The 57,671-nt window shown below is 70.0% G+C and carries 55 protein-coding genes (2 of these 55 cut by a window edge); 41 read left to right on the top strand and 14 right to left on the bottom strand.

Features of this window, described 5'->3' with window-relative positions; all coding sequences use genetic code 11:
- The 22 genes from QQY66_RS38220 to QQY66_RS38325 all read left to right on the top strand — a co-directional run.
- Positions 1-356 carry the end of a 3-oxoacyl-ACP synthase III family protein gene (locus tag QQY66_RS38220; protein ID WP_301984934.1) on the top strand. Its footprint begins 781 nt before the window's first position, so the window shows 356 of its 1,137 coding nt (coding positions 782-1,137); its start codon lies beyond the left edge, outside the window; its stop codon occupies positions 354-356.
- A 48-nt stretch (positions 357-404) separates the two neighbouring features.
- Entirely contained in the window at positions 405-1,259 is an 855-nt protein-coding gene (locus QQY66_RS38225; protein ID WP_301984935.1) for an ester cyclase, read from the top strand.
- A complete protein-coding gene (locus QQY66_RS38230) occupies positions 1,256-2,839 on the top strand; it encodes an acyl-CoA carboxylase subunit beta (RefSeq protein ID WP_301984936.1) in 1,584 nt (527 codons plus the stop codon). Before QQY66_RS38225 ends, QQY66_RS38230 begins: the two co-directional genes overlap by 4 nt.
- A 10-nt stretch (positions 2,840-2,849) precedes the next feature.
- On the top strand, positions 2,850-3,026 hold the full coding sequence (locus QQY66_RS38235) for an acyl-CoA carboxylase subunit epsilon (protein ID WP_301984938.1): 177 nt from the start codon (positions 2,850-2,852) through the stop codon (positions 3,024-3,026).
- Positions 3,027-3,216: 190 nt separating this feature from the next.
- Positions 3,217-3,663 carry an ester cyclase gene (locus tag QQY66_RS38240; protein WP_301984940.1) on the top strand — a complete coding sequence of 149 codons (447 nt, stop codon included), beginning with the start codon at positions 3,217-3,219 and terminating at the stop codon, positions 3,661-3,663.
- The gene (locus tag QQY66_RS38245; RefSeq protein WP_301984941.1) at positions 3,660-4,133 is read left to right on the top strand and encodes a DUF1772 domain-containing protein; all 474 of its coding nucleotides are present in this window, start codon (positions 3,660-3,662) and stop codon (positions 4,131-4,133) included. The genes QQY66_RS38240 and QQY66_RS38245 overlap by 4 nt, the downstream gene beginning before the upstream one ends.
- An 87-nt stretch (positions 4,134-4,220) precedes the next feature.
- A complete protein-coding gene (locus QQY66_RS38250; RefSeq protein WP_301984942.1) occupies positions 4,221-5,417 on the top strand; it encodes an NAD(P)/FAD-dependent oxidoreductase in 1,197 nt (398 codons plus the stop codon).
- Between the two features lie 626 nt (positions 5,418-6,043).
- The gene (locus QQY66_RS38255) at positions 6,044-6,757 is read left to right on the top strand and encodes a response regulator transcription factor (RefSeq protein WP_301984944.1); all 714 of its coding nucleotides are present in this window, start codon (positions 6,044-6,046) and stop codon (positions 6,755-6,757) included.
- Positions 6,758-6,964: 207 nt separating this feature from the next.
- On the top strand, positions 6,965-7,690 hold the full coding sequence (locus QQY66_RS38260; protein WP_301984945.1) for a hypothetical protein: 726 nt from the start codon (positions 6,965-6,967) through the stop codon (positions 7,688-7,690).
- 228 nt (positions 7,691-7,918) lie between these two features.
- Entirely contained in the window at positions 7,919-8,677 is a 759-nt protein-coding gene (locus tag QQY66_RS38265; protein ID WP_301984946.1) for an NADPH-dependent FMN reductase, read from the top strand.
- A gap of 193 nt (positions 8,678-8,870) precedes the next feature.
- Positions 8,871-10,094: a methionine adenosyltransferase gene (gene metK / locus QQY66_RS38270; RefSeq protein WP_301984947.1), complete on the top strand. Its 1,224-nt coding sequence runs from the start codon at positions 8,871-8,873 to the stop codon at positions 10,092-10,094.
- Between the two features lie 47 nt (positions 10,095-10,141).
- Positions 10,142-11,077, top strand: a complete 936-nt coding sequence (locus QQY66_RS38275) for a carbohydrate kinase family protein (RefSeq protein WP_301987634.1) — start codon at positions 10,142-10,144, stop codon at positions 11,075-11,077.
- Positions 11,078-11,260: 183 nt separating this feature from the next.
- Positions 11,261-14,011 carry a non-ribosomal peptide synthetase gene (locus tag QQY66_RS38280; RefSeq protein ID WP_301984948.1) on the top strand — a complete coding sequence of 917 codons (2,751 nt, stop codon included), beginning with the start codon at positions 11,261-11,263 and terminating at the stop codon, positions 14,009-14,011.
- A 38-nt stretch (positions 14,012-14,049) separates the two neighbouring features.
- A complete protein-coding gene (locus QQY66_RS38285; RefSeq protein WP_301984949.1) occupies positions 14,050-14,973 on the top strand; it encodes an NAD(P)-dependent oxidoreductase in 924 nt (307 codons plus the stop codon).
- 9 nt (positions 14,974-14,982) lie between these two features.
- Complete coding sequence (locus QQY66_RS38290) at positions 14,983-15,387, top strand: nuclear transport factor 2 family protein (RefSeq protein ID WP_301984950.1); 405 nt, start codon at positions 14,983-14,985, stop codon at positions 15,385-15,387.
- Position 15,388: 1 nt separating this feature from the next.
- Entirely contained in the window at positions 15,389-16,237 is an 849-nt protein-coding gene (pheA, locus tag QQY66_RS38295) for a prephenate dehydratase (RefSeq protein ID WP_301984951.1), read from the top strand.
- A gap of 68 nt (positions 16,238-16,305) precedes the next feature.
- Positions 16,306-16,986 (top strand): FMN-dependent NADH-azoreductase, encoded by a 681-nt coding sequence (locus QQY66_RS38300; RefSeq protein WP_301984952.1) that lies wholly within the window; start codon positions 16,306-16,308, stop codon positions 16,984-16,986.
- A 100-nt stretch (positions 16,987-17,086) separates the two neighbouring features.
- Positions 17,087-18,472, top strand: coding sequence for a class II 3-deoxy-7-phosphoheptulonate synthase (locus QQY66_RS38305; protein WP_301984954.1), 1,386 nt, complete (start codon positions 17,087-17,089; stop codon positions 18,470-18,472).
- Positions 18,473-18,557: 85 nt separating this feature from the next.
- Complete coding sequence (gene aroC / locus QQY66_RS38310; protein ID WP_301984955.1) at positions 18,558-19,742, top strand: chorismate synthase; 1,185 nt, start codon at positions 18,558-18,560, stop codon at positions 19,740-19,742.
- A complete protein-coding gene (locus QQY66_RS38315; protein ID WP_301984957.1) occupies positions 19,739-20,257 on the top strand; it encodes a shikimate kinase in 519 nt (172 codons plus the stop codon). The genes aroC and QQY66_RS38315 overlap by 4 nt, the downstream gene beginning before the upstream one ends.
- Positions 20,254-20,586, top strand: coding sequence for a chorismate mutase (locus QQY66_RS38320; protein WP_301984958.1), 333 nt, complete (start codon positions 20,254-20,256; stop codon positions 20,584-20,586). The genes QQY66_RS38315 and QQY66_RS38320 overlap by 4 nt, the downstream gene beginning before the upstream one ends.
- Before the next feature lie 200 nt (positions 20,587-20,786).
- The gene (locus QQY66_RS38325) at positions 20,787-22,247 is read left to right on the top strand and encodes a multicopper oxidase family protein (protein WP_301984959.1); all 1,461 of its coding nucleotides are present in this window, start codon (positions 20,787-20,789) and stop codon (positions 22,245-22,247) included.
- A 3-nt stretch (positions 22,248-22,250) separates the two neighbouring features.
- Here QQY66_RS38325 and QQY66_RS38330 read toward each other — a convergent pair whose 3' ends face one another.
- Positions 22,251-22,652, bottom strand: a complete 402-nt coding sequence (locus QQY66_RS38330; RefSeq protein ID WP_367667027.1) for a winged helix-turn-helix transcriptional regulator — start codon at positions 22,650-22,652, stop codon at positions 22,251-22,253.
- A 100-nt stretch (positions 22,653-22,752) separates the two neighbouring features.
- On the opposite strand from QQY66_RS38330, the gene QQY66_RS38335 reads away from it, so the two are divergent.
- From QQY66_RS38335 to QQY66_RS38365, 7 genes are all read left to right on the top strand, one after another.
- Positions 22,753-23,220: a luciferase family protein gene (locus QQY66_RS38335; protein ID WP_301984960.1), complete on the top strand. Its 468-nt coding sequence runs from the start codon at positions 22,753-22,755 to the stop codon at positions 23,218-23,220.
- 73 nt (positions 23,221-23,293) lie between these two features.
- Entirely contained in the window at positions 23,294-24,223 is a 930-nt protein-coding gene (locus QQY66_RS38340; protein ID WP_301984961.1) for an NADP-dependent oxidoreductase, read from the top strand.
- Positions 24,224-24,341: 118 nt separating this feature from the next.
- Positions 24,342-25,367, top strand: a complete 1,026-nt coding sequence (locus tag QQY66_RS38345) for a methyltransferase (protein ID WP_301984962.1) — start codon at positions 24,342-24,344, stop codon at positions 25,365-25,367.
- A gap of 67 nt (positions 25,368-25,434) precedes the next feature.
- Positions 25,435-25,785: a DoxX family protein gene (locus tag QQY66_RS38350; RefSeq protein WP_301984963.1), complete on the top strand. Its 351-nt coding sequence runs from the start codon at positions 25,435-25,437 to the stop codon at positions 25,783-25,785.
- A gap of 29 nt (positions 25,786-25,814) precedes the next feature.
- The gene (locus tag QQY66_RS38355) at positions 25,815-26,438 is read left to right on the top strand and encodes a DsbA family protein (RefSeq protein WP_301984964.1); all 624 of its coding nucleotides are present in this window, start codon (positions 25,815-25,817) and stop codon (positions 26,436-26,438) included.
- A gap of 87 nt (positions 26,439-26,525) precedes the next feature.
- Positions 26,526-27,995: a 3' terminal RNA ribose 2'-O-methyltransferase Hen1 gene (locus QQY66_RS38360; protein WP_301984965.1), complete on the top strand. Its 1,470-nt coding sequence runs from the start codon at positions 26,526-26,528 to the stop codon at positions 27,993-27,995.
- The gene (locus tag QQY66_RS38365; RefSeq protein WP_301984966.1) at positions 27,992-30,550 is read left to right on the top strand and encodes a polynucleotide kinase-phosphatase; all 2,559 of its coding nucleotides are present in this window, start codon (positions 27,992-27,994) and stop codon (positions 30,548-30,550) included. The genes QQY66_RS38360 and QQY66_RS38365 overlap by 4 nt, the downstream gene beginning before the upstream one ends.
- A 44-nt stretch (positions 30,551-30,594) precedes the next feature.
- Here QQY66_RS38365 and QQY66_RS38370 read toward each other — a convergent pair whose 3' ends face one another.
- Positions 30,595-31,488 (bottom strand): hypothetical protein, encoded by an 894-nt coding sequence (locus QQY66_RS38370; protein WP_301984967.1) that lies wholly within the window; start codon positions 31,486-31,488, stop codon positions 30,595-30,597.
- The gene (locus QQY66_RS38375) at positions 31,485-32,522 is read right to left on the bottom strand and encodes an SPFH domain-containing protein (protein WP_301984968.1); all 1,038 of its coding nucleotides are present in this window, start codon (positions 32,520-32,522) and stop codon (positions 31,485-31,487) included. Before QQY66_RS38375 ends, QQY66_RS38370 begins: the two co-directional genes overlap by 4 nt.
- 120 nt (positions 32,523-32,642) lie before the next feature.
- Here QQY66_RS38375 and QQY66_RS38380 point away from each other — a divergent pair, with 120 nt between their 5' ends.
- Together QQY66_RS38380 and argF are read left to right on the top strand one after the other, a co-directional pair.
- Entirely contained in the window at positions 32,643-33,866 is a 1,224-nt protein-coding gene (locus QQY66_RS38380; protein WP_301984969.1) for an arginine deiminase, read from the top strand.
- Between the two features lie 60 nt (positions 33,867-33,926).
- Positions 33,927-34,934 carry an ornithine carbamoyltransferase gene (gene argF / locus QQY66_RS38385; protein WP_301984970.1) on the top strand — a complete coding sequence of 336 codons (1,008 nt, stop codon included), beginning with the start codon at positions 33,927-33,929 and terminating at the stop codon, positions 34,932-34,934.
- 90 nt (positions 34,935-35,024) lie between these two features.
- On the opposite strand, the gene QQY66_RS38390 is transcribed toward argF, so the two are convergent.
- On the bottom strand, positions 35,025-35,462 hold the full coding sequence (locus tag QQY66_RS38390) for an ATP-binding protein (protein WP_301984971.1): 438 nt from the start codon (positions 35,460-35,462) through the stop codon (positions 35,025-35,027).
- 335 nt (positions 35,463-35,797) lie between these two features.
- Between QQY66_RS38390 and QQY66_RS38395 the strand changes: the two genes are divergently transcribed.
- Positions 35,798-36,625 (top strand): enoyl-CoA hydratase family protein, encoded by an 828-nt coding sequence (locus QQY66_RS38395; RefSeq protein ID WP_301984973.1) that lies wholly within the window; start codon positions 35,798-35,800, stop codon positions 36,623-36,625.
- Positions 36,610-38,973, top strand: a complete 2,364-nt coding sequence (locus QQY66_RS38400) for a bifunctional salicylyl-CoA 5-hydroxylase/oxidoreductase (protein ID WP_301984975.1) — start codon at positions 36,610-36,612, stop codon at positions 38,971-38,973. Before QQY66_RS38395 ends, QQY66_RS38400 begins: the two co-directional genes overlap by 16 nt.
- A gap of 21 nt (positions 38,974-38,994) precedes the next feature.
- Here QQY66_RS38400 and QQY66_RS38405 read toward each other — a convergent pair whose 3' ends face one another.
- From QQY66_RS38405 to QQY66_RS38425, 5 genes are all read right to left on the bottom strand, one after another.
- Positions 38,995-40,200, bottom strand: coding sequence for a sulfate adenylyltransferase subunit 1 (locus QQY66_RS38405; protein ID WP_301984976.1), 1,206 nt, complete (start codon positions 40,198-40,200; stop codon positions 38,995-38,997).
- A gap of 2 nt (positions 40,201-40,202) precedes the next feature.
- Complete coding sequence (gene cysD, locus QQY66_RS38410) at positions 40,203-41,105, bottom strand: sulfate adenylyltransferase subunit CysD (protein WP_301984977.1); 903 nt, start codon at positions 41,103-41,105, stop codon at positions 40,203-40,205.
- On the bottom strand, positions 41,102-41,653 hold the full coding sequence (gene cysC / locus QQY66_RS38415) for an adenylyl-sulfate kinase (protein WP_301984978.1): 552 nt from the start codon (positions 41,651-41,653) through the stop codon (positions 41,102-41,104). The genes cysD and cysC overlap by 4 nt, the downstream gene beginning before the upstream one ends.
- 136 nt (positions 41,654-41,789) lie before the next feature.
- Entirely contained in the window at positions 41,790-42,602 is an 813-nt protein-coding gene (locus QQY66_RS38420) for a PaaX family transcriptional regulator C-terminal domain-containing protein (RefSeq protein ID WP_301984980.1), read from the bottom strand.
- A gap of 15 nt (positions 42,603-42,617) precedes the next feature.
- Complete coding sequence (locus tag QQY66_RS38425; RefSeq protein WP_301984982.1) at positions 42,618-44,273, bottom strand: AMP-binding protein; 1,656 nt, start codon at positions 44,271-44,273, stop codon at positions 42,618-42,620.
- A 125-nt stretch (positions 44,274-44,398) separates the two neighbouring features.
- On the opposite strand from QQY66_RS38425, the gene QQY66_RS38430 reads away from it, so the two are divergent.
- Entirely contained in the window at positions 44,399-45,598 is a 1,200-nt protein-coding gene (locus QQY66_RS38430) for an acyl-CoA dehydrogenase family protein (RefSeq protein ID WP_301984983.1), read from the top strand.
- Positions 45,595-45,993 (top strand): RidA family protein, encoded by a 399-nt coding sequence (locus QQY66_RS38435; RefSeq protein ID WP_301984984.1) that lies wholly within the window; start codon positions 45,595-45,597, stop codon positions 45,991-45,993. The genes QQY66_RS38430 and QQY66_RS38435 overlap by 4 nt, the downstream gene beginning before the upstream one ends.
- A gap of 7 nt (positions 45,994-46,000) precedes the next feature.
- Here QQY66_RS38435 and QQY66_RS38440 read toward each other — a convergent pair whose 3' ends face one another.
- Complete coding sequence (locus QQY66_RS38440) at positions 46,001-46,195, bottom strand: DUF5999 family protein (RefSeq protein WP_301984985.1); 195 nt, start codon at positions 46,193-46,195, stop codon at positions 46,001-46,003.
- Positions 46,196-46,432: 237 nt separating this feature from the next.
- Here QQY66_RS38440 and QQY66_RS38445 point away from each other — a divergent pair, with 237 nt between their 5' ends.
- The 4 genes from QQY66_RS38445 to QQY66_RS38460 all read left to right on the top strand — a co-directional run bounded on the left by QQY66_RS38445 (position 46,433) and on the right by QQY66_RS38460 (position 51,233).
- Positions 46,433-46,909: a DUF6299 family protein gene (locus QQY66_RS38445; RefSeq protein ID WP_301984987.1), complete on the top strand. Its 477-nt coding sequence runs from the start codon at positions 46,433-46,435 to the stop codon at positions 46,907-46,909.
- A 138-nt stretch (positions 46,910-47,047) separates the two neighbouring features.
- Entirely contained in the window at positions 47,048-48,568 is a 1,521-nt protein-coding gene (locus QQY66_RS38450) for an ABC transporter substrate-binding protein (protein WP_301984988.1), read from the top strand.
- A 6-nt stretch (positions 48,569-48,574) separates the two neighbouring features.
- Entirely contained in the window at positions 48,575-50,347 is a 1,773-nt protein-coding gene (locus tag QQY66_RS38455; RefSeq protein WP_301984989.1) for an ABC transporter permease subunit, read from the top strand.
- A gap of 85 nt (positions 50,348-50,432) precedes the next feature.
- A complete protein-coding gene (locus tag QQY66_RS38460; RefSeq protein WP_301984990.1) occupies positions 50,433-51,233 on the top strand; it encodes a VOC family protein in 801 nt (266 codons plus the stop codon).
- 38 nt (positions 51,234-51,271) lie between these two features.
- Here the strand turns inward: QQY66_RS38460 and QQY66_RS38465 are convergent, their stop codons facing one another.
- Entirely contained in the window at positions 51,272-52,063 is a 792-nt protein-coding gene (locus QQY66_RS38465; protein WP_301984991.1) for a TioE family transcriptional regulator, read from the bottom strand.
- 79 nt (positions 52,064-52,142) lie between these two features.
- Here QQY66_RS38465 and QQY66_RS38470 point away from each other — a divergent pair, with 79 nt between their 5' ends.
- A complete protein-coding gene (locus QQY66_RS38470) occupies positions 52,143-54,572 on the top strand; it encodes an excinuclease ABC subunit UvrA (RefSeq protein ID WP_301984992.1) in 2,430 nt (809 codons plus the stop codon).
- A 120-nt stretch (positions 54,573-54,692) separates the two neighbouring features.
- Here the strand turns inward: QQY66_RS38470 and QQY66_RS38475 are convergent, their stop codons facing one another.
- The gene (locus QQY66_RS38475; protein ID WP_301984993.1) at positions 54,693-55,886 is read right to left on the bottom strand and encodes a cytochrome P450; all 1,194 of its coding nucleotides are present in this window, start codon (positions 55,884-55,886) and stop codon (positions 54,693-54,695) included.
- Positions 55,883-56,596 (bottom strand): tRNA-dependent cyclodipeptide synthase, encoded by a 714-nt coding sequence (locus tag QQY66_RS38480; protein WP_301984994.1) that lies wholly within the window; start codon positions 56,594-56,596, stop codon positions 55,883-55,885. Before QQY66_RS38480 ends, QQY66_RS38475 begins: the two co-directional genes overlap by 4 nt.
- A gap of 291 nt (positions 56,597-56,887) precedes the next feature.
- Here QQY66_RS38480 and QQY66_RS38485 point away from each other — a divergent pair, with 291 nt between their 5' ends.
- Entirely contained in the window at positions 56,888-57,349 is a 462-nt protein-coding gene (locus QQY66_RS38485; RefSeq protein ID WP_301984995.1) for a carbonic anhydrase, read from the top strand.
- A 32-nt stretch (positions 57,350-57,381) separates the two neighbouring features.
- Here QQY66_RS38485 and QQY66_RS38490 read toward each other — a convergent pair whose 3' ends face one another.
- Positions 57,382-57,671 carry the 3' end of a PucR family transcriptional regulator gene (locus QQY66_RS38490; RefSeq protein ID WP_301987636.1) on the bottom strand. Its footprint extends 1,408 nt past the window's final position, so the window shows 290 of its 1,698 coding nt (coding positions 1,409-1,698); its start codon lies beyond the right edge, outside the window; its stop codon occupies positions 57,382-57,384.

Genomic DNA, 57,671 nt, shown 5'->3' on the forward strand with positions numbered 1-57,671 from the left:
TCGGGCCCAAGGTCTTCGTCGAGGGCATCCACGACATGCTGCGCCGCTCCGGGCTGGCGCTCGGCGACATCGACGCATGCGTGCTGCCGGAGGGCAACGCCGAGTACTTCAGCAGCGAGTACGGCACCGCCGGGCTGTCCGCCGAGGACCAGGCGACGTTGAGCAAGACCATCGTCGAGAACCTCACGGACGTCGGGGCCACGGGCTCCGCCGCTGTGCCGCTGGCGCTGGATGCCGGGTGGAGCGGGGGCCGGATTCAGCCTGGGGACACGGTGTTGCTGCTGGCGATCGAGGCCAGTCGGTATGTGTACGCCGGCCTGACGCTCACGTGGGAAGCGGCGACACCAGCCCAGTGACATGTCACATACCACTCCTGAATCGGACGTACGGAAGGACTCTGTGCCTTGTCCACAACCGAAACCACAGAAACCCGCAACAAGGCGATCATCCGGCGGGTGTTCGACGAGTTCGTCAACCAGGGCGACTTCTCCGTCGTCGACGAGATCTACAGCGACGACATGATCGACCATCAGCCGCTGCCGGGTGCGCCCGAGGGCCTGGAAGGCGTCCGTTACACGATCGCCGGGCTGCGCGAGGGCTTTCCCGATCTGCACGTGACGATCGAGGACATGAGCGCACACGCCGACCACGTGGTCATCCACAACACCTGGCGCGGCACGCACCTCGGCGAGTTCCTCGGGATGGCGCCGACGGGCCAGTCCATCGGGTTCCGTGGCGTCGTGGTGTGGCGCCTGAAGGACGGGCTGATCTGCGAACGCTGGGGCATCGGCGTCGAGTCCAACATGCTCGCCGAGCTCGGCATGCGCCGCCTCGCCCCGGCCGCCCGCGGCAAGGCCCACGCGGCGCGCCGCACCGGCGTCTCCACGGTCACCGGGCTGCTGCCCGTACGGCAGGGCAGGGCCGAGGCCTGGAAACGGCTCCAGGCGGAGCTGTCCGGTCCGAGGCTGCGTGAGTACGAGGCCTCCCGCCGCCGCGCCGGAATCGTCAAGGAGTCCTTCTGGAAACAGGATTCGAACGGCACCGAGGTCGTCGTCCACTCCCTGGAGGCCCGCGACCCGGGCCTCGCCGGCCGTCGGCTGCGCGAGTCCAAGGACCCCTTCGACATCTGGCTACGTGAGACCGCCCTGGACGTGTACGGCATCGACCCGTGGGCGGAGCTGGCCGAGGGCCGGGCCGCCGAGGCGGGACACGGCTGGTCCTCGGTGACCGCCGAACTCGCCCCGGTGGTGGAGATATGACCGCCACCCTGCCGGAGGCGACCGTCCCCGCCGACATCCGGGGGCGCGTCGCCGAACTCGCCGCCATTCGCGCTCAGGTGGCGGCGGGCCCTTCCGAGAAGGCGACGGCGACGCAGCATGCCAAGGGCAAGCTGACCGCCCGGGAGCGCATCGAACTCCTGCTGGACGAGGGCTCGTTCACCGAAGTGGAGCCGTTACGTCGGCACCGGGCGACCGGGTTCGGCCTGGAGGCCAAGAAGCCGTACACGGACGGTGTGATCACCGGCTGGGGGACGGTGGAGGGCCGCACGGTCTTCGTGTACGCGCACGACTTCCGCATCTTCGGGGGTGCGCTGGGCGAGGCCCACGCGACGAAGATCCACAAGATCATGGACATGGCCATCGTGGCGGGCGCGCCGCTGGTGTCGTTGAACGACGGTGCGGGGGCCCGTATCCAGGAGGGTGTCAGCGCGCTCGCCGGGTACGGCGGGATCTTCCAGCGCAACACCAGGGCGTCCGGGGTGATCCCGCAGATCTCCGTGATGCTGGGCCCCTGTGCGGGCGGCGCGGCCTACAGCCCCGCGCTGACGGACTTCGTGTTCATGGTCCGCGAGACCTCCCAGATGTTCATCACGGGTCCGGACGTGGTCAAGGCGGTCACCGGCGAGGAGATCACCCAGAACGGCCTGGGCGGCGCGGACGTGCACGCCGAGCTGTCGGGCGTCGCGCACTTCGCCTACGACGACGAGGAGACCTGTATCGCCGAAGTCCGCTATCTGCTCTCGCTGTTGCCGCAGAACAACCGGGAGAACCCGCCCGCGGCCCGGAACGACGACCCGGTGGACCGGCGTTCGGACGTGCTCCTCGATCTGGTGCCGGTGGACGGCAACCGGCCGTACGACATGGCCAAGGTGATCGAGGAACTGGTCGACGACGGCGAGTACCTGGAGGTCCACGAGCGCTGGGCGCGCAACATCCTCTGTGCCCTGGCGCGGCTCGACGGCCAGGTGGTCGGCATCGTCGCCAACCAGCCGCAGAGCCTGGCGGGTGTGCTGGACATCGAGGCGTCGGAGAAGGCCGCGCGCTTTGTGCAGATGTGTGATGCCTTCAATATCCCGATCCTGACGCTGCTGGACGTTCCCGGCTTCCTGCCGGGCGTGGACCAGGAGCACGGCGGGATCATCCGGCACGGCGCGAAGCTGCTGTACGCCTACTGCAACGCGACCGTGCCGCGGATCTCGCTGATCCTCCGGAAGGCCTACGGCGGCGCGTACATCGTCATGGACTCGCAGTCGATCGGTGCGGATCTGACGTATGCCTGGCCGACGAACGAGATCGCCGTGATGGGTGCGGAGGGGGCCGCGAACGTCATCTTCCGCCGGCAGATCGCCGAGGCCGACGACCCCGAGGCGATGCGGGCGCGGATGGTCAAGGAGTACAAGGCCGAGCTGATGCACCCGTATTACGCGGCCGAGCGCGGCCTCGTCGACGACGTCATCGACCCGGCCGAGACCCGCGAGGTGCTGGTCCGCTCGCTGGCGATGCTCCGCACCAAGCACGCCGATCTGCCCGCGCGCAAGCACGGCAACCAGCCCCAGTGAGGAGGCCCGCATGACCCCGTTCCTCAAGGTGGAGAGGGGGACGGCGAGTGAGGAGGAGCTGGCCGCGGTGACCGCGATCCTGCTCGCCCGCGCCGTCGCCCACCCCGAACTCCCCGTCGACGACCCCAACTCCACGGCGAGCTGGCGGATCAACGGGTTCCAGCCGCCGCACTCGTGGCGGGGCTGACGACGCCGTCGACGTCACGTCCGTTCGACCGTCAAGTCCGCGTCAGAGCTTGGTGTTAGCAATGAAAGATTTCGTATCACCACTAGATTCCAGTGAGTTGTCATTGCTAGCATCGGTAGCCGCGATCCCAAGAACTTCGCCTCCCTGTACGGACATCGCCCAACTTCCCTTAACCGCAAGGAGATTCACCGTGACGCAGGACAACTCCTGGCTCGCGCACGAGTTCGTGACCATGGTCAACGAGCGGAACGCCAACGCCGTGGACAAGCTGCTGGTCGAGGACTACATCGACCACAACGTGCTGATCGCCCCCGGACGCGAGGGCAACCGCGCCTTCTGGGTCGACTTCTTCAACGCCTTCCCCGACATCACCGCCAAGGCGGAGGACGTGATCGTCGCCGGGGACCGTGTGGTCGGCCGCTACTCGTACCACGGCCACCACCTCGGTCCGTTCATGGGCATGCCCCCCACCGGCCGCGAGATACGTATGCACACCATCGACATCTGGCGGATCGAGGACGGCCGGTTCGCCGAGCACTGGGACGAGATCAACCTCTACGAGCTGCTCCAGCAGCTGGGTGCGCTCCCGGAGGCCGGCGCGGCCGCTCCGCACGGTGGGACGGAGGCAGCGGCATGACCACCACCTTCCAGATCCTCGCCGTGCTGGCCGTCGTCTCCAACGCGGTCGTCTTCGGCACGGACTTCTTCTCCGCCACGGTCGTCCGCCCCGCCCTGGCGCACGTGGACGACACCACGCTGGTCCAGGTGATGGGCAACGTCCACCGTTACGGCGACAAGCGCCTCGCCCTGCCCGGCACGCTCGGCCTCACCGCCGCGCTCGGCGGGACGGTGACCGCGGGCATCGCCGGGGAGACCACGGCCGCGGTCGCGGGCGGCGTCGCCTGTGCCGCGCTGGTCGGCTGGCTGGTCGTCTTCAACAAGGTGCCGGCACCCATCAACCGCCGGCTGACCGCGGCGGCGTCCGGACAGGGGGCGCTGCCCGAGGCGCGCTCGCTGCAGCGCAAGTCGGACGGTGTGCTCGGCACCCTGGTCTCGCTCCAACTGGTCGGCCTCGTCGCCCTGTGCGTGATGGTCGCCCAGCCGTAACGCGGCTGAGCGGGCCGTCTTCCGGCGGGCGGGAGGCGGCCCCGGCCACCCCTTCGACTCCACGAATTCCAAAGGTGAGTGCGAACCATGTCGAACATCACCATCGTCGGTGGTGGCCTGGCCGGGCTGACGGCGGCGATCACCGCCGCCGAACAGGGCGCGCAGGTAACCCTCTACGAGTCCCACTCCACCCTCGGCGGCCGGGCCAGGTCGACCGCAGGACCGTATGTCACCAACGACGGGACGCATGTCTTCTTCGTCAACGGCGAACCCTGGCAGTGGCTTCTGGGCCGCGGTCTCGCCGGCGAATTCGTCCGGCTGACCTCGCAGGAGGTGATGCGGATGAAGTTCCGGCGCCGGGGCAAGCTGCGCAGCTCACTGCCCGTCGGCTATATGCGGATGACGCTCCTGGGCCGGCGCAAGGTCCCGCCGCACGACCTCTCGTTCCAGGAGTGGGGGACGCGGTACTTCAGCGAACAGGCCGTCCGGGACTCGGTGGGCTTCCTCGGCCCGGTCCTCTACGACGCGGACCCGGCCCGGCTGTCCGCCTCCTTCGTCTTCGAGCGATTGCTACGCGTCGGCACCCCCAAGTACCCGCTGCCCACCCGATACGTCATCGGCGGCTGGGGCAGCGTTGTGGAGCGCATGGCGCATCAGGCGCGGGAACTCGGCGTCCGCATCGAGACCGGCGCCCGGATCACCGAACTCCCGGACAGCGGGCCGGTGATCGTCGCCACATCTCTCGACTCCGCCCGCAATCTGCTGGGTGACGACACCCTGCGTTGGGAGAGCGGGTCGGCCGCGCTGCTCGACGTGGCGATGACGCCGTCGAAGAAGGACGGCAACGTCACCTTCGACATGGACGAGGGTGGTTTCGTCGGCCACTACAGCGACCACGACCCCACCCTGGCGCCCGAGGGCGAAGACCTGTGGCAGGGCCAGATGCCTCTGCGCAAGGGCGAGTCGAAGGCGCAGGCGCTGGACCGGCTGCGCTCCCTGCTCGACCTGACCGCCCCGGGCTGGCGCTCCCGGGTCACCTGGCAGCGTGACCATGTCTCACGCGGTCGCACCGGCGCGCTCGATCTGCCCGGCTCCAGCTGGCGGGACCGGCCCGCGATCGACCGCGGCGACGGCGTCTTCCTCGCCGGTGACAGCGTCGCGGCCCCCGGCATCCTCGCCGAGGTGTCCATCAACAGCGGCCGCACCGCCGCCGCCCGTGCCGTGGAGTCGCTGCGCGGGGTGCGTGTGACGAGCGCAACAATGAAGAGCGCGGTACCCGGGTAATCCTTGAATCGTGGACTAGAAGGGCCGCTGACCTCCGGGTCCGCGGCCCTTCGCCTTTATTCCCGAAAATCCATCGTTTCACTTCGGGGAACTTCCGAGTTCCCTGCACACATTCGTGTTCCTGACTGTTTTCGGCCCGCAAGAGCAGGTTTCCGGACTACTTGGCCAAGGTGACTTGAAGTGATCGCTCCATGCGGGGTTAGCAACGCTATCAAGCCTGCTAGCAGGCCAGTTGGACGGTCGCGGAGGCGCCCGCCGATGTACGCGCACCGCTTGTGTGCTTGTGGTCTGGTCCTGGCTGGACGTGGACAGGTGGTCGGCGCGGGGCCGGCCTCTCGATTCCGCGACAAGCCCTGGTAGAGGCGGGATCGAGGGCTGATCGAGAAGCGGGAGTGCCCCGTCGAGCATGCCGGACGGGCTTATTCCGCTCCTTTGGGAGGCGGAATTTTTGTCACGATTTGCCCCGCTGATGCAATTGGAATTTAACATTCCTCTTCAGCTGTCCGGTAGCGCTCCTTTGCGTCGGTGATCTTTGACAAACAGAAGTTGCGGTTTTTAGACTCGCCGAGCGCTCGAGGCCGAACGTTCCGGTCCTTGAGCAATGCTGGACGAGTCTGGGGGAGACGATGAGTCAGCGTTCACAGGACGCTCTTGAACCTCTCATTCCGAATTCTCGTGTCGAGGCCTGGCGAGTTCTGGTGGTGGAAAACAGCGCCCACTACTCGGAATCCCTGGTGATGGGGCTGAAGCGACACGGGCACGAAGTGAACAGCGTGGAGACGGGCGGTGCCGCCCTGCAGTCCTACCTGGACGCCGATCTCGTACTGATCGACCTTGAACTGCCCGATCTGGACGGCCTGGAGGTCTGCCGCGCCATCCGCTCGGCGGCCGACACCCCGATCATCGCCCTCACTGCCCGGGGTACCGAGCTCGACCGGGTGCTCGGGCTACAGGCCGGCGCCGACGACTACATGGTCAAGCCGTACGGGTTCCGGGAACTGATGGCCCGTATGGACGCGGTGATGCGCCGCATGGGACCCCGCCCGCGTACGGCGGAGGTGATTTCGCACGGGCCGCTGCGTATCGATGCGCGATCACGCGAGGTGAGCCTGGACGGAGAACCCGTGTTCGTCACCCGGAAGGAATTCGATCTGCTATATCTCCTCGCTTCCCGGCCGGACAATGTGATTCCCCGGAAACAGCTTATGCAACAGGTGTGGGGGGATTCCTGGTCCCGGCGGACCGTGGACACACATGTGAGCAGTCTGCGCAACAAACTCGGGGACAGCGACTGGATCATCACTATTCGCGGAGTGGGATTCCGGCTCGGCGGTGTATGAATTTCTCTACCACGTGAATCGGCACTCTGTTGCGTTCCACATCCAGTCCGAGATCACCGGAGACGTCACATGAATCGCGGCACCACCTCCATTTCCGTGCGGGCCAGGTGCGAGGGAGAGGACTGTCGGCGTAAAGCCGTCGACGGCGGGAGATTGGGCGGAGCGGCGTCCGGAACACGGCTCTGCTCCGCCTGTTTCGATCGCTTCGTGGCCCGGCTGCGCGAACTCCCCAGGCTTTACGACGAATGCGAGCGCGTTCTCGGCGGCGCCGCCGCACCCTCAGTCGGCGAACGCCGGGGCGCCGGCGGTCAGGTCCTGGGCATTCCACTGAACGGCGCCGCTGCCGAGGCGCGTTCGGCGATCGTCGCGACCCTCAGCTCCTGGTGCGGACTCGTCGCCGATGAGCGAGGTTTCCCCGTGCCTCGGCGCACCCCCTTCCAGTTGGCGTCGTACCTGCTGCGCAGCGCGGACTGGCTGGCGGCGCACCCGGCGGCCGCCGACGCGACCCGGGAGGTGGCGGGCCTGGTCGCGGGCGCCCGCCGAGTCGTCCAGCCGAATCCCGTACGCCGTGTGCGCCTCGGCGCCTGTGTCGAAACCGGCTGTGGCGGTGAACTCACCGCCTCCGTCGGCGCCCGCCGTGCCGAGCCGCCCGCGACCGTCCAGTGCGACGCCGACCCGGCACACAGCTGGGCGGGACACGAATGGACCCGATTGCGCTGGTCCATGCAGCAACGGCCCGCCGCTCCCGGCATTCCCACTGAACGCTGGCTGACAGCCAGTGAAATTTCGTACATGTGGTCCGCGCCGACCGGCACCGTCTATCGCCTCGCGAGCGAACAGCGCTGGCGTCGGCGCAACCGGCACGGGCGCACGTATTACGCCGAGATCGATGTCCACGGCTCCTTCAGCCGCCGGGCCGCCCGCTCGGCATAGGAACAGGCCGCCCGCCTTGCATGGGAATTGACAGTAAACGGACAGAATTGACCAACCTCTGACACGGATTCGCTTGAAGGGCCGTGCGCCGCCGAAGAGACTCATCCGTAGATTCCGGATCGCCGCGTCGGATCCACGACACCGCGCTTCGTGGAATCCCTCGGTGCCCCGTTGGCGATCCCCCTCGCCAACGGGGCTTTCTCGTGCCGGGAAGACGGAGTTCTTGACATGACGGCTCGTCATCCAACGCATCCCCGCAGCCGCCTGCGGATCGCCGTGCTCGTGGCAGGAGGGCGCGCGCAAGCGGCCCGGTTCGCCCGCCACGCCTGGCGGCACGGCCGCGCCGACCTCGACATCGTCGACCTCACGGCCCACACCCTGCCGCCGGCGCTGGCGCGTCACACAGGACCCGAACTGGCCGCTCTGCTCGCCGGGACCGGCCTCCGGCTCGGCCGCGCCGACGCCTTCGTGGTGGTCGTCTCCGGCAGACGGCGCGGCATTCCGGAGACCCTCGGCCATCTCATCGACTGGCACCACACCCGGTGGCGGGCCAAGCCGGTCGGCCTCGTCGGCTGGGCCTGCCGCCCGGGCCGCGCCGAGCCGTTGCGCGAGGCCTTCGCGGGCCGGCGCGCGGTCACCCTGCGCGACAGCTTTCGTACCGACGCCGCGGACGCCGACGCCCTGGTGCGGCAACTCGGCTGGTGGGCCAGGGCGCTTCGGGCGCCGGCCTTCGAGAGGGCCGCGGGTCCTGCCCCGGCCGGCGGCGGGACCCGCCCGGCCCCGGCGCCCGGCGCGGACCCACCGCCGCCCGCAGCCTTCCGCGGCATGAGCCTGCCGATTCCGGCCGCGGCGAGTCTGCTCGGCTCGTCCGCCGAGGGTGTCGAGTACCTCATCGACGCCGGGCGGCTTCCGCTGGACCGCGCGACACAGCACCGTCTCGTCCCGCTCACGGACGTCCTCGCCCTGCTGCGTACGCAGCGCGTCTGACCTCGATCTGACGCAGCCCTGACCCGCGGCACACACAACGGCGCTGGATCTGTGAAACCTGACCGAGCCCTGAACCGGAGCGCGTTGATTGCCCGACCGGTTCCGAAGAGGCTTGTGGTCAAGGTCCGGTGCGCTGTCTCCACCGCGGCGGACGGGCCGTCAGCCAGCAGCCGCTGCGACCACAGGGAGCGTTGTGTCTCGTCGCCTGTTCACCTCGGAATCCGTCACCGAGGGCCACCCTGACAAGATCGCCGACCAGATCAGTGACACCGTTCTCGACGCGATTCTGCGCGAGGACCCGGCGGCCCGGGTCGCCGTGGAGACCCTGATCACCACAGGACTGGTGCACGTGGCCGGTGAGGTCACCACCACGGCGTACGCGCCGATCGCCCACCTGGTGCGCGAGAAGATCCTCGACATCGGTTACGACTCCTCCAAGAAGGGATTCGACGGGGCCTCCTGCGGCGTGTCGGTGTCCATCGGAGCGCAGTCCCCGGACATCGCGCGGGGCGTCGACGCGGCGTACGAGAACCGCGTCGAGGGTGGCGCCGCAGATGGCGAACGCGACGGACTGGACCAGCAGGGCGCCGGCGACCAGGGCCTGATGTTCGGCTACGCCTGCGACGAGACCCCGGAGCTGATGCCACTCCCCATCCACCTCGCCCACCGCCTGTCCCGGCGGCTGACCGAGGTGCGCAGGAACGGCACGGTCCCGTATCTGCGTCCGGACGGCAAGACGCAGGTCACCATCGAGTACCTCGGCAGCCGTCCGGTCCGCCTCGACACGGTCGTGGTCTCCTCGCAGCACGCCGGCGACATCGACCTGGACGGGATGCTCGCCCCCGACATCCGGGAGCACGTCGTCGAGAACGTGCTCAAGCAACTGGCCGAGGACGGCATCTCGTTGGAGACGGACAGCTTCCGCCTGCTGGTGAACCCGACCGGCCGCTTCGAGATCGGCGGCCCGATGGGCGACGCCGGCCTCACCGGCCGCAAGATCATCATCGACACGTACGGCGGCATGGCCCGCCACGGCGGCGGCGCCTTCTCCGGCAAGGACCCGTCCAAGGTGGACCGCTCGGCGGCGTACGCCATGCGCTGGGTCGCCAAGAACGTCGTGGCGGCCGGGCTGGCCTCGCGCTGCGAGGTCCAGGTCGCCTATGCGATCGGCAAGGCCGAGCCGGTCGGTCTCTTCGTCGAGACCTTCGGCACCGCGACGGTCGCCCAGCATCTGATCGAGGAGGCCATCGACGCGGTCTTCGACCTCCGCCCGGCCGCCATCATCCGCGATCTCGACCTGCTCCGCCCGATCTACGCCCAGACCGCGGCGTACGGGCACTTCGGCCGCGAACTCCCGGACTTCACCTGGGAGAAGACGGACCGGGTGGCCGCGCTGCGTGAGGCGGCCGCGCGGTGACCACTGCAGGCATCGTGGTCACCGGGTCCATCGCCACCGACCATCTCATGGTCTATCCGGGGAAGTTCACCGAGCAACTGCTCGCCGACCGGCTCGACCGGGTCTCCCTGTCCTTCCTCGCCGACTCCCTGCACATCCGCCGTGGGGGAGTGGCCGCCAACATCGCCGTCGGCCTCGCCCGGCTCGGAATCCCCGCGGTCCTCGCGGCGGCCGTGGGCAAGGACTTCGGGGAGTACGGGAGCTGGCTGCGCGACAACGGCGTCGAAACCGCTTCCCTCCACATCAGCGAGACCCTGCACACGGCCCGCTTCGTCTGCACCACCGACGCCGACCACAACCAGATCGCCACCTTCTACGCCGGGGCGATGGCCGAGGCCCGGACCATCTCGATCGCCGCGGTCGCCGAGCGCGCCGGACGGCCCAACCTGGTCTTCGTCGCCCCCAACGAACCCGAGGCGATGCTCCGGCACACCGACGAGTGCCGGCTGCTCGGCCTCCCCTTCGCCGCCGACCCCTCCCAGCAGCTGGCCATCCTCGACGCCGAGGACACCCGGCAACTCGTGGACGGAGCACGGTACTTGTTCACCAACGAGTACGAGGCCGCGCTGCTCCAGGAGCGCACCGGCTGGAACGAGAGCGAGGTGCTCAAGCGCGCCGACACCTGGATCGTCACCCGGGGCGGCGACGGCGTGGACATCCTGAGTGCCGGGCAGGAGCCGCTGCGGATCGCCGCCGTACCCACGGGCGCGGCGGCCGACCCCACCGGCGTGGGCGACGCCTTCCGCGCCGGGTTCCTCGCCGGCTCGACCCTGCACTGGCCGTATGAGCGATCCGCCCGACTCGGCTGCGCCCTCGCGACCCTGGTGCTGGAAACCGTCGGCCCCCAGGACTACACGCTCACCCCTGGCCTGCTGCTCGACAAGATCCGCGGTGCGTACGGAGATCCGACCGCCCGCGAGATCGAAAGGTCGCTGCCCCTCTGACCACCGGGCGCCCGACCCGACCGCCCCGGGCCCCTGGCCCTCGGTCCTCGCCCCCCGACCCCGCCCGAACCGCCGTCGAGCTGCCCACCCGCAGCCGGCGGCGGCCGTGTTTCCGGTGCCCCTCGCCCCTCGCACCGGCACTTCCGCAAGAACACAGCGAGAAGGGAAGCCAAAGCCATGACCATGGCCATTTCATCCACCCGGACCGTCGCCGACCTGCTGCTCCTCGCGGCCGAGTCCCACCCCGAGTCGGGTGTCCTCTACCATCTGGGCGCCGCCGAGGAGCAGGACTCCCGGCTGCAGCGCTACCCGGAGCTGGTCGAGGAGGCCCGCCGGGTCCTCACCGGCCTGCGCGGTCAGGGACTGGAGCCGCAGGACAACGTCGTCCTGCTGCTGGAGCGTCCGCAGGAATTCCTCACCGCCTTCTGGGCCTGCCTGCTCGGCGGCTTCGTGCCCGTTCCGATGGCGCCCCTGGGCGGCGACCCGGAGCGCTGGGCCGCCCAGCTCGGCCATGTGAACACGCTGCTCGACGGGCCGCTGCTGGTCACCAACGACACGCTCGCCGCCGAACTGCCGCGCGTGGAGGGCCTCGCCGTCACCCGACTGGAAACCCTGTACGCCGCCGAGCCCGCCGCCCTGCTGCACGAGGCCTGCCCGGAGGACACCGCGCTCCTGGTACTGACCTCCGGCTCCACCGGAAACTCCAAGGCCGTGCAGCTCAGCCACGACAACCTGCTCGCGTCGATGGCCGGCAAGAACGGCTACCACCGGCTCAGCGCCGAGGACGTCTCCCTGAACTGGGTCTCGTTCGACCATGTCGCCGCCCTCCTGGAGTGCCATCTGCTTCCGCTGTACGCGGGCGCGACCCAGCTCCATGTCGAGCCGGCCGTCGTACTCGGCGAGCCGCTGGAGTTTCTGCGGCTGATCTCCAAGTACGGCGTCACCATGACCTTCACCCCCAACTTCCTGCTGGGACTGCTCAACCCCGCCGCCGACCGGCTCGCCGACGAGGAACGGCCGGTCGACCTCTCCCGGCTGCGGCACATCATCAGCGGCGGCGAGGCCGTGGTCCGCACCACCGGCGAGACCTTTCTGCGGCGCTTCGCCCGCTACGGGCTGCGCCCCGACGCCCTGTGGCCCGCGTTCGGCATGACGGAGACCTGCGCAGGCAGCATCTACAACCAGGACTTCCCCGCCTCCGACCAGGGCCAGGAGTTCGCCAACCTCGGCTTCCCCGCCGAGGGCCTCAGGCTGCGCATCGCCGACGACCAGGACAACGAGGTCGGCGCGGGCGAAACAGGGGAACTCCAGCTCGCCGGGCCCATGATCACCACCGGCTACTACAACAACGGACAGGCCACCAAGGATGCCTTCACCGCCGACGGCTGGTTCCGCAGCGGCGACCTCGGCCGGCTCGTCGGCGGCCGGCTCACCCTGGTCGGCCGCAGCAAGGACAGCATCATCGTCAATGGCGTCAACTACTTCAGCCATGAACTGGAGACCGCCCTGCAGGAACTCGACGACGTGGCCGCGTCGTTCGTCGCCGCCTTCCCGACCCGAGCGCCCGGCAGCGACACCGAGCAACTGGTCGTCGCCTTTCACCCGCAGACCGAGGACGACGACGAACTCGGCCTGTACCGGGTGATGTCCGCAGTCCGCGCGAGTGTCGTCATGCAGTGGGGCTTCCGGCCCTCACTGATCCTGCCGCTGCCCAAGGCCGCCTTCCCCAAGACCAGCCTCGGCAAGATCCAGCGCTCGCTGATGCGCAAGCGACTGGAGGAGGGAGCATACGACGACGTCATCGCGTACGCCGCCGATGTGACCCTGCGCCGCCTCGGCGGCTACACCGCACCCGAGGGCGAGACCGAACGGGTGATCGCCGGGATCTACGCCGAGATGTTCGACACCGACGCCGACAAGGTCAGCGCCACCGCCAACTTCTTCGACCTGGGCGGCACTTCGCTGGACATCCTGCGGCTGCGCCACCTGGTGGCCCAGCGGCTCGGCGCCCAGGACCTGCAGGTCATCACCGTCCTGACGGCGCCCACCGTCCGCGCCCTGGCCGCCCGCCTCGGTGAGGACGCCACCGCCGAGCGCCCCTACGACCCGATCGTCCCGATGCAGGTCACCGGCGACAAGACCCCGCTCTTCTGTGTCCACCCGGGGGTCGGCGAGGTCCTCGTCTTCGTCAACCTCGCCAAGTATTTCGTCGGCGACCGTCCCTTCTACGCCCTGCGGGCACGCGGCTTCAATCCCGGCGAGAAGCCCTTCGAGAGCTTCGACGACATGGTCGCCACCTACGTCGAGGCCATCCGCGCAAAGCAGCCGCACGGCCCGTACGCGGTCGCCGGATACTCGTACGGCGGCGCGGTCGCCTTCGAGATCGCCAAGGTCCTCGAAGCCGAGGGCGAGCGGGTCGACTTCGTCGGCAGCTTCAACCTGCCGCCGCACATCAAGTACCGCATGGACGAGCTGGACTTCGTGGAGACCGCCGCCAATCTGGCGTTCTTCCTGGCGCTCATCGACAAGAAGCAGTCCCTCGACCTGCCGGGGGAGCTGCGCCACCTCTCACGCGAGGAGCAGCTCGCGCACTTCATCGCGCTCGCGCCCAAGGCACGTCTGGCCGAACTCGACCTGACCCTGGAGAAGTTCACCGCCTGGGCCGAACTCGCCGACGGCCTCACCAACCTGGGCCGCAGCTACACGCCCAGCGGGTCCGTCCGCTCGATGTCCGTCTTCTACGCGGTCCCGCTGCGCGGCACCAAGGAGGACTGGCTGAACAACGAACTGAGCCGCTGGAACGAGCACTGCGCCGACGTCCGCTACCTCGACGTCCCCGGCGAGCACTACACGCTGATGGGTCCGAACCACGTGGCGAGCTTCCAGTCGATCCTGCGCAGGGAACTGGACCGCGCGCTCGGCGACGCCCGCTGAGTGCCATGTGACAGACCATCCACACCGAGGAGTTCCCCATGAACGGCAAGAAGATCCTGGTCACCGGCGGTACCGGACAGGTCGCCGGACCGGTGGCGAAGTCACTGGCCGAGAACAACGAGGTCTGGGCGCTGGGCCGGTTCGGCACCCCGGGATCGGAGGAGGCCCTCGCCGAGCACGGCATCACCACCTTCCGCTGGGACATGAACGACACCGGCGAAGGTGCGCTCAAGGGCCTGCCCGAGGACTTCACCCACGTCATCCACTCCGCCGTACGACGTGGCGAGGACGGTGACTTCAACACCGCGATCGAAGTCAACACGGTCGCCGCGGGCCGCCTGATGACCCACTGCCGGACCGCCGAAGCCTTCCTGTACGTGTCCACCGGCGCCCTGTACGCACGCCAGACCCTGGATCACGCCTATCAGGAGGACGACCCGGTCGACGGCGTCGCCGACTGGCTGCCGGTCTACCCCGTCGTGAAGATCGCCACTGAGGGCGCTGTCCGCGCGTACGCCCGGACCCTCGGCCTGCCCACGATCATCGCCCGCCTCAACATCGCGTACGGGCCGGGCGGTTACGGCGGTGTCCCGATGCTCTACTTCAAGCGGATGCTCGCCGGTGAGCCCATCCCCGTCCCGGTCGAGGGACAGAACTGGTGCTCGCTGCTCTACACCGACGACCTGATCGAGCAGGTGCCCCGCCTGTGGGACGCGGCCTCCGTGCCCGCCGTCCTCACCAACTGGGGTGGAGACGAGGCCGTCGGCATCACCGACTGCGTCCGCTACCTGGAGGAGCTGACGGGCGTCGAGGCCAAGCTCGTGCCCAGCGAGGTCACCCGCGAGACCTACCAGTTCGACCCGACCCTGCGCAGGCGGCTGACCGGACCCTGCAAGGTCGGCTGGCGCGAGGGGATCCGCCGCACCGTCATGTCCATGTACCCCGAGTACACCGCCCGCTGAGGAGCCCCGATGCCCCGGTACGCAAGCAATATCGAGCTGATCCACGCCGCCTACCAGGCCTTCCACTCCCGTGATGTCGAAGCGCTGCTGTCCACGATGGCCGAGGACATGCAGTGGATCCACCCCGACGGCATGCACGAGTACGGGCTCGGCGGCACCAAGTACGGACACGCGGGCGTCAAGGAGTTCCTGGCGCATGTGCCCACCGTCCTCGGCGGGATGAAGCTCCACCCGATGGAGTTCGTCCAGTCCGGCGACCGGGTCGTCGTCTTCGGCGTCCGGGACGTCACCTCGCATTCCGGCCGTACGGAGACCCTGCAGTTCGTCCACTCCTGGACGCTGCGCGACGGCAAGGCCGTACGGATGGAGGACATCTTCGACACCGTGCTCTTCCACCGGCTGATCGAGAGCTGACGTGTCGTACGCCTATCTGGGGCCTCGGGGCACCTTCACCGAGGCCGCACTGCGCCAACTCCCCTTTCCAGCAGGGGAGTCGGCACACCGGCCCTTTCCCACGGTGCCCGCGGCACTGGACGCGGTGCACCGTGGGGAGGCCGGCGCCGCGGTGGTCCCCCTGGAGAACTCCGTGAAGGGCGTCGTGCCCGCCACCATGGACCGGCTCGTGGCGGCGGAACTGCACATCACGGCCGAGGTCGAAGTCCCGGTGACCTTCGCCCTGATGGCCCCGTCCAGCACCGAACTCACCGATATCACCGATGTCTTGAGCCACCCGCACGCACTCGGCCAGTGCGGGCACTGGCTGGACCGGCAGCTGCCACGGGCCCGTACCCGGCTAGCCGACTCCACGGCCGCCGCCGCCCGTGAGGTCGCCGAAACGGGCACTCCCGGACTCGCCGCGATCGCCGCCCCGCCGGCGGCGGAACTGTACGGGTTGCGCACGCTGGCCACCGGCATCGGCCGGCGCGCCGGCGCAGTCACCCGCTTCGTCGCCCTGTCCCACGCCTGGTTCCCGCCGGCCCGCACCGAGTCGGACCGCACCTCGCTCCTGGTCCACCCCGGCACACCGGCCCAACTCATCGACGTCCTGGCCGAGTTCAGGATCCGCGACATCGAGGTCAGCCGCCTCCACTCCTGGCCCACCGGCGACCGCCTCGGCAACCACCGCTACTTCATCGACATCGAGGGCCACATCGAAAACCCTCCTGTGCGCGAGGCGATGGCGGCCCTGGCGAACCTGAGGGCGGGAGCCCGGTTCCTGGGCAGCTATCCGCGATCGAGGGCATCGAGCCCGGTCGGCGTCTGAGACCGGGGCACAGGCGCCACCCCACTCCGCACTACCACCAACCCACCGACACCCAGGGGGAACCCGTCATGCCCACCCTGCTCCATCTCGACACCAGTCCACGTCTGGGCTCCACCACCCGGAGGGTCACCGCCGAGTTCGCCGCATCGTGGCGCGCCGCCCATCCCGACGGCACGCACATCTACCGCGACCTCGCCGCGAACTCCGTACCCCATGTCGACGCCCAGCAGATCGCGGTCATGCACCGCCTGGAAAGCGCCGCCGAACGCGACCTCGACCTGGCTCTGATGGCACCCAACACGCCGGAGGAGAAGGAGAGTTGGGCCATCTGCTGGGAGCTGATCGAAGAGGTGCGGGCGGCGGAGACGCTGCTTCTCGGTCTTCCGATGCACAACTTCTCCCTGCCTTCCACCTTCAAGGCCTGGTTCGACCGCATCGTGATCCCGCCGCTGGTCGTGGACCCCGAGACCGGCACGGGTCCGCTGGCCGGCAAGCAGGTCGTCGTCGTCACCGCTCGCGGTGGTGCGTACGGGCCGGGCACACCCCGGCACGCGTTCGACTTCCAGGAGCCGTACCTCAAGGCCGCGTTCGGCATGGTGGCGCTCGCCGACGATCTCACCTTCCTGCGCGCGGAGATGACGAAGTCCGGTCATGTGCCCCGGCTCGCCGGCTTCCAGCAACTGGCTGCCTCCTCGCTCAAGGAAGCCCTGGAGGGCGCCCGCAGGCACGCCCAGCGCGTCCGCGTGTGACCGCCGATGTGGGCCGGGCACCCGCCCGGTGCCCGGCCCGGACCGAACCTCCCCTCACCTTCCGTGCTCCACCCCCCTTGGCATCCCGAGAGGTCCCGAGATGGAAACCCTGAAGACCACCACGCCCAAAATCGAACTGGTGAACACATGGCGCGGGCTGCCGGCGGGCCAGCAGCCCGACTACCCGGATCCGGCGGCCCTGCATCGCGTCACCGAGGAGCTGGCATCCGTACCGCCGCTCGTCTTCTCGGACGAATGCGACCGTCTCAAGGACCGCCTCGCCGCGGTCGCCCGCGGTGAGGCGCTGCTGCTCCAGGGCGGTGACTGCGCGGAGACCTTCGACCGGGTCTCCAAGGAGACCGTGCACAGCAAGCTGAACACCCTGATGCAGATGGCGGCCGTCCTCACCTACGCCGCCTCGATGCCCGTCGTGAAGGTCGGCCGTCTCGCGGGCCAGTACGCCAAGCCACGCTCCCAGCCCACCGAGACCCGCGACGGGCTCACCCTGCCCACCTACCGCGGCGACGCCGTCAACGGACTCGCCTTCACCGCCGAGGCCCGCGTCCCCGACCCGGAGCGCCTGCTGCGGATGTACCAGGCGTCCTCCAACACCCTCAACCTGGTACGGGCGTTCACCGCCGGCGGCTATGCGAGCCTGAGCCAGGTGCACGAGTGGAACCGGGACTTCATCGCGGGCTCGCCACTGAAGGTCAAGTACGAGATCATCGCGAACGGCATCGACCGCGCCATGCACTTCATGCGCGCCACCGGGGCCCGCCCGCAGGACTTCGACGACTCGGAGTTCTTCGTCTCGCACGAGGGACTCCTCCTCGACTACGAGACCCCGCTCACCCGCCGCGAGGGCCGCACCGGCCGTGTCCACGCCACCTCCGGCCACATGCTCTGGATCGGCGAGCGCACCCGCGACATCGACGGCGCCCACGTCGAGTACTTCTCCCGCATCGACAACCCCATCGGCGTCAAACTCGGCCCGGCGACCACCCCGGACACGGCCCTGCAGCTGATCGACCGCCTCGACCCGCAACACGAGCCCGGGCGTCTCACCTTCGTCGTCCGCCTCGGCGTCGACAAGGTACGGGACGTGCTGCCCCCGCTGGTGGAGAAGGTCACCGCATCCGGCGCGCAGGTCGCCTGGGTCTGCGACCCCATGCACGGCAACACCATGGGGGCGCCCTCCGGACACAAGACGCGCCGCTTCGACGACATCCTCGGCGAGGTCCGCGGCTTCTTCGAGGTGCACCGGGCGCTCGGCACCCACGCGGGAGGCATCCATGTCGAGCTGACCGGCGACGACGTCACCGAGTGCGTCGGCGGCGGCCACGACCTCGGCTTCCCCGACCTGTCCGCCCGCTACGAGTCGGCCTGCGACCCCCGCCTCAACCGCAGCCAGTCCCTCGATCTCGCGTTCCTGGTCGCCGAGTTCCTGCACGGCGACCACCCGGCGCTCGACGGACTGTCGGGGTGAGCGCGATGCCCCGTCGACGGCTCGCGGCCCGTGTCCCCGGGGGCGAGAGGCGTGCGGCGTCCCAGCGGATGAAGGAGGCGCTGCCGTGGGCAGGTTGCGCTGGCTGACCGCGGGGGAGTCGCACGGCCCCGCACTCGTCGCGACGCTGGAGGGCCTTCCGGCCGGCGTGCCGATCACCACGGAGATGGTGGCGGATCACCTGGCGCGGCGGCGGCTCGGCTATGGACGCGGTGCCCGGATGAAGTTCGAGCGGGACGAGGTCACCTTCCTCGGCGGCGTCCGGCACGGTCTGACCCTCGGCTCCCCGGTCGCGGTCATGGTGGGCAACACCGAGTGGCCCAAGTGGGAGCAGGTCATGGCGGCCGACCCGATCGACCCGGAGATCCTGGCCGGTCTGGCGCGCAACGCGCCGCTGACCCGGCCGCGTCCCGGTCACGCCGACCTCGCGGGGATGCAGAAGTACGGATTCGACGAGGCCCGTCCGATCCTGGAGCGCGCTTCTGCCCGGGAGACCGCCGCCCGCGTGGCGCTGGGCGCGGTGGCCCGGTCGTATCTGAAGGAGACGGCCGGGATCGAGATCGTCAGCCATGTCATCGAGCTGTGTTCCGTGAAGGCGCCGCAGGGTGTGTACCCCACGCCGGCCGACGTGGAGAAGCTGGACGCCGACCCGCTGCGCTGCCTGGACGCGGATGCCTCCAAGGCGATGGTCGCCGAGGTCGATCAGGCCCACAAGGACGGTGACACGCTCGGTGGTGTGGTGGAGGTCCTGGCGTACGGGGTGCCCGTGGGCCTGGGCTCGCATGTGCACTGGGACCGCAAGCTGGATGCCCGGCTCGCGGGTGCGCTGATGGGCATTCAGGCGATCAAGGGTGTGGAGCTGGGTGACGGTTTCGAGCTGGCGCGGGTGCCGGGCTCGAAGGCGCATGACGAGATCGTGAACACGCCGGAGGGCATCCGGCGGGTCTCCGGCCGTTCCGGCGGTACGGAGGGCGGGCTGAGCACGGGTGAGCTGTTGCGGGTGCGGGCGGCGATGAAGCCGATCGCGACCGTGCCGCGCGCCCTGCAGACGGTGGACGTGGCCACCGGTGAGGCCACTCAGGCCCACCACCAGCGCTCCGACGTCTCCGCGGTCCCGGCGGCCGGCATCGTCGCCGAGGCGATGGTCGCCCTGGTGCTGGCGGACGCGGTGGCGGAGAAGTTCGGCGGCGACAACGTGGCCGAAACCCGCCGCAACGTGCGGTCCTACCTCGACAACCTGGCGATCCGGTGAGCGCGGTGCCTGCGATCGTGCTGGTCGGTCCGATGGGTGTCGGCAAGTCGACGGTCGGGCAGCTGCTCGCCGAGCGGCTCGGCGTCGGCTACCGGGACACCGACGACGACATCGTGGCCGTCGTCGGACGGCCGGTGCGGGATGTCTTCCGTGCCCAAGGAGAGGCGTACTTCCGCACGTTGGAGCGTTCAGCGGTCCGTGCCGCGCTGGCCGAGCACGACGGTGTGCTCGCCCTCGGCGGCGGCGCGATCCTCGCTGCGGACACCCGCGCCCTGCTCACCGGCCTGCCGGTCGTCTTCCTCGACGTCGGCCCCGGTGAGGCCGTGCGGCGCATGGGGCGGGACGCCTTCCGGCCGCTGCTGGCGGTGAACCCGCACGTGCGCTGGCGCGAACTGATGGATGTACGGCGTCCGTTGTACGAGTCGGTCGCCCGCGCCGTGATCGGGACGGGCGGGACCCGGCCGGAGAAAGTGGCTCAAGCAGTCATCGACGTACTGGAGTTGAGAGTGGCATGACCGTCATCGACACGCGGGAGTCCGTACAGACCGAACTGAGCGGGCTGCGCGACAGCATCGACAACATCGACGCGGCTGTGGTGCACATGCTCGCGGAGCGCTTCAAGTGCACCCAACGGGTGGGCCGTTTGAAGGCGGTCCACCGGCTGCCGCCGGCCGACCCGTCGCGGGAGGCCCGGCAGATCGCCCGGCTCCGTGAGATCGCCCACGCGGCCCGGCTCGACCCGGCGTTCGCGGAGAAGCTGTTGCAGTTCATCATCGCCGAGGTCATCCGGCACCATCGGATTCAGGCCGCGGAACCGGACCCGCCGTTTCCCGCACAGGATTGACACTCCTCTGGCACAACTCTGAACAACTGCTGCACGACCTGGGAAAACCGACAGTTCCCTGAACTCGGTCCTCCTTGAGTGGCCGGAACACCCCCGGAAGAATTGCCGCCAAGATCCGGTGAAGCGGTCCCCCCACGTGTGCGCCCTCAGCACTCCGGTGCCCACGCCCTCACCGCACGGCAGGAATTCATGGGGGATTCGTGATCACTCGCAGAACCTTTCTCGTGTCCGGAGCGGCCGTCACCGGCACCCTGGGCGCAGCCGGACTCCTCGTCCCCGCGACGAGCGGGAGTGCCTCGGCGGCCGGGCTCGACCCGGCCGCCATCCCGAAGTTCACGGCGCGGATGCCGCTGGCTCCGGTGCTCCAGCCGTATCTCGTATCGGGCACCACGAGCTATTACGCCATGACGATGAGGGAGGCCGCCAAGGAGATCGTGCCGGGGCGCTCCACAACCGTGCGCACCTTCAACGGGAGCTTCCCGGGGCCGGTCGTCAAGGCCCGGTCCGACCGGCGCGTCGTCATCCGGCAGACCAACCTCCTGACCGTGCCGACCTCGGTCCATCTGCACGGCGCCCATGTCCCCGAGGACAGCGACGGAGCGCCGATGGACCTCATCGCGCCGGGCGGCGGCGTGAAGACGTACACGTACCCCAACACTCAGCCGCACGCGAACCTCTGGTTCCACGACCACGCCCACCACATCGAGTCGGAGAACGTCTTTCGCGGGCTCACCGGCACCTATCTGCTCACCGACGACACCGAGCAGAACCTGGGCCTCCCGTCCGGAAGTTACGACGTGCCCATCTCCCTCCGGGACGCGCGCTTCGACGACAGCGGCCAACTCCATTACGAAATGGAGGACATCTTCAACCGGAACGTCATCCTCGCCAACGGCAAGGCGTGGCCGTACTTCGAGGTCGCGGCACGCAAATACCGCTTCCGCGTCTTCAACACCGCCAACATGCGGTTCTTCGACCTCCGGCTGTCCGACGGCTCCGCATTCACCCAGATAGGCTCCGACGGCGGACTGCTCGCGAGGCCGCACCGGACGGCCTCCCTTGCGCTGTCACCCGGTGAACGCGCCGACATCGTCATCGACTTCTCGAAGTACCCGGTCGGCACGGAACTCGTCCTCGCCAACGATGTGAACGCCGCTCCCGGCGGGCCCGCGGACCTGGTCGGCCAGGTGCTCCAGTTCCGGGTGAACCGCACGGCGGCCGACAGCAGCAGGGTCCCGAGCGTGCTCAGGACCCTGCCGGAACTGCCGCCCGCCACGGCCGGCCGCACCATCGACCTGCGTATGGACGAGACCGGCAGCCCGGACGACCTGGCGTACATCAACGGCAAGACGTACGACATGCATCGCGTCGACACCGAGATCGCCCACGGCACCACCGAGATCTGGACCGTCGTCAACAGCAACCGGATCGCACCGCACAACTTCCATATCCACCTGGTGCAGTTCAGGGTGCTGGAACGTAACGGGCAACCGGTGACATCCGGTCCCGAGAGCGGGCTGAAGGACACGATCAGCCTGATGCCGGGGGAGACCGTGAAGCTGCAGGCGACGTTCACCGGTTACCGGGGGACGTACCTCTACCACTGCCATGTCTTCGACCATGCCGCGATGGGCATGATGGCGACGATGAAGATCGTCTGAGGACTACCCCGCGTCGTAGCTGCGCCGCGAGACGCTGATGTACTCGCGGTGCTCGTCGGCCCACCGGATGAGGGAACTCACCTCCCGGGACAGCGTCAGTCCGACCGGCGTCAGTTCGTAGTCGACCCGCGGCGGAGTCGTGGGCGTGACGGTGCGGATGACCAGCCCGTCACGCTCCAGGCTGCGCAGGGTGAGGGTCAGCATGCGCTGGGAGATGCCGTCGATCGAGCGGCGCAGCTCCGAGTACCGCCGGGGGCCGGAGCCCAGCAGCGCCATGATCAGCACGCTCCACTTGTCGCCCACCCGGTCCAGCACCTCACGGAGCTGACAGGTCGTCACCCCCTCGTTGACCTGGTCGGGAACATCGATGTGCGTAGCGGTTTTTGAAGTGCCGTCTTCTGCCACACCTAGAGCATCGCCCAGAATTTCCCCGAGAACAAGAAGTAACCAGCGCACTAGCCGTACGCACCAACCCGCGCCCGGATGAGACCAGTTGAGGAGAATCATGGCCGTCGATCTGAGCGCTCTGAACCCGCGGAAGGGACCCCGGCCCGCGACGACCGGAATGGAGATCCCGCACGACCAGCTGGAGGCATTCTCCCCGCCGGAGATCCGCGCCGAACTGGTCGCCCGCGGCTCGGCGCTGCCGGGCGTCTACACCAGCCGCAGCCTGGTCTCCGAACCCTCCTCACTGGCCTTGCGCCTGCCCAGGGAGGACCGCGAATTCGAGGCGTTCCTGCACCCGTCCGTCGACGAGTTCGGACACATCCACCGCTCCGGATTCATGCATCTGACGGTGCCGGTGGACGCCATCCCCGCCCTGACGGAACTGGGCTGGACCGAACCGCATCCGATCACCCGGCGAGCCGAATTCCCGGACAGCATCGTGATGTTGTACGCCCCGCGCGACGAAGAAGAGCTGGACGTGGCGACGACGGTCCTGCAGGCCTCGTACGAACAGGCCGTCCGGTAGCCGCGTCGCCGTTCAGCAGCCGTACTTCCGGCACCCGCCCCATTTCTTACGTTCAAGAGAGCGAGAAACAGTCATGCGCGCAGTGACCATCGACGACTTCGGTGCCACGCCCACCGTCACCGAAACGGCCAAGCCGGAGCCCGGTCCGGGCGAGATCCTGGTCCGGGTCCGTGCCTCGTCCCTCAACGGATTCGACGGGGCCGTCATCTACGGCGTGTTCAAGGACATGCTGGAGCACAAGTTCCCCATCACCCTGGGCAAGGACTTCGCCGGCACCGTCGAGGCGGTCGGCGAGGGCGTGGCACGCGCCGCCGGGGAGCGAGTGTTCGGCGTCGTGATGAAGCCCGTCGTCTGCGAGGGCTCCTTCGCGGAGTACGTCGTCGTCGCCGACGGCTACGGCATCGCGGCCCTCCCCGAGGCCGTGGACTTCGCGCAGGCGGGGGCGCTCGGCCTGGCCGGCACGGCGGCGGTCGACGTGATCGACGCGATCGCCCCGAAGGCCGGCGAGACCGTGCTCGTCTCGGGCGCGACCGGCGGCGTCGGCGCGTACGCCGTGCAGCTCGCCCAGGCCACGGGCGCCACCGTCCTGGCCACCGCCAAGCCCGGCGAGGAGGCCGACTTCGTCCGCGGCCTCGGCGCCGCCCACGTCGTGGACTACACCGGGGACCTCACCGCCCAGGTCCGCGCGATCGCGCCCGAGGGCGTCACCACCGCCGTCCACCTGGTCGGCGACCCCCTGCAGCTGGCCGACCTGCTCGCCCCCGGCGGCCGGATCGCCTCCACCCTGGGCTTCGGCCCGGAGGCAGCCGGGGACCGCGACATCACCGTGACGTCCGTGATGGCCAACCCCGACACCGCGACGCTGGAACGGCTCGCGGGCGCCGTGGCCGACGGCACCATGAAGGTCTCCCTCGCCCAGACCTTCCCGCTCGACGCGGTGGACCGGGCGGTCGGCGCCTTCGGAGCCGGGACGGTGGGCAAGATCGGCATCAGCGTCGACTGACGGAGCGTCAACCAGCCTACGGCACAAGGGTGGACGGGCCTCGGAGGCGCGGGCCCGTCCACTTCCACCTCACCGCAGCCCGCCATGCCCGTTCGTTCGGAACCCTTCGGAGACCTCCATGGACGCACACGCGCAGCCCGACTTCCCCCGCATGTTCGAGATCGTCACCAGCTTCTGGGTCGCGCGGGCCGTCCACGCCGGCACCGTGCTCGGCCTGCCCGACCTCGTCGCCGAGCAGTCGCGGACGGTGGACGAACTCGCCGAGCTGACCGGAACCGAACCCCGGTCCCTGTACCGGCTGCTGCGCGCCCTGACCGGAGTCGGCGTCTTCCGCACGGACGAGCAGGCCCGGTACGCCTCGACGCCACTCGGCGACACCCTCCGCAGCGACCTGCCCGGCTCGCTGGCCTCCTTCGTCCAGCTGGAACTCGGCGACTCCCACCACGCCACCTGGGGCAGGCTGGTGGAGTCCGTACGCTCGGGCGAGCCGGTCTTCGAGCGGGCGGTCTCCCAGCCGATCTGGGAGTTCTTCGAGTCCACCCCGGTCATGAACGAGCATCTCGGCAAAGCGATGACCGGACTCACCGCGATGGTCGCCGACGCGGTCCTCGATGTGTACGACTTCAGCCCGTACCGCAGGATCGTCGACGTCGGCGGCGGCGAAGGCGGCTTCCTCACCGCCATCCTGCGCGCCCATCCCGAGGTGCTCGGCACCGTCTTCGACCTGCCGCACGTCGTGGCCAACGGCCGGCCCCGGATCGCCGGGGCGGGCCTCGCGGACCGCTGCGAGATGGTCGGCGGCAGCTTCTTCGAGAAGGTCCCCGAGGGCGGCGACCTCTACACGATGAAGTGGGTCCTGCACGACTGGAACGACGAATCGAGCATCGAGATCCTCAAGTCCTGCCGGCGGACCATGTCCGACGACGCCCGGCTGCTCGTCGTCGAGGCGGTCGTCCCCGACGGCGACGGCTTCGCACCCGGCAAGATCATCGACCTCAACATGATGGTGCTGAGCGGCGGCCAGGAACGTACGCCCGACGAATTCCAGCGCCTCCTCGCGGCGGCCGGATTCACCCTCACCCGGATCCTTCCCACTCGCTCGCCGAGCAGCGTGATCGAGGCGATCCCGATCCCCGCGACCTGAGCCCGCCACCGCTCGCCGGCCGCACGCCTCGCCCCCCTCACCCCACCCGACCGCTCAAGGAGCCCCCGTGTCCATCGCCTATGTCGTCCTCGCGATCGTCCTGTCCCTCGTGCTCGTCGCTTCCGGCCGGGCCAAGCTCGTCCGCGACGAGAAGATCACCGAGGGGATGCGCAAGATCGGCGTCCCGGACAGCTGGCTGCCGCGCCTCGCCGCCCTGGAGATCGCCGGGGCCCTCGGCCTGATCGGCGGCATCTTCTACCGCCCGCTCGGCATCGCCGCCGCCATCGGCGCGGTGCTCTACTTCATCGGCGCGGTCATCACGCATCTGCGCGCAGGCGACGCCAAGGGTGCGCCCGTCCCGACGGTGCTGATCCTGCTCTCCGCCGCCCCGCTGCCGCTCGGCATCGCCACGCTCTGAAGCAACCCGAAACGGACAGAAGGAGCCTTATGTCCACGACCCCGGTCGACTTCTGGTTCGACCCGCTGTGCCCCTGGACCTGGACGACGTCCCGCTGGCTGCTGGAGGTGGCGGGGCAGCGGGACCTGGAGATCCACTGGCAGGTGATGAGCCTCGCCGTCCTCAATGAGGGCCGGCTCGACCAGATCCCGGAGGAATTCCACGAGTTGCTCGGCCCGAAGGGCCTGCGCCCGGTCCGGGTGCTCGCAGCGGTCGGCCAGAAGTCCGGAACCGAGGCCGTCGGCCGTCTCTACACCGAGCTCGGCATCCGCTTCCACGAGCGGGGCCGTACCCCGGACCTGGACACCATCACCGAGGCCCTGTCCGCCGCCGGCCTCCCCGCGGACCTCGTCTCGCACGCCGACTCCGAGGCGTACGACGTCGAAGTCCGCGCCTCCCACCAGCGCGGCCAGGACCAGGTCGGCGAGGAGTCCGGCAGCCCGATCATCGGCGTGCCCGGCGCGTCGGGCGACCGGGTTGCCTTCTTCGGTCCGATCGTCACACCGATCCCGCGCGGCGAGACGGCCGTCCGCCTCTGGGACGCCACCCTCCTCGCCGCCTCCGTCCCGGGCTTCGCGGAACTCAAGCGAGCACGGGCGGGCGAAAAACCCTGAGGGTGCCCGGGAACATCCGCTGTAGGTTGTGGGGGCCCGCCGATAACGAGAATCCACAGTTCAGACGGCCCTTCGAGGTTACCCACCGTGTTCCTGACGATCACCACCACCGGCACCGAAGAACGCCCCGCCACCAACCTCGGCTTCCTGCTGCACAAGCATCCCGAGAAAGCGCAGGCGTTCTCCACGTCCTACGGCACGGCGCACGTCCTCTACCCCGAGGCGGACGCCGAGCGCTGCACGGCGGCGCTGTTGCTGGAGGTCGACGCGGTGGCGCTGGTCCGGCGCAGAAAGGGCAAGGGACGGGGCGGCGCGCCCGACGCGGCGCTCGCGCAGTATGTGAACGACCGCCCGTACGCGGCCTCCTCACTGCTCGCGGTGGCCCTGAGCGGCGTGTTCTCCAGCGCGATGAAGGGCACCTGCACCGCACGGCCCGAACTCCCGCAGCAGGTACGTCCGTTGCGCATCGAGGTGCCCGCGCTGCCCGCCCGCGGCGGCCCCGACCTCGTACGAGGTCTCTTCGAGCCGCTCGGGTGGACGGTCACCGTCGAACCCGTGGCCCTGGACGTGGAGTTCCCTGAGTGGGGCGACTCGCGGTACGTCCGTCTCGTGCTGGAGTCAGAGTCGCTCACCCTCGCCGAGGCCCTGCGCCACCTGTACGTCCTGCTGCCCGTCCTCGACGACGCCAAGCACTACTGGGTGTCCCCCGACGAGGTCGACAAGCTGCTGCGGGCGGGTGAGGGCTGGCTGCCCGCGCACCCGGAGCAGAAGCTGATCACCAGCCGGTATCTGTCGCGGCGCTGGTCGCTGACCCGGCAGGCGATGGAGCGGCTGGAGCTGGTGCGGCTGGCCGAGGCGGACGACGCCGAGGTGGAGGAGATCGACAACGCGGTGGAGGCGGAGACCGAGACGGAGGAGCGGCCGACCCCGCTCGCCGAGCAGCGCCGGGACGCCATCATCGCCGCGCTCGGCACGTCCGGCGCCGCCCGCGTGCTCGATCTCGGCTGCGGGCAGGGCCAGTTGGTGCAGGCGCTGCTCAAGGACCAGCGGTTCACCGAGATCGTGGGCGTCGACGTGTCGATGCGGGCGCTCACCATCGCCTCCCGCCGGCTCAAGCTGGACCGCATGGGCGAGCGCCAGGCCGCGCGCGTCAAGCTCTTCCAGGGCTCGCTCGCCTACACCGACAACCGCCTCAAGGGCTACGACGCCGCCGTGCTCAGCGAGGTCGTCGAGCACCTCGACCTGCCACGGCTGCCCGCCCTGGAGTACGCGGTGTTCGGCTCCGCCCGCCCCCGGACGGTCCTCGTGACCACCCCGAACGTCGAGTACAACGTCCGCTGGGAGTCCCTCCCGGCCGGCCACGTCCGGCACGGCGACCACCGCTTCGAGTGGACGCGGGAGGAGTTCCGGAACTGGGCCGGCGCCGTCGCCGAACGACACGGGTACGGCGTGGAGTTCATACCTGTGGGACCCGACGACCCCGAGGTGGGACCGCCCACGCAGATGGCCGTATTCCGTATGAAGACCACGAACGAGAAGGAGGCGAAGGCCGCATGACCGAGACCCGCACGGGACGCACCCTGCCCGTCACCGACCTCTCCCTCGTGGTGCTCATCGGCGCCTCCGGCTCGGGCAAGTCCACCTTCGCCCGCCGGAACTTCAAGCCCACCGAGGTCATCTCCTCCGACTTCTGCCGCGGCCTGGTCTCCGACGACGAGGACGACCAGTCCGCCACCCGTGACGCCTTCGACGTCCTGCACTACATCGCGGGCAAGCGCCTCGCCGCAGGCCGTCGTACGGTCGTCGACGCGACCAGCGTGCAGTCGGACGCCCGGCGCCAGCTGGTCGAGCTGGCCCGGCAGTACGACGTGCTGCCCATAGCCATCGTGCTCGACGTGCCCGAAGAGGTGTGCGCCGAGCGCAACGCCGCCCGCAGCGACCGCGCCGACATGCCGCGCCGGGTCATCCAGCGCCACACCCGCGAACTCCGCCGCTCCCTACGGCACTTGGAGCGCGAGGGCTTCCGCAAGGTGCACATCCTCCGGGGTGTCGAGGAGGTCGAGAACGCGTCGATCGTCACCGAGAAGCGGTTCAACGACCTGACCCACCTCACCGGCCCCTTCGACATCATCGGCGACATCCACGGCTGCGCCTCCGAACTGGACTCCCTGCTCGGCAAGTTGGGCTACGCCGACGGCGTCCACCCCGACGGCCGTACGGCGGTCTTCGTCGGCGACCTCGTCGACCGCGGCCCGGACAGCCCGGGCGTGCTGCGCCGCGTGATGTCGATGGTCGGCTCCGGGAACGCACTGTGCGTGCCGGGCAACCACGAGAACAAGTACGGCCGCTACCTGAAAGGCCGCAAGGTCCAGCACACGCACGGACTGGCGGAAACCATCGAGCAGATGGAGGGGCAGTCGGACGAATTCCTCGCCGAGGTAAGGGAGTTCATCGACGGCCTGGTCAGCCACTACGTCCTCGACGGCGGCCGGCTCGTCGTCTGCCACGCCGGACTGCCGGAGAAGTACCACGGCCGCACCTCCGGGCGGGTGCGCTCGCACGCGCTGTACGGCGACACCACCGGCGAGACGGACGAGTTCGGGCTGCCGGTGCGCTACCCGTGGGCCGAGGACTACCGGGGCCGGGCGGCGGTGGTCTACGGCCACACTCCCGTGCCCGAGGCCACCTGGCTCAACAACACCATCTGCCTCGACACCGGCGCCGTCTTCGGCGGCAAGCTGACCGCGCTGCGCTGGCCGGAGCGGGAACTGGTCGACGTACCGGCGGAGCGGGTCTGGTACGAGCCGACCAAGCCGCTGCGGACCGAGGCGCCCGGCGGAGCTGCATTTTATTGGTCAGGGGGCGGCCGGCCGCTCGACCTTGCCGACGTGCAGGGGCGCAGGGTGGTCGAGACCCGGCACCAGGGCCGTGTCTCGGTCCGCGAGGAGAACGCGGCCGCGGCCCTGGAGGTCATGAGCCGTTTCGCCGTCGACCCGCGGCTGCTGCCGTACCTGCCGCCGACCATGGCACCGACGGCCACCTCGCACATCGACGGCTACTTGGAGCATCCGGCCGAGGCCTTCGCGCAGTACCGGGAGGACGACGTCGAGCGGGTCGTGTGCGAGGAGAAGCACATGGGTTCGCGTGCGGTGGCGCTGGTGTGCCGGGACGCGGAGGCGGCGCGGAAGCGGTTCGGGGTGGATGGCCCCACCGGCTCCCTCTACACCCGTACCGGACGGCCGTTCTTCGACGACGGTTCGGTGACGGAGTCGGTTCTGGACTGGGTCCGGGCCGCCGTGACCCAGGCCGGCCTGTGGGACGAGCTGGAGACGGACTGGCTGCTGCTCGACGCCGAGTTGATGCCGTGGTCGCTGAAGGCGTCCGGCCTGCTGCGGTCGCAGTACGCGGCCGTGGGCGCCGCGTCCGGGGCGGTGTTCCCGGGCGCGCTCGCCGCGCTGGAGGGTGCGGCGGCGCGGGGCGTGGAGGTGGCGGACCTGCTGGCGCGGCAGCGCGAACGGGCCGCGGACGCCGCCGCGTTCACGGAGTCGTACCGCCGCTACTGCTGGACCACGGACGGCCTCGCCGGCGTCCGCCTGGCCCCGTTCCAGATCCTCGCCGTGCAGGGCCGCAGCCTCGCGGACCTGCCGCACGACCAGCAGCTCACCCTGCTCGACCGCCTTGTCGAGCACGACACGACCGGGCTGCTGCAGACCACCCGCCGGCTGTACGTCGACACCGCCGACCCGGAGTCGGTGCAGGCGGGCGTCGACTGGTGGCTGGAGATGACGGGGCGCGGCGGCGAGGGCATGGTCGTCAAGCCGGTCGGGGCAGTTGTGCGCAGTTCCCAGGGCCGCCTGGTGCAGCCCGGCATCAAGTGCCGGGGCCGTGAGTACCTGCGGATCATCTACGGTCCCGAATACACGCGCCCCGAGAACCTCGCCCGTCTCCGCTCCCGCTTCCTCAACCACAAGCGCTCCCTCGCGATCCGCGAGTACGCGCTGGGCCTGGAGGCACTGGACCGGCTGGCGGAGGGCGAGCCGCTGTGGCGGGTGCACGAGGCGGTGTTCGGGGTGCTGGCGCTGGAGTCGGAGCCGGTCGACCCGCGGCTGTGACCAGGGGCTGCACCGGTGGCACGCGGTGGTGACCGGGGCTCGCGCTAACCCGCGAGCCGCAACCGCTCCCCGCACACCCCCAACCGCACCGACTGCCCCCACGTCAGCTCCAGGGCGTCGGTCTCCATCCCGTCCCCGAAGGCGATCAGCCGCTCGGACTCGACGGTGACACGGAGGCGGCCGGGGCCTGAGAGCTCGCCCGCCACCAGGAACGTGCCGGTGGCGGGCGACGGCCAGGCCTCCCGGACGAACCAGAGCAGCCGTTCCTCGGAGGGGGTGGGCAACCGCAGCTGCCCGCCTCGCTCCTGCCACACCGAGCGGAGCCATCCGGTCGCCCCCGTGCCGGTGCCGACGATCACACCGGAGGAGGCCTGGGCCTCGACGACACCCCCGTCGTCGTCGAGGCCCAGGCGGTAGCGGGCGGTCTGGTGTCCGGCGGCGCCCAGATAGATCTCGTTCAGCGCGACGAGGCGCTGGGTGTCGTCGGCGACCGCCTCGACCATGGTGAGTTCGTCCGTGCCGGCCGTGGCCGCGGACGGCAGCAGCTTCGCCGCGTCGGCGGGGCGGTGGCGGACCAGGACACCCGGGTTGCGTCCGGGGTCCGTGTCGAATCCCAACACCGGCTGCCCGGCCAGGTATTTGGCCGCATTCGCCACCAGACCGTCCTGACCGACCACGACCACCACGTCCTCCGGTGCGAACAGGAAACGGTCCAAGTCGGCGCGCTCCACCTGCGCCTGACGCCACGTCAACGGGATCGCGGAGGTCACCTCGGCCAGGGCTCTGCGTGTGCGGCGATGGCGGTCCGCGATCTCCTCGATGTCCAGGCCGCGGGAGCGGAGGAAGAAGGCGGCCTGGCCGTGCGTGCCGTGCCGGGCCACCAACTCCTCGTACTCCGTGGTGCGATGGACGAGCACGGCCCGCGGGGCGAGACTCACGCCCGTTCCCCGTCGCCGAGCCGGGCGAGCAGGCCCGTGAGCACGTCCGGCGAGATGGTCACGCTGTCGATCTGCGGCAGGTTCTCCGCGAGGCGTGTGCCGGTCAGGGCGTGCAGGGTCGCCACGTCGACCTCCGCGTGCACCCGCAGCCAGGCCGCCTGTGCCTCGGCTCGCGCCGCACCGACCTCGCGCGCACCCTCGGCCTCCGCGCGGGCCAGCCGTACGGAACGGGCCGCCTCCGCCTCCGCCAGCTTCACCGTGCGTGCCGCCTCGGCCTGCGCCCGTACCGCGTCGGCCGCTGCCTGCTCCTCCGCCTCGCGGCGGGCGTTCGTGCCGCGCTGGTCGACCAACTGCTCCTCGCGGCGGGCGAGTTCGATGCGGCTGTCCAGCTCGTTCTCGGCGATCGCCCGCTCCCGCTCGACGGCCACGGCACGCCGTTCGTACGTCGCCCGGTCGGCGTCCTGCTGGATCTGCTCGCGGGCGGGGGTGCGCAGGGCCCGCTCCACCTCCGGCTCCGGACGCAGGGCGACCACGCGTACGGCGACCACCTCGATGCCCGTGGCCGGCAGCCGGGGTTCCGCCGCAAGGCCCGCCGCGACACGTTCGCGCACCGCCGTCACGCCGTCCACGAGCGCCGACGACAGCGACGTACGGGTGAGGACGTCCAGCGCGTGCTGCTGGGCCGTCTCCGTCAGCAGGGTGCCCAGCTGCTCCAGGGGAGCGCCGCGCCAGGCGCCGGTGTCGGGGTCGATGGAGAAGTCGAGGCGGGCGGCGGCGAGGGCGGGGTCGGCGATCCGGTAGGTGACCGTCGCCTGGACCGCGACGTCCTGGAAGTCGGACGTACGGGCATGGAAGGTCATCGCCAGTTCGCGGTCGTCGACCGGCACCTCCGAGAGCGCGGCGGTCAGGGAGCGGAACCAGAAGCTCAGTCCCGGGCCGTCGTGCACGAGCTTGCCGGAGCGGTGGTGGCGGATGTGTGCCGTCGGAGCGCCCCGCAGATGGCGCCGGCCCAGGCGCCGGGTGATGTCGGCCATGAGACCCCCTCGTTTTCGTCATGTAGACGATAAGCCTGAGGCCTGCTTGTCGTCAAGAGGACGAAAAGGGAAACGGTCAAGCAGTGGGTGAACCCGGTCGTCGATGGTCAGGATGGAGTCATGGGATTCCATGTCGACTCCGAGGCCGGGCGGCTGCGCCGCGTCATCCTGCACCGGCCGGATCTCGAGCTCAAAAGGCTCACCCCCAGCAACAAGGACGCGCTCCTCTTCGACGACTTGCTCTGGGTGCGCCGGGCGCGCGCCGAGCACGACGGGTTCGCCGATGTGCTGCGCGACCGCGGTGTCGCCGTCCATCTCTTCGGCGAGCTGCTCACCGAGGCCCTGGAGATCCCGGTGGCCCGTGCGCTCGTCCTGGACCGCGTCTTCGATGAGAAGGAGTACGGGGTACTCGCCACCGATCACCTCCGGGCCGCCTTCGAATCACTGCCCGCCGACGAACTCGCGGAACTGCTCGTCGGCGGAATGACCAAGCGCGAATTCCTCGACGTCCACCCGGAGCCGACCTCCGTCCGCTTCCATGTCATGGACCTCGACGACTTCCTCCTCGCCCCCCTGCCCAATCACCTCTTCACCCGCGACACCTCCGCCTGGATCTATGACGGCGTCTCCGTCAACGCCATGAGATGGCCCGCCCGGCAGCGCGAGACCGTGCACTTCGAGGCGATCTACCGGCACCATCCGCTGTTCCGTGACGAAACGTTCCACGTCTGGTCCGAGGGACAGGCCGACTACCCGTCCACCATCGAGGGCGGCGACGTCCTGGTGATCGGCAACGGTGCCGTCCTCATCGGGATGAGTGAGCGGACGACCCCCCAGGCCGTCGAGATGCTCGCCCACAAGCTGTTCGCCGCCGGCTCCGCCGAGACGATCGTGGCCCTCGACATGCCCAAGCGGCGGGCCTTCATGCACCTCGACACCGTGATGACGATGGTCGACGGCGACACCTTCACCCAGTACGCGGGGCTCGGCATGCTCCGCTCGTACACCATCGAACCGGGCGTCGCCGACAAGGAGCTGAAGGTCACCGACCATCCGCCGGAGCACATGCACCGCGCGATCGCCGCCGCGCTGGGCCTCAGCGAGATCCGCGTCCTGACCGCGACCCAGGACGTGCACGCGGCCGAGCGCGAGCAGTGGGACGACGGCTGCAACGTCCTCGCCGTCGAGCCGGGTGTCGTCGTCGCCTACGAGCGCAACGCCACCACCAACACGCATCTGCGCAAGCAGGGCATCGAGGTGATCGAGATCCCGGGCAGCGAGCTGGGGCGGGGGAGGGGCGGGCCGCGGTGCATGAGCTGTCCGGTCGAGCGGGCGGCCGTATAGAAATTCTGAATTTCGTATAGACTTCCATTGGTCCTGTTCTCGCACCTCTGGAGCGCTCCCATGGCGACAGTCCCGACCGCCTTCGCAGGCCGCCACTTCCTCAAGGAGCTGGACTTCGGCCAGGGGGAGTTCCTTGCCCTGATCGCGCTGTCCGCCGAGTTGAAGGCCGCCAAGAAGGCCGGGGCCGAGACGCGGTATCTGAGCGGGAAGAACATCGCGCTGATCTTCGAGAAGACCTCGACGCGCACCCGCTGCGCGTTCGAGGTCGCGGCGGCCGACCAGGGTGCCTCGACGACGTACCTCGACCCGTCGGGCTCACAGATGGGCCACAAGGAGTCGGTGAAGGACACCGCGCGGGTCCTCGGCCGGATGTTCGACGCGATCGAGTACCGGGGCGACAGCCAGGCCGCCGTCGAGGAACTCGCGGCACATGCGGGCGTGCCCGTCTACAACGGGCTCACCGACGACTGGCACCCCACGCAGATGCTGGCCGACGTGCTCACCATGACCGAGCACAGCAGCAAGCCGGTCCATGAGATCACCTACGCCTATCTCGGCGACGCCCGCTTCAACATGGGCAACTCCTACCTGGTCACCGGAGCCCTGCTCGGCATGGACGTACGGATCGTCGCGCCCCGGTCCTACTGGCCCGCCGAGGAGATCGTGGGCCACGCCCGCAAGCTGGCCGAGGCCAGCGGCGCCCGGATCACGCTCACCGAGTCCGTGGCCGAGGGCGTCCTGGGCGCCGACTTCGTCGCCACCGACGTCTGGGTGTCCATGGGGGAGCCCAAGGAGGTCTGGGACGAGCGGATCGTCGCGCTCGCGCCGTATGCCGTGACCATGGACGTGCTGCGCGCCACCGGCAACCCGGACGTCAAGTTCCTGCACTGCCTGCCCGCCTTCCACGACCTCGGCACGAAGGTCGCCCGCGAGATTCACGAGCGGCACGGGCTGGAGTCCCTGGAGGTCACGGACGAGGTGTTCGAGTCGGCGCACTCGGTCGTCTTCGATGAGGCGGAGAATCGGTTGCACACGATCAAGGCGGTCCTGGTGGCGACGTTGACTTGATTTCGGGGCAGCGCCGTGGGGGTGTGTCCCGTTTGCCGGCTGCCGGTCGTTTGTGGCTGGTCGCGCAGTTCCCCGCGCCCCTGGGGTGGGTCACACAGGGCGGCGTTGTGTCGGCACCGTCGGCAGCCTGAACCACACCGCCTTGCCGGAGTCCGTCGGGCGGTGGCCGCAGGACGAGCTGAGGGCTCGGATGAGGAGCAGGCCGCGGCCGTGTTCCTGCCAGGGGTCGGGGTCTCCCTTGACGGGACGGGTGAGGTTGCCCGGCGGTGCCGGGTCCGGGTCGTGCACCTCGACCTGGCAGCCGCTCGGCAGCAGCTCCACGACAAGCTCTATCGGACTGCTCCCTGCGGTGTGCTCGACGGCGTTGGCGACCAGCTCGGCCGTGAGCAGTTCCGCGGTGTCGCAGTCGGCCCCGTGCGCCAGCTCGGCCAGCGCCGTACGGACCAGTGCGCGGGCCACGGGCACCGCCGCGGCGGTGTGCGGCAGCGCGATGCGCCAGGAGGCGGAAGCGGAGGGGCGTTCGTACAAGGCGGTTCCGTTCTTGAGCAGGCTGTCCTGCTTTCAACCATATGAATGGTACGGCGCCCACCGGCAGAGTCGCTCGACGGGCGCCGCACGGGACCTTCGGCCCCGGTATCGAGCGGCTTTCCCCTCTCAACGGTCCGCCCACCGTGGCTGCTCCCGCCGTTACCGCGCTGTCGTCGATCCGTGCTGTCCCGTGACGGATGTGACAGAGGCCGGTTACCCGTAACAACTACAGTGCCGCCTCCTCTATCGCGCCCTCATGACGACAGTCACATATGAGTGATAACTTCGAAGGGCAGAGCCCCGTGAGGCAACGTCGCCCGAGGAGGCCCCACGTCATGAGTCCCTTCACCGGCTCGGCCGCCCGCACCTCCGACTGGCAGCACCTGCGGGTCGAGTTCACCGACGGTGTCGCCACCGTCACCCTCGCCCGACCCGAGAAACTCAACGCCCTCACCTTCGGTGCCTACGCCGACCTGCGCGACCTGCTCGCCGAGCTGTCCCGGGAGCGGGCGGTCCGCGCGCTGGTGCTGGCCGGTGAGGGACGCGGCTTCTGCTCCGGCGGCGACGTCGACGAGATCATCGGCGCCACCCTCGCCATGGACACCGCCCAGCTGCTCGACTTCAACCGGATGACCGGGCAGGTGGTCCGTGCCGTGCGCGAGTGCCCGTTCCCGGTGATCGCGGCCGTGCACGGCGTGGCCGCCGGCGCCGGCGCGGTCCTCGCCCTGGCCGCCGACTTCCGCGTCGCCGACCCCAGCGCCCGCTTCGCCTTCCTCTTCACCCGCGTCGGCCTGTCCGGCGGCGACATGGGCGCGGCCTATCTGCTGCCGAGGGTCGTCGGCCTCGGTCACGCGACCCGCCTGCTCATGCTGGGCGAGCCGGTCAGGGCCCCCGAGGCCGAGCGTATCGGCCTGATCAGCGAACTGACGGACGAGGGTCGAGCAGACGAGGCGGCCCAGGCACTGGCCCGCCGCCTGGCGGAGGGCCCCGCGCTGGCGTACGCCCAGACGAAGGCCCTCCTCACCGCCGAACTGGACATGCCACTCGCCGCCTCGATCGAGCTGGACGCCTCGACGCAGGCCCTGCTGATGAACGGCGACGACTACGCAGAGTTCCATGCGGCGTTCAAGGAAAAGCGCCCTCCCAAATGGAGGGGGCGGTGATCGTGCCAACGTCAGGGGCGCGGGGAACTGCGCGACCAGCCACGACGAACCCGCAGCCGCCAGACAAGACCAACCACCCCCTACGAGTGGCGATCGTCGGCGGAGGCCCCGGCGGCCTCTACGCAGCGGCGTTGCTCAAACGCCTCGACCCCTCCCGCGAAGTCACCGTCTGGGAACGCAACGCCCCCAACGACACCTTCGGCTTCGGAGTAGTCCTCTCCGACGAAACCCTCGGCGGCATCGAACACGCCGACCCAGTGGTCTACGAGGCCCTCCAAAAACACTTCATCCGCTGGGACGACATCGACATCGTCCACCGAGGCACCCGCCACACCTCCGGAGGACACGGTTTCGCCGCCCTCGGCAGAAAGCGGCTCCTGGAAGTCCTGCACGAACGCTGCCGCACCCTCGGCATCGACCTCCGCTTCCGCGCAGAAGCCCCCTACCCGGCCTGGCTGGCGGAGACATACGACCTCGTCATCGCCGCCGACGGTGTGCACAGCACCACCCGCGAGGCCTACTCCCATGTGTTCCGCCCACATGTGGCCACCCACCACTGCCGCTACATCTGGCTGGCAGCCGACTTCGCCTTCGACGCCTTCCGTTTCGAGATCGCCGAAACCGAACACGGCGTGATGCAACTCCACGGCTACCCGTACGCGTCCGACGCGTCCACCGTGATCATCGAGATGCATGAAGCGGTCTGGCAGGCAGCAGGCTTCGCGGACCTCGACGACCACGAGTCCGTCGAACGCTGCTCCAAGATCTTCTCGGAAGCGCTCGGCGGTCGCCCGTTGAGGTCCAACAAGTCGGCGTGGACCACGTTCCGCACGGTGGTCAATGAACGCTGGTCGCACGGGAACGTGGTGTTGCTGGGCGACGCCGCCCACACCGCCCACTTCTCCATCGGCTCCGGCACCAAGCTCGCCGTGGAGGACGCCCTGGCACTGGCGGCCTGCCTGGAGGAGCAGCCCACGCTGGAGCGCGCGTTGGAGGCCTACGAGGAGGAGCGGCGCCCCGTCGTCGCCTCCACCCAGCGTGCCGCCCGCGCCAGTCTGGAGTGGTTCGAGAACATCGCCCGCTATCTCGACCAGCCGCCCCGCCAGTTCGCCTTCAACCTGCTCACCCGCAGCCGCCGTGTCACCCATGACAACCTGCGGCTGCGCGACGCCCACTTCACCGAGTCCGTGGAGCGCGAGTTCGGCTGCCCGCCCGGTACGCCCCCGATGTTCACCCCGTTCCGGCTGCGCGGCCTGACGTTGCGCAACCGGGTCGTGGTGTCGCCGATGGACATGTACTCGGCCGTCGACGGCGTCCCCGGCGACTTCCACCTCGTCCACCTGGGCGCACGGGCCCTCGGCGGCGCCGCTCTGGTGATGACCGAGATGGTGTGCGTGAGCGCGGAGGGCAGGATCACCCCGGGCTGCACCGGCCTCTACACGGGCAAGCAGGCCGAGTCCTGGAAACGGATCACCGAGTTCGTGCACGCCCAGGCGCCCGGCACCGCGATCGGCGTCCAGCTCGGCCACTCCGGACGCAAGGGCTCGACCAAGCTGATGTGGGAGGGCATGGACGAGCCCTTGGAGGACGGCAACTGGCCGCTCGTGGCCGCGTCCCCGATGCCGTACAAACCACAGAGCCAGACTCCCCGCGAGCTGACCCGCGCCCAACTCACCGACATCCGCGAGCAGTTCACGGCCGCCGCCTGGCGTGCCGCCCGCGCAGGCTTCGACCTCCTCGAACTGCACTGCGCCCACGGCTACTTGCTCTCCGGCTTCCTCTCCCCGCTGACCAACCACCGCACCGACGTCTACGGCGGCACCCTCGCGAAACGGCTCCGCTTCCCGCTGGAAGTCTTCGACGCCGTACGGGGAGTGTGGCCCGAGGAACGGCCCATGACCGTCCGGATCTCGGCCACCGACTGGGCCGAGGGCGGCACCAGCGGCGAGCAGGCCGTGGCGATCGCCCGCGCCTTCGCCGCGCACGGCGCCGACGCGATCGACGTGTCGACCGGGCAGGTCGTCGCCGAGGAGCGGCCGGAGTTCGGGCGGTCGTACCAGACGCCGTACGCCGACCGCATCCGCCACGAGACCGGCATCCCGGTGATCGCCGTCGGCGCGATCTCCTCCTGGGACGACGTCAACTCGCTGATCCTGGCCGGGCGCACGGACCTGTGCGCGCTCGCCCGCCCCCACCTCTACGACCCGCACTGGACGCTGCACGCGGCGGCCGAGCAGGGCTACGACGGTCCCGGCGTCGTCTGGCCGGCACCGTACCGGGCGGGCAGCCGCCGTCCGCAGGCCGGACGCACGGACGCCCCCAAGCCCCGTCTGACGCTGGGCACTTGAGGGCGCGTAGGTGCCGGTCGGCTACAGCTCGACCATCCCCGCGGTCAGCGTCGCGCCGTCCGCCGGGTCGATCAGGATGAACGCGCCGGTCCGCCGCGACACCGCGTAGTCGTCGAGCGCGAGCGGCTCGGCGGTGCGCAGGTTGATGCGGCCCAGGTCGTTGGCGCTCAACTCACCTGCCCCACCGAGGTCCTTGACGATCGCCTTCACGGTCCGGGTCGTGTGCCGGACCAGGGCCCGGTCGCCAACTCGCAGCGGTCGGTCGGCCAGATGGCACACGGCCGCCCGGACGTCCTTCGTGAGCGCCGGGACATCGACCCCGGCGGTGATCATGTCGCCCCGCGAGACATCGCGCTGGTCGGCCAGGCGGATGCTGATCGACTGCGGCGCGCGGGCCGTGTCGTGAGCGACTCCGAGGACGTCGATGCCGGTGATCTCCGAGATCTCGCCGGAGGGGTGGATCGTGACTCGGTCGCCGACCCGCAGCGAGCCCGACACCAACTGCCCGGCGTAGTGGCGGACTTCGTCGTCCCGGATGACGTACTGGACGGGGAAGCGGGCCGGGGCGTCGGCGGGGTCGGTGCCGACCGGCACGTGCTCCAGGAACTCCAGCAGAGCCGGACCCCGGTACCAGTCCATGTGCGCCGAGCGGTCCACCACGTTGTCGCCGACGAGCGCCGAGACCGGGATCGGCGTGAAACCGGGCAGGCCAAGCTCGGCGGCGTGGCCCGCGAAGTCCTCGACGATGCGCTCGAACTCCTTCTCCTCGTACCCGACGAGGTCCATCTTGTTGACGGCGAGGACCACGTGCGGGACGCGCAGCAGAGCGGCCACGGCGGCATGGCGGCGGGTCTGCTCGACGACACCGTTGCGCGCGTCGATCAGGATGATCGCCAGCTCGGCGGTGGAGGCGCCGGTGACCATGTTGCGGGTGTACTGCACATGGCCAGGGGTGTCGGCGAGGATGAAGCGGCGCTTGGGCGTGGCGAAGTAGCGGTAGGCCACGTCGATGGTGATGCCCTGCTCGCGCTCGGCGCGCAGGCCGTCCGTGAGGAGGGCGAGGTCGGGGGCGTCCTGGCCGCGGTTGCGGGAGGCGTGCTCGACGGCCTCCAGCTGATCCGTGAGGATCGACTTGGAGTCGTGCAGCAGCCGTCCGACGAGCGTGGACTTGCCGTCGTCGACCGAGCCCGCCGTGGCGAAACGCAGGGTGTCGATGGTGGTGCTCATGCTCAGAAGTACCCCTCGCGCTTACGGTCTTCCATCGCGGCCTCGGAGAGCTTGTCGTCGGCGCGGGTGGCGCCGCGCTCGGTGAGCCGGGACGCGGCGATCTCGGCGATGACCTTCTCGATGGTGTCGGCGTCGGAGTCGACGGCGCCGGTGCAGGACATGTCGCCGACGGTGCGGTACCGGACCCGCCGCTTCTCGACGACCTCACTGGCGCGAGGCCCGCCCCACTCACCGGCGGTCAGCCACATGCCGGCCCGCTGGAACACCTCACGGTGATGCGCGAAGTAGATCTCCGGCAGCTCGATGCCTTCGCGGGCGATGTACTGCCACACGTCCAGCTCGGTCCAGTTGGACAGCGGGAAGACGCGCACGTGCTCGCCGGGTGCGTGGCGGCCGTTGTAGAGGTTCCACAGCTCGGGGCGCTGGCGGCGCGGGTCCCACTGCGAGAACTCGTCCCGCAGTGAGAACACCCGCTCCTTGGCGCGGGCCTTCTCCTCGTCCCGCCGCCCGCCGCCGAAGACGGCATCGAACTTCTCCGCCTGGATCTTCTCGGTCAGCGGCAGCGTCTGCAGCGGATTCCGCGTCCTGTCGGGACGTTCGCGCAGCACACCCCGGTCGATGTAGTCCTGCACGGACGCGACATGCAGCCGCAGCCCATGTGCGGCCACCACACGGTCCCGATAGTCGAGGACCTCGGGGAAGTTGTGCCCGGTGTCCACGTGCAGCAGCGAGAAGGGGATCGCCGCGGGGGCGAACGCCTTCAGCGCCAGATGCAGCATGACGATGGAGTCCTTGCCGCCGGAGAACAGGATCACCGGCCGCTCGAACTCGCCCGCCACCTCACGGAAGATGTGCACGCCCTCGGACTCCAGGGCGTCGAGGTGAGAGAGGCTGAACCCGGTCACACCAGCCCCCGCTCCGCCAGCACCGCGTACACCGCGTCCGCGGACTCCTGGGGCGTCTGGTCCTGCGTCGGCAGCACCAGCGCCGCGTCCGTGGGCGGTTCGTACGGGTCGTCGACGCCGGTCAGCCCGGTCAGCTCGCCCGCGGCCTGCCTGGCGTACAGGCCCTTCACGTCCCGCTCGCTGCACACCTCGACCGGGGTGGCGACATGCACCTCGATGTACGGGGTGTCGCTCGCGTCGTGCCGCCCCCGCACGGCCTCGCGGCTGTCGGCGTACGGCGCGATCACCGGGACGACCGAGAGCACTCCGTTGCGGGCGAGGATCTCGGAGACCAGGCCGATGCGTTGCACGTTCGTGTTGCGGTCCTCTCGGGAGAAGCCCAGGCCGGCGGAGAGGAAACGCCTTATCTCGTCGCCGTCGAGGACTTCCACGCGATGTCCCTCGGCCTTCAGTCGCTCGCCGAGATGCCGGGCGATCGTCGTCTTGCCCGCACTCGGCAGCCCGGTGAGCCAGACGGTGGCTCCCTGAGCCCTTGCCGTGGTGGTCATGCGTCAGCATCCTCTTTCCCTACCCGGCGTGCTGAGTGGACGCTAGGTAAGAACTTTGAGAAGAGCGATAGAACAGCCTAAGGGTTCCATTAGTGACGCATGATGTGGGTGGGATCACACAATTCCGTGGGTGAGGTCACACGTCCGCGAAGCCGGCTCCCGCGTCCCGCAGCCGCTCGTGCAGGCCCCGGAACACCGCCGCGGAGCGGGCGCCCGGCCACTCGGCGGGGAGCAGGTGTGCGGGCAGTCCCGGGTCGGCGTAGGGGAGATGGCGCCAGGAGTCCAGGGCGAGCAGATAGTCGCGGTAGGCCTCCTCGGGCGGGGTGTCCGCCCGTTGCTCCCAGTCGTGCAGCACGCGCGCGTGGCGGTCGAGGAACGCCTCGTGCTGCTTGGCGATCGCGGCCAGGTCCCACCAGCGGGCGACCGCCTCCGCGGTCGGCGCGTAGCCGAGGTGGTCGCCGCGGAAGAAGTCGACGTACGGGTCGAGCCACAGCCGCTGGAGGGTGTGCCGGGCCTCCTCGTACAGCCGGGCCGGGGCGATCCACACCCCCGGGGCCGCGGTGCCGAAGCCGAGACCGGCCAGCCGTGAGCGCAGCACATGCCGCTTCTGCCGCTCCGACTCAGGCACCGAGAACACGGCGAGCACCCAGCCGGTGTCCTCGGGCGCCGTGGTGGCGTAGATGCGCCGGTCGCCGTCGTCGAGCAACTGGCGGGCGTCAGGCGACAGTTCGTACCCCGCCGCGCCCTGCGTCGTACGGGCCGGTACCAGCAGCCCGCGCCGTTTCAGCCGTGACACCGACGAGCGTACGGAGGGCGCGTCCACGCCCACCGCGGCGAGCAGCCGGATCAGCTCGGCGACGGGCACCGGGCCGGGCATGAAGCGGCCGTACGCGCCGTAGAGCGTGACGATCAGGGACCGTGGAGCATGCTGGTCGGACACGTTGATCATCTTAGGTCGTCGATATCACCGCTGGTCACCTTCGGTGCGCCGCCCCAAGTCCCGGTCACCCTCGGCGCGCAGCCTAAAGCGCTGGAGTTTGCCGGTCGCCGTGCGCGGCAGCGCGTCCAGGAAGACGACCTCGCGTGGACACTTGTAGGGCGCGAGCTCCGCCTTCACGAAGTTGCGCAGCGCCTCGGCGTCCCGCCGCGCGCCCTCCCTGAGCACGGCGTACGCCACCACGACCTGTCCGCGCGCCTCGTCGGTCCGCCCCACGACGGCCGCCTCCAGCACATCCGGGTGGCGCAGCAGCGCGTCCTCCACCTCGGGTCCCGCGATGTTGTAACCGGCCGAGATGATCATGTCGTCCGCGCGGGCGACATAGCGGAGGTAGCCGTCAACCTCGCGGACGTAGGTGTCACCCGTGATGTTCCAGCCGCCCCGCACATACTCCCGCTGCCGCGGGTCGGCGAGATACCGGCAGCCGACCGGCCCGCGCACCGCGAGCAGCCCCGGCTCGCCGTCGGGCCGCTCCGCACCGTTCTCGTCGACCACGCGCGCGTGCCACCCCGGTACGGGAACTCCCGTCGTCCCGGGCCTGATGTGCTCGTCGGCCGCCGAGATGAAGATGTGCAGCAGCTCGGTGGCGCCGATGCCGTTGATGATCCGCAGCCCGGTGCGCTCGTGCCAGGCCCGCCAGGTGGCGGCGGGCAGGTTCTCGCCGGCGGAGACACAGCGGCGCAGCGAGGAGATGTCGTACGAGTCGAGCTCGTCGAGCATCGCGCGGTAGGCCGTCGGCGCGGTGAACAGCACCGAGACGCGGTGCTCGGCGATCGCGGGCAACAGTTGCTTGGGGCCCGCCTGTTCGAGCAGCAGCGCGCTCGCGCCGACCCGCATCGGGAAGATCACCAGACCGCCGAGCCCGAAGGTGAAGCCGAGTGGGGGACTGCCGGCGAAGACATCGCCCACATGTGGGCGCAGCACATGCTTCGAGAAGGTGTCCGCTATCGCGAGCACATCCCGGTGGAAGTGCATGCACCCCTTGGGGCGGCCGGTGGTGCCGGAGGTGAAGGCGATCAGCGCCACGTCGTCGGCGGCGGTGTCCACGGCGGTGTACGGCGTGTCGGGCGCCGTGCGGTGCAGCAGGTCGTCCGGGGCGTTGCCGCCGTACGTCGTGATGCGCAGCCCCGGAATCTCGGCCTTGGCGAGGTCGTCCACGGCCCGGATGTCGCACAGCGCGTGCCGCACCTCGGCGATCTCGCACATGGTCCTCAGCTCGTGCGGACGCTGCTGGGCCAGCACGGTCACCGCGACCGCGCCCGCCTTCAGCACCGCCAGCCAGCAGGCGGCCAGCCAGGGAGTGGTGGGGCCGCGCAACAGGACACGATTGCCGGGCACGACGCCCAGGTCACCGGTGAGCAGATGCGCGAGCCGGTCGACGCGGGCGCGCAGTGTGCCGTACGACCATGTGTCGCCGTTCGGCGTGTGGAACGCCGGCCGGTCGTCGTCCGGCCCGGCGAGCAGTTCGGCGGCGCAGTTCAGCCGATCGGGGTAACGCAGCTCCGGCAGATCGAAGCGGAGCTCGGGCCACTGGTCGGGCGGCGGCAGGTGCTCGCGTGCGAAGGAGTCGACGTGGGCCGAGGTCGTCGGCCGCGCGGTGACGTCGGCGTCCGGGTTGTCCATGGCGGTTCGCCCCCTTGCCGTGGTGGGCGTGGTGGTGGGCTCGCCAAACGAGCGTATCGTGTTGGTGACGGCAGTCAACGGTGCGCGATACCGTCGGTGGAGACGAACGGGAGAGGGGACCGGCGATGTCCGCATTCTCACTCGAACCGCGACAGATCGCCTGGTGTGCCGAGCTGCGCACGCTGGCCGCCGAACGGCTGCGCCCGCTCGCGGAGAAGGGCGAGCCGGGCCGGGTCAACCGTGCGCTCGTGGCGGAGCTGGGCCGACTGGGGCTGCTGGAGCGGCTGTTCACCTCCGGCGCGGTCGACCTCTGCCTGATGCGCGCGTCCCTCGCGTACGCCTGCACCGAGGCCGAGACCGCCCTCGCCCTCCAGGGCCTCGGCGCCCACCCCGTCCACGCCTACGGCACCCCGGCCCAGCGCGCCCGCTGGCTGCCCCGGGTGAGCGAGGGCACGGCGGTTGCCGCCTTCGCGTTGAGCGAGCCGGGGGCGGGGTCGGACGCGGGGGCGCTGGCGCTGCGGGCGGAGGCGGAGCCGGAGGCCGCCCGACCGGACGGCTCACCCGCCGCCGACCTCGGCGAATCACCCCTCGCCGCCCCCGACGGTCCCTCCCAATGGCGGCTCACCGGCGAGAAGTGCTGGATCTCCAACGCCCCCGAGGCCGACTGCTACACCGTCTTCGCGCGTACCACCCCCGGCACCGGCGCCCGCGGTGTCACCGCTTTCCTCGTGCCCGCAGACCGTCCCGGCCTCACCGGCGCCGCCCTGGAGATGCTGTCCCCGCACCCCATCGGCAGCCTGGTCTTCGATGCCGTGCCGGTCACCGCGGACGACGTGCTCGGTGAGGTCGACCGCGGCTTCCGCGTAGCGATGGGCACCTTGAACCTCTTCCGGCCCAGCGTCGGCGCCTTCGCGGTCGGCATGGCGCAGGCCGCCCTGGACGCCACCCTCGCCCACACCGCCGGACGGGACGCCTTCGGAGGCAAGTTGAGGGATCTGCAGACCGTCGCCCACCAGGTCGCCGAGATGGCGCTGCGCACGGAGGCGGCCCGGCTCATGGTGTACGCGGCGGCGACGGCGTACGACCAGGGCGCCCCGGACGTCCCGAAGCGCGCGGCGATGGCGAAGCTGCTGGCCACCGAGACCGCGCAGTACGTCGTCGACACGGCCGTCCAGCTGCACGGTGCCCGCGCCCTGCGCCGTGGTCACCTGCTCGAACACCTCTATCGCGAGGTGCGAGCCCCACGTATCTACGAGGGCGCGAGCGAGGTCCAACGGGGCATCATCGCCAAGGAGTTGTACGCGTCGATCGGAGAGGCCCCGTGACCGCCGAGCGAGTCAATCCGCCCGAGCTCTCCCCGCCCACCGGCTTCTCGCACGCGGTCGTCGCCACCGGCTCCCGCATCGTCTTCCTGGCGGGCCAGACCGCCCTCGACGCCGACGGCAAGGTCACCGGCTCCACCCTCCCGGTCCAGTTCGAGCAGGCTCTCACCAACCTGCTGACAGCCCTGCACGCCGCGGGCGGCACCCCGTCCGACCTGGCCCGCGTCACCGTCTACGCCACGGATGTCGCCGCGTACCGCGCCCACGCCGCCGAAGTGGGCGGCATCTGGCGCCGGTTGGCCGGGCGGGACTATCCGGCGATGGCGGTCGTGGAGGTCGTACGCCTGTGGGACGTACAGGCGCTGATCGAGCTCGACGGGTTCGCCGTACTGCCGTAGGGGCCGGTCAGGCGGCGACGGCCAGGCGCGAGGCCGGCACCCGGTGCGGGGCCACGACGCGGCCGTCGGGGAGCAGTTCACCGGTGTCGTCGAAGACGATCGCGCCGTCGCACAGCAGGTTCCAGCCCTGCTCGGGGTGGGCGGCGACGATGTGTGGGGCGTTGCTGTCGGCCGAGGGGCACGAAGTCTGGTGAGAACACATGGTGTACCTCCACATCGGTCGGGCCGTCCTTGGACGATCCCTATGGACAGACCATGCTCCGGCTGTGAAGTGAGCGGAACAGCCCGCCGCCAAGCGTGACAACACGCGGACAACACCCGGACGGTTCCACGACGGTCGGCGCGGACTCGCCACCGAAGGGGTGAGGTCACGCCTGAGGACGTACCGGTGGAATTAGATGTGGAAACCTGCATTCCGTTTCATTCGGGAGTTCCTGCCATGCCCGTACGTCCTGTTCCCGCCGTCCTCGCCTCAACAGGCGCCGCGCTGCTCCTGCTGGCCGCCGCTCCGTCCGCCCCCGCCGCCCCGCCCGCTCCCGCCGACACCAAGGAAATGGTGACGGTCGACAAGACCGCGCGGATCGCCGCCGACGGGACCGTCAAGATCTCCGGCACCTACCGCTGCCGCAACAACGTCGGCCCGGTCTTCGTCAGCTCCAACGTCGGCCAGGGGGCCAGTTCCTCCGACAGCCTCGGATCCGTGACGGTCCGTTACGCCATCGGCGGCACCCATGCCGTGTGCGACGGCGCCAAGCACCGCTGGGAGAACACCGGCAAGCCCGCGCCGCGCTCGCTCAAGGCCGGCAAGGCCAAGGTCGAGGTCACGCTGATGGAGCTGCGCCCCTGGGGCGGACTGCCCCTGATGCCACACTTCCACGCCCAGTTGCAGCAGGACGTCACCCTGGCCAAGGGCTGAAGAACCAGGGCGACGTCACGCTGTCGCGCCTCCTCCCGCACGGGAGGAGGCGCGACTGTGTTTCGGAACGATCTCATTAGTTGAGAATTCACCGACCTGAGTGAATGTTGGTAAGCCTTGCCTTATATATTGATCCACATGCGCACCACCGCCTCCCGCAGCCTTATCGCGGCACTCGCTCTCACCCCGTTGCTGGCCGGCTGTTTCGCCTCGAGCGAGGGGGGTTCGGACGCCAAGGGCGCATCGGACGCCCGGCTGCGGGTCGCCCTCGCCGTGCCGCCGGTGCAGGCGCTGTCGCCGTACAGCAATGACGCCACCGTGCTGAGCAAGCTCTCCGTGGCCGAAGGCCTCACCGCGCTGGGCAAGGACGGCACCGCCGCGCCCGCACTCGCCAGGTCCTGGAAGCAGGTCAACGACACCACCTGGACCTTCGAGCTGCGCAAGGCCACCTTCCAGGACGGCACCGACGTCACCGCCGCATCGGTCGTCAGCGCGCTCGACCACGCGAACGAGGCCGAAACCAAGCCCCGGGTCCTCAGCGATGTGACCCTGACCGCGAAGGCCGAGGACGCCGACACGGTCACCATCACCACCAAGACCGCCGACCCCGTGCTCCCGCTGCGACTCGCCAGCCCCGCGCTGGCCATCCTCTCGGCCAAGGCGTACGCGAAGGACGGCACCGTGAGCCCGGTCGGCACCGGAACCGGCCCCTTCGAGATCACCAAGCTGACCGGCAAGACCAAGGCCACGCTCGACCGTTACGACGGCTACTGGGGCGGCAAGGCCAAGGCGTCCGGCATCGACGTGAGCTGGATCGCCGACGGCACCGCCCGCGCCAACGCCCTGCGCAGCGGCGACGTCGACATCGCCGAGTGGATTCCCACCTCCCAGGCGAAGCTCCTCGACCAGAACACCCGCCACGAAGTGCCCTCCGTACGGACCGACAGTCTGGTCCTCAACACCGGCAGCGGCATGTTCACCGACCCGACGCTGCGTGCCGCCGCCCGCGAGGCCGTGGACGGCGGCGCCCTCGTCGACTCGGTCTTCAGCGGCTACGCCGACCCCGCCAAGGGCCTGTTCGGGCCCGCCGTCTCCTGGGCCGCCGACGACCGGGTGGCGGTGACCGGACGCGCCAAGGCCGCGACCACCGCCCAGATCGCGTCGAAGACCAAGGGCAAGACCCTGCGCCTGGCCACCTACACCAACCGCGCCGAACTCCCCGAGGCCGCGACCGTCCTCCAGCAGCAGCTGGAGAAGGCCGGGTTCAGGGTCAAGCAGGACGTACGCGAGTACACGCAGATGGAGGCCGACCTCCTCGCGGGCAAGTACGACGCGCTGGTCTTCTCCCGGGTGACCCTGCTCGACACCGGCGACGCGGTCGCCTACCTCGCGAGCGACTACATGAGTGACGGTGTCTACAACATCGCCGGGCTGAAGGACTCCAAGGTCGACCAGGCCATCAAGTCGGCGGCCGAGGAAGGCGACACGGACCGGCGGCGTCAGAAGATCATGCGGGCCGAGGCGGAGATCCTGCGCACCGACGCCGTCGTGCCGCTCGTCCACGAGAAGGTCGTCCAGGGCATCGCCGCCGATGTGGAGGGTGTGCTGCTCGACCCCTACGAGCGCTCGCTGGTCGACATCGACACGCGACTGAAGTAGCGGCCGATGAGCGTCACCGCGGTTCGTGCCGGGGTCGGCCGGGCCGTCGCCGGGACCGTGCTGCTGGCGGCCGTCTCCCTGCTGCCCTGGCTGTCCGGGACCGACCCCGCGCTGACCGTCCTGCGGGCGCGCTCAGCCGACCAGGATCCGACCCCGGCGCAGCTGACCGCCGTACGCGAACAACTCGGCCTGGACGAGGGGCCGCTCGCGCATCTCGTGCACTGGCTGGGCGGGCTGCCGCGCGGGGACGCGGGCGTCTCCTGGGTGTCGGGCGAACCGGTGCTGCCCGAGGTGTCGTCCGCCTTCGGGGTGTCCGTCACGCTGATGCTGGGCGCGCTCGTGGTCACCGTGGTGGTCGCCGGGCTGGTGTGCGCCCGCACCCTGTATCTCGGGTCGCGGCGACGGCTGCGGCAGGGGCGGGCGGGCACCGGGGCCGCTGTTCTCGCCGCGCTGCCCAAGTTCCTGCTGGCCTCGCTGCTCGCCACGGTGTGCGGGGTGTGGCTGGGCTGGTTCCCCTCCAGCGGCTGGGAGGGGCCGGCGTCGATGGTGCTGCCCGCGCTCGCGCTCGGCGTGCCGTCCGGGGCGATGATCGGCGGGATGCTCGCCCCGGCGCTGCCCGCCGCCTTCCACGAACCCTGGGCGCGGGCCTGGCACGCCTCCGGGTTCCCGCCCGGCCTCATCGCCCGCAATGCCCTGCGCCGCACGCTGTCCGGGGTGCTCCCGCAGCTGCTGCCGACGGTCGTCGCCCTGGTCGGCGGTGCGGTCGCGGTGGAGAAGATCTTCAACATCCCGGGGCTCGGGGGGCTCGCCCTGGATGCCGCCATGGCCCAGGATCTGCCGCCGCTGCAGACCGCGACGCTGGCCCTCGTCCTGCTCGGCGTCGCCGCAGGCCTCCTCATCCAGGCCCTGCGACGCGCCCTCCTCGGCCCCGCCCTGCGCGACGGCGCCCTGCCCGCACTGCACCCACCGGCCCTTGCGCGCCCACGCTCCCTCCGCCGGCTCACCGGACTGTGCGCCCTCGCCCTGTTCACCCTGGTGGTGGCGGGACTGCTGCGTGATCCGCTGCAGGTGGACACGGCGGCCCGGCTGCTGCCGCCCTCGGCCGCGCATCCGCTGGGCACGGACTCCCTCGGCCGCGACCTGCTGGCCCGGCTTGGCCACGGAGCGCTGCGCACGGCGGGCATCGCCCTCGCGGTCACGGCCGTCAGCATCGTCATCGGGCTGCTGCTCGGCATGGCGGCACGAGCGAGCGCGGGCCTGACCGAAGTGATGTCGACGCTGCCGGCCGTCCTCGCCGGACTGCTGACGACGGCGGTGACCGGACCGTCTGCATGGGGTGCGGCCCTTGCGGTATGCCTGGTGGGCTGGACTCCGTACGCCGCACAGACCGCCGCGTTGGCCGAGGAGGAACGCGCGAGCGGCCACTGGCTCGCCTCGGTCTCGCTCGGCGCCGCCCCCCGGTATCTGCTGCGCCGTCACCTGCTGCCCGCGGTGCTGCCCGCCGTCCTGCGCAACGCCCTGCTACGGCTGCCCACCACCGTCCTCGTCCTGGCCTCCCTCGGCTTCCTCGGCCTGGGCGAACAGCCGCCCACCCCGGAGTGGGGCCGCCTGCTGTCCGAGAACCAGCCCTACGCCGAACTGGCCCCCTGGACCGTTCTCGCCCCGGCCGGCGCGCTCGCCCTGCTCGCCGTACTCGCCGTGTCCGCCACGGAGTCGGGAGGGACGACCGGGGCCCGACGGGCCCGACGCCGTCGCACAGAGCCTGCCGGCGCGCCCTGAGCCCTTTTGGGGGACCGGCCGAGGGGCGAGTGTCAGTGGCGGATGTCACGCTGGGGTCACACAGGTCCTGCGAAAGGGAATCACCGTGATCACCACAGATTTCGTCCCCGGCTCACCCTGTTGGCTCGACCTCGGTGCCCCCGATGTCCCGGCCGCCGCGGCTTTCTACAGGGCCGTGCTCGGCTGGGACTACGAGTCCATGGGGGAAGGCGAGGACATGGAAGGCGGGATGTTCCGGAAGGACGGCAAGATCGTCGCCGGACTCGGCAAGCTCACCGAGGAGGGCGCGCGCTCGGCCTGGATGATCTATCACTGCGTCACCGACGCGGACGCCACCACCCAGGCCGTGCAGAGCGCGGGCGGCACGGTGCGGGTCGCGCCCATGGACCTCGACGAGTGGGGCCGGATGGCGCAGTACAGCGATCCGCTGGGCGGCCAGTTCGCCGTCTGGCAGCCGGGCACGAACAAGGGCGTCGAGCTGGTGGACGAGCCGGGCTCGCTGTCCTGGACCGAGCTGTACACGAGCGACGCCACGGCCGCGAAGGAGTTCTACGGCGGTGTCTTCGGCTGGCAGTTCAGTGACACGGAACTGCCCGGCGGCTCAGGCACGTACTCCCTCATCACCCCCGCGGGGGTGCCCGAGGAGCGGATGCACGGCGGCCTCATGGAACTCCCCAAGGAGAGCCTCGCCCTGGCGGACGGACGGCCGTACTGGCACCCGGTCTTCGCCGTCGCCGACTGCGACGCCGCGGTCGCCAAGGTCACCGAGAACGGCGGCAGCGTGCAGATGGGCCCGGAGGACGCGGAGGGCGTCGGCCGGCTGGCCGTCTGCCTCGACTCGGCGAACGCGGACTTCGTGGTCCTCACCCCGACCAGCCCTAGCTGAACCCCGGTTCTCCGTGCTCACGCTGCCGCGATGTGCCGTCATTCGTCTGCGGCGCCGTCGTGGCTGGTTGCGCCCGCGCGGCGGAGCCGCATGTTGTCACAGCCCCGCGCCCCTTCGGGGCGCTGCCGAACCGCCACGTACTGAGCGAGGCGGGCTGCTGCGTCGAGCATTGCGAGACCCCGGGCAGTGAGTCTGCGCCGCCAGTCGTCGAGGGCCGCGGACAGCGCCTGGGTGCCGCCGGCGGTGCGGATCTGCTGGACCACGGTGGAGATGTGGTCCAGCGGATAGCCGCCCCGTCTGAGGAGGTGGGCGAGTTCCGCGTCGCGGATGTCGGCGGCGCCGTAGGTGCGGTGCCCGGTGACCGGCTCGCGGTCGGGGGCGAGGATGCCCGCGACTTCCCAGTTGCGGAGGGTCGCCGCGGTGACGCCCAGGCGGTGCGCCAGTTCGCCGACGCTGAGGGGCTCGGTGGCTGCGGGGGTCTGCGGGGCGGTGTCCGGGCCGGCGGTCAGGTGCTCTACGGCCCGGGCGACCGCGTCCAGGGTTTCCCGGTCGCGCAGGAGTTGGGCGTGACCGCGGTCGACGGCCGTCAGCGCGGCGTCGAGTTCGTCCGCGTTGAGCGACCTCATGATCTGCCCGCTCACGGCGTAGCCGTGCGCCGGGACGAGCGCCAGGTAGGCGCGGAGGGCCGCCGCATGCGTCTCGGTGTAGGTCCGGTAGCCGGACGGGGTGCGCTCGGCCGGCGGGATGCAGCCGTCGCGCTCGTAGTTGCGGACCGCCTGGGTCGAGATGCCGTGCTCGCGGGCGAGGTCGACGGGGCGCAGACGATCCACGGTTGAGACTTTAGCGCATTCGTCCTGGGAGTCTTCGGGGAAAGTCTCAACACGTGTTGCAGATATACGATTAAGGGGCATGACCAGGGAAGTTCAGGAACTCAGCACCAAGTCATCGCACATCGCCGACAGCCACGACCTGATCCGCGTGCACGGTGCGCGCGAGAACAACCTCAAGAACGTCGACATCGAGATCCCCAAGCGGCGGCTGACGGTGTTCACCGGTGTCTCCGGCTCGGGCAAGAGCTCGCTGGTGTTCGACACGATCGCCGCGGAGTCGCAGCGGCTGATCAACGAGACGTACAGCGCTTTCGTACAGGGCTTCATGCCCACGCTGGGGCGGCCCGACGTCGACGTACTCGACGGGCTGACGACCGCGATCATCGTCGACCAGCGGCCGATGGGGGCCAGTCCCCGGTCCACGGTCGGCACCGCCACCGACGCGGGAGCGTTGCTGCGCATCCTGTTCAGTCGGCTCGCCCAGCCGTACATCGGCTCGCAGCAGGCGTTCTCCTTCAACATCGCCTCGGCCGAGGCGTCGGGCACGCTGGTGGTGAACGGGAAACGGATCGAGAAGGCCATCAGCGTGGTCGGCGGGATGTGCCCGCGCTGCGAAGGCACGGGAACCGTTTCCGACGTCGATCCCACCCGGCTCTACGACGACTCCCAGTCGCTCGCCGGCGGAGCGATCACTGTTCCGGGGTGGAAGGCGGACAGCTGGGTGGTGCAGTCGTTCACCGAATCCGGTTTCCTCGACCCGCACAAGCCGATCCGTGACTACACCGGCGAAGAACTGCACGACTTTCTGCACCGGGACCCGGTCAAGGTGAAGGTGAGGGGGCTCAACACCACATACGAGGGCCTGATCGCGCGGGTCCGGAAGGCGTTCCTGTCCAAGGACCGGGAGACGCTGCAGCCGCACATCCGTGCTTTCGTGGACCGGGCGGTGACGTTCTCCGTCTGTCCCGCGTGCCACGGCACGCGGCTCAGCGAAACCACCCGCTCCTCGAAGATCGACGGGATCAGCATCGCCGACGCCTGTGCGATGCAGATCAGCGATCTGGCCGCATGGATCCGCGGCCTCGACGAGCCGTCGGTGGCGACGCTGCTCAAGGCGCTCGGCGAGACCCTCGACTCGTTCGTCGCGATCGGTCTCGGCTATCTCTCGCTCGACCGGGCGTCGGGCACGCTCTCGGGCGGCGAGGCCCAGCGCACCAAGATGATCCGCCACCTCGGCTCCGCGCTCACCGACGTCACCTACGTCTTCGACGAGCCCACCGTCGGCCTGCACCCGCACGACATCCAGCGCATGAACGAACTGCTGCTCCAACTGCGGGACAAGGGCAACACCGTGCTGGTCGTGGAGCACAAGCCGGAGGTGATCGCGATCGCCGACCATGTCGTCGACCTCGGTCCGACGGCAGGGGCGGCCGGCGGCGAGGTGGTCTTCGAGGGCACGGTGGAAGGGCTGCGGGCTTGCGGCACGCTCACCGGACGGCACCTGGACGACCGGGCCTCGGTCAAGCGGTCGGTGCGCAGGCCGTCCGGCGTGCTGGAGGTGCGCGGCGCGACGGCCCACAACCTGTGCGACGTCGACGTGGACATCCCGCTCGGCGTGCTCACCGTGGTCACCGGGGTCGCCGGCTCCGGCAAGAGTTCGCTGATCCATGGCTCGGTGGCCGGACGGGACGGCGTGGTGACGGTGGACCAGGGGGCCATCAGGGGTTCCCGGCGCAGCAATCCGGCGACGTACACCGGACTGCTCGACCCGATCCGCAAGGCGTTCGCGAAGGCCAACGGCGTGAAACCGGCGCTGTTCAGCCCCAACTCCGAGGGCGCCTGCCCCCATTGCAAGGGCGCCGGCATGATCTACACCGACCTGGCGATCATGGCCGGTATCGCCACGACCTGCGAGGAGTGCGAGGGGAGGCGGTTCCAGGCGTCGGTCCTTCAGTACCGGCTCGGCGGGCGGGACATCAGCGAGGTGCTGGCGATGCCGGTGACCGAGGCCGAGGAGTTCTTCGGGACCGGCGAGGCACGCACCCCGGCCGCGCACACCGCCCTTCACCGGCTCACCGACGTCGGGCTCGGCTACCTCACTCTCGGCCAGCCGCTCACCACCTTGTCCGGCGGCGAACGGCAACGCCTCAAGCTGGCCGCCCACATGGCCGGAACGGGCAGCGTCTACATCCTCGACGAGCCGACCAGCGGCCTCCACCTCGCCGACGTCGAGCAGTTGCTCGGCCTGCTCGACCGGCTCGTCGACTCCGGCAAGTCGGTCATCGTCGTAGAGCACCACCAGGCGGTCATGGCGCACGCGGACTGGATCATCGACCTCGGCCCGGGCGCCGGGCACGACGGTGGCCGGATCGTCTTCGAGGGCACGCCTGCCGACCTCGTCGCCGCGCGGTCCACGCTTACCGGCGAGCACCTTGCGGAGTACGTCGGCAGCCGTCTTTTGTGTGCGGCGCCGTCGTGGCTGGTCGCGCAGTTCCCCGCGCCCCTTTAGGGCGCTGCCGAACCGTAATCGACTTCACCAGGGCCGCTCAGCGCATCGGCGAGGATCCGGACGTGTGAAACCCCCACCGGCGCCGGGCCGGTGGGGGCTTCCGTTCCAGGTCGCCGATGGTTACCAGGCGACCGGCAGCCGTTCGGGCAGGCGCTTCATGAAGTTGGTGCGCCACACGAGCTGTTCGGCCGGTACGGCGAGCCGCAGTCCCGGAAGCCGCTCCAGCAGCGTGTGCAGGGCGATTTCCGCGTGCTTCCTCCCGAGGGCCGTGGCCGGGCAGTAGTGCGCTCCGCCGCCGAAGGAGAGATGATCGGCGGCGCCTTCCCGGCCGGGGCGGAACCGGTGCGGATCGGGGAAATGCGCGGGGTCGTGGTTCGCGCCCTCGACGAGGACCAGGACCAGCTCCCCTTTCTTCACCTCCACATCGCCCAACCGGACGTCTTCCAGGGCGAGTCGGGGCAGGCCGTCGCCGATGGACAGGTTGATCCGCAGGAGTTCGTCCATCGCGTCCGCCACCGGGACGCCGCCGGTGGTGAGTGCCTGGCGGACGTCGTCGCGGGTCAGCAGCGAGACGAGGGCCATGGTGAGGAATCCCGAGGTGGAAATGACGCCCGCGCCGAAGAGGGTGACGCCGACCGTGGCGAACATCTCGTCCGTGACCTGGGCGTATTCCGCGGTGCCCCGCAGTTTCGCGAGATCGCCCATCAGGCCGGTCGTGGCCGGGTCGTCGAGGCGACCGGCCATGTAGGCGATATCGCGGTCCCAGTTGAGCTGCGCGGCCTCGATCTCCCGGGGCGAATTCATGAACGCCACGTCCAGGCTGCGCAGCAGCAACGCCGCATCCTCCTGCGGAACACCGAGGACGTGGCAGTGCATCCTGGCGGAGTACGGGTCGGCGAAACCGCCGCGCAGTTCAGCCGGCGCCCCCTCGATGAGGAGCCGGTCCACCAACCGGCCGGCCTCATGCCGCATCCACTCATCGAGGCCGGGGGCTTTGGGGTTGATGGCCTTCATCACCGCCTTGCGCAGCCCGGCGCCGGTGATGTTGCCCATGTTGTTCACCACCTCGGGCGGGATCGTCAGGGCGTACTGACGGGGAGCGCCCGGCGCGGAGGTGTCCTTGAGGGAGAACCGGTCGTCTTCCAGCACCTGCTTGCACAGCCGATACGAGGAGACCAGCCACGCCTCGGCACCGGCGATCGTGCGGACCTTCGTCACGGGCGTGGCGCGCAGGGCCTCGACGTCCTCGGGCAGGCGGGTGCCGTTCCAGTCGAAGGGGAACGCGGGGAGCGTCTCGGTCGTCGCGGTGATCAACGTGCTTCTCCTTCGGCGGGCTTGAGGATGCCGTGGCCCTGGTTGCGGGAGGCGCGCAGGCCGTATCCCCGTGCGTAGAGCAGGTCGGCGAGCGGCAGGGCCTGGTGGTAGCAGTTCAGCGACGACGGGACGCCGAGGATGGCCGGGGTGTCGATGAACAGGGGGACTTCGGCGCACACGTAGTCCCGGCACACCTGCCGCTGTTCGTCGGTGGGTTGTCCGTCGGGGCCGAGTTTCCCGGAGAGGAAAAGGCCGGCCAGGGCGTCGCATGTCTCGCGTACGGCCGGGTCGTGCTCCACTGCCTGGACGACCTCGTGGTGGAGGCGCCGATAGGCGGCGTTGCCCTGGAAGGCCGACATGGGATGCCACGTCAGGCGGCTGCCGCCGGGGTCCGCGTCCGCGCAGGCGGTGGAGACCTTGGCGCGCACGCCCCGTACGTTCTTCACGGCCTTCTGCCGGGCGTGTTCGGGTGCGTATCCGAGGGCCTGGTACATGTCGGCCACGTGGACGTCGGTATAGACGAAGTCCGCGTGGTCGAACCGGGCCGCGGCCCAACGCGCCAGGTCATTGAGGCGCCGGGCGGAGAAGTAGCTGTTGCCTGGGGAGACTCCGATGATCGCGTGCGCGCCCTCTTCGGCGATGACGCGGCACTGGTCGGTATAGGGCTGGAGCTGGAAGGTCTCGGCTGGGGCGACAGTCGCCTGAGTCAAGATCGAATCCTCATCGCGCCGCGATTCTTCAGGACCTGGCGTCCTGCGTGCGGCGGCAGCGACGACCCCACGCTACCGAGCCGACGCAGTGAGTAAACCCCTACCCGCGGGTACTGATGGAAAAAGTTTTCCGGATTGCGAAACCCCGCGATGTCATTGGCGACTCTCCGTGCTTTGGATGCGCGCTTCTCGTGCGCTTCCTCGGCCCTGTACGGGCGTAACCGGCCGTGCGACACCGTCGCATCAGCCACCCCAGCCGCACCACTCCAGAAGGGAAGAACCCCACGAGCCTTGCCCGGCAACCGCGGAGAAGACGACGGCCGCGGGAGCGGCGACGACACGCTCACCCTCCGCGAGCGCACCCCCGATTCTCCTTGGGCCGCGTTCGCGCGGCTGATGGAGGGCAACGAGCCCATGACCTCGGGGACGCCGCTGATCGTCGTCCTCGGGCACCAGCGCTGCGGTGCGGTCAAGGCGGCGTACAAGGCGCTCAAGGAGGGCAAGCCGCTGCCGGGCAACCTGCGGTCGATCGCCGAAGCCCTCCGCCCGGCGTACGCGGTGGTCTCCAAGGAGAAGCACGCCGACCCGGTGGACGCCATGGTCCGCGTCCACATCGAGCAGACCTCCGCCGATCTGCGCTCCAACGCCGATCTCGCCCCGCTGGTGAAGAAGGGCGACCTCGCCGTCGTCAGCGCCTACTGCTCGCTCGACACCGGCCGGGTGGAAGTCCTGACCGGCGCGCCGTCCGCGTGACCCAGCGGCGGCCGGCCGACGCGGATGCCCTTTCAGGCCCGCCCGACCCGCAGGACGTCGAGCGCTGTGAGTGCCACGTGCAGTTCGGTGCGCTGTTCGCCTGACTCGAGGTCGCAGTCGAGGATCCGCTCGATGGTGCGCAGACGTTGGTAGACGGTCTCGCGGGACAGGCCGCCGGAGCGGGCGGCCACCGTCTTGTTGCCTGCCGCGTCCAGGTAGTGGCGCAGGGTGGTGAGCAGGTCGGTGCCGTGGCGGGCGTCGTGGTCGGCGAGCCGGCCGAGCCGGCGTTCGGCGTAGTCCTGGATCCGGGGGTCTTCGCGGA

The sequence above is a fragment of the Streptomyces sp. DG2A-72 genome (genome assembly GCF_030499575.1).
Classification (GTDB): domain Bacteria; phylum Actinomycetota; class Actinomycetes; order Streptomycetales; family Streptomycetaceae; genus Streptomyces.

Excerpts from the sequence above, each read along its gene's own strand:
- QQY66_RS38320 (WP_301984958.1), top strand. The coding sequence starts at position 20,254 with ATGACCGTCATCGACACGCGGGAGTCCGTACAGACCGAACTGAGCGGG.
- QQY66_RS38395 (WP_301984973.1), top strand. The coding sequence starts at position 35,798 with ATGAGTCCCTTCACCGGCTCGGCCGCCCGCACCTCCGACTGGCAGCAC.
- QQY66_RS38425 (WP_301984982.1), bottom strand. The coding sequence starts at position 44,273 with ATGGACAACCCGGACGCCGACGTCACCGCGCGGCCGACGACCTCGGCC.
- argF (WP_301984970.1), top strand. The coding sequence starts at position 33,927 with ATGGCGACAGTCCCGACCGCCTTCGCAGGCCGCCACTTCCTCAAGGAG.
- QQY66_RS38400 (WP_301984975.1), top strand. The coding sequence starts at position 36,610 with ATGGAGGGGGCGGTGATCGTGCCAACGTCAGGGGCGCGGGGAACTGCG.
- QQY66_RS38250 (WP_301984942.1), top strand. The coding sequence starts at position 4,221 with ATGTCGAACATCACCATCGTCGGTGGTGGCCTGGCCGGGCTGACGGCG.
- QQY66_RS38365 (WP_301984966.1), top strand. The coding sequence starts at position 27,992 with ATGACCGAGACCCGCACGGGACGCACCCTGCCCGTCACCGACCTCTCC.
- QQY66_RS38420 (WP_301984980.1), bottom strand. The coding sequence starts at position 42,602 with ATGATCAACGTGTCCGACCAGCATGCTCCACGGTCCCTGATCGTCACG.
- QQY66_RS38375 (WP_301984968.1), bottom strand. The coding sequence starts at position 32,522 with ATGGCCGACATCACCCGGCGCCTGGGCCGGCGCCATCTGCGGGGCGCT.
- QQY66_RS38455 (WP_301984989.1), top strand. The coding sequence starts at position 48,575 with ATGAGCGTCACCGCGGTTCGTGCCGGGGTCGGCCGGGCCGTCGCCGGG.
- QQY66_RS38305 (WP_301984954.1), top strand. The coding sequence starts at position 17,087 with ATGGAAACCCTGAAGACCACCACGCCCAAAATCGAACTGGTGAACACA.
- QQY66_RS38255 (WP_301984944.1), top strand. The coding sequence starts at position 6,044 with ATGAGTCAGCGTTCACAGGACGCTCTTGAACCTCTCATTCCGAATTCT.
- QQY66_RS38300 (WP_301984952.1), top strand. The coding sequence starts at position 16,306 with ATGCCCACCCTGCTCCATCTCGACACCAGTCCACGTCTGGGCTCCACC.
- QQY66_RS38285 (WP_301984949.1), top strand. The coding sequence starts at position 14,050 with ATGAACGGCAAGAAGATCCTGGTCACCGGCGGTACCGGACAGGTCGCC.
- QQY66_RS38470 (WP_301984992.1), top strand. The coding sequence starts at position 52,143 with ATGACCAGGGAAGTTCAGGAACTCAGCACCAAGTCATCGCACATCGCC.
- QQY66_RS38235 (WP_301984938.1), top strand. The coding sequence starts at position 2,850 with ATGACCCCGTTCCTCAAGGTGGAGAGGGGGACGGCGAGTGAGGAGGAG.
- QQY66_RS38280 (WP_301984948.1), top strand. The coding sequence starts at position 11,261 with ATGGCCATTTCATCCACCCGGACCGTCGCCGACCTGCTGCTCCTCGCG.
- QQY66_RS38440 (WP_301984985.1), bottom strand. The coding sequence starts at position 46,195 with ATGTGTTCTCACCAGACTTCGTGCCCCTCGGCCGACAGCAACGCCCCA.
- QQY66_RS38430 (WP_301984983.1), top strand. The coding sequence starts at position 44,399 with ATGTCCGCATTCTCACTCGAACCGCGACAGATCGCCTGGTGTGCCGAG.
- QQY66_RS38230 (WP_301984936.1), top strand. The coding sequence starts at position 1,256 with ATGACCGCCACCCTGCCGGAGGCGACCGTCCCCGCCGACATCCGGGGG.
- QQY66_RS38290 (WP_301984950.1), top strand. The coding sequence starts at position 14,983 with ATGCCCCGGTACGCAAGCAATATCGAGCTGATCCACGCCGCCTACCAG.
- QQY66_RS38275 (WP_301987634.1), top strand. The coding sequence starts at position 10,142 with ATGGTCTATCCGGGGAAGTTCACCGAGCAACTGCTCGCCGACCGGCTC.
- QQY66_RS38245 (WP_301984941.1), top strand. The coding sequence starts at position 3,660 with ATGACCACCACCTTCCAGATCCTCGCCGTGCTGGCCGTCGTCTCCAAC.
- QQY66_RS38355 (WP_301984964.1), top strand. The coding sequence starts at position 25,815 with ATGTCCACGACCCCGGTCGACTTCTGGTTCGACCCGCTGTGCCCCTGG.
- QQY66_RS38380 (WP_301984969.1), top strand. The coding sequence starts at position 32,643 with ATGGGATTCCATGTCGACTCCGAGGCCGGGCGGCTGCGCCGCGTCATC.
- cysC (WP_301984978.1), bottom strand. The coding sequence starts at position 41,653 with ATGACCACCACGGCAAGGGCTCAGGGAGCCACCGTCTGGCTCACCGGG.
- QQY66_RS38265 (WP_301984946.1), top strand. The coding sequence starts at position 7,919 with ATGACGGCTCGTCATCCAACGCATCCCCGCAGCCGCCTGCGGATCGCC.
- QQY66_RS38340 (WP_301984961.1), top strand. The coding sequence starts at position 23,294 with ATGCGCGCAGTGACCATCGACGACTTCGGTGCCACGCCCACCGTCACC.
- QQY66_RS38405 (WP_301984976.1), bottom strand. The coding sequence starts at position 40,200 with ATGAGCACCACCATCGACACCCTGCGTTTCGCCACGGCGGGCTCGGTC.
- QQY66_RS38345 (WP_301984962.1), top strand. The coding sequence starts at position 24,342 with ATGGACGCACACGCGCAGCCCGACTTCCCCCGCATGTTCGAGATCGTC.
- QQY66_RS38445 (WP_301984987.1), top strand. The coding sequence starts at position 46,433 with ATGCCCGTACGTCCTGTTCCCGCCGTCCTCGCCTCAACAGGCGCCGCG.
- QQY66_RS38450 (WP_301984988.1), top strand. The coding sequence starts at position 47,048 with ATGCGCACCACCGCCTCCCGCAGCCTTATCGCGGCACTCGCTCTCACC.
- QQY66_RS38335 (WP_301984960.1), top strand. The coding sequence starts at position 22,753 with ATGGCCGTCGATCTGAGCGCTCTGAACCCGCGGAAGGGACCCCGGCCC.